52 protein-coding genes, 9 tRNA genes, 2 rRNA genes and 2 pseudogenes (1 of these 65 running past the window's edge) are annotated in these 57,671 nt (G+C 45.5%); 11 read left to right on the top strand and 54 right to left on the bottom strand.

What is annotated here, in order from left to right; translation table 11 throughout:
• On the top strand, positions 1–697 hold the 3' portion of the coding sequence (locus AC58PQ_RS17450) for an AraC family transcriptional regulator (protein WP_497243633.1). It extends 185 nt beyond the left edge of the window; the window shows 697 of its 882 coding nt (coding positions 186–882); its start codon lies off the left edge, out of view; it ends in the stop codon at positions 695–697.
• 866 nt (positions 698–1,563) lie between these two features.
• Here the strand turns inward: AC58PQ_RS17450 and AC58PQ_RS17445 are convergent.
• The 15 genes and pseudogenes from AC58PQ_RS17445 to AC58PQ_RS17375 all read right to left on the bottom strand — a co-directional run bounded on the left by AC58PQ_RS17445 (position 1,564) and on the right by AC58PQ_RS17375 (position 18,102).
• Entirely contained in the window at positions 1,564–2,349 is a 786-nt protein-coding gene (locus AC58PQ_RS17445; protein ID WP_497243631.1) for a hypothetical protein, read from the bottom strand.
• A gap of 33 nt (positions 2,350–2,382) precedes the next feature.
• Entirely contained in the window at positions 2,383–3,240 is an 858-nt protein-coding gene (locus AC58PQ_RS17440; protein ID WP_497243629.1) for a sugar phosphate isomerase/epimerase family protein, read from the bottom strand.
• Positions 3,240–4,232: a DUF6005 family protein gene (locus tag AC58PQ_RS17435; RefSeq protein ID WP_497243627.1), complete on the bottom strand. Its 993-nt coding sequence runs from the start codon at positions 4,230–4,232 to the stop codon at positions 3,240–3,242. The genes AC58PQ_RS17440 and AC58PQ_RS17435 overlap by 1 nt, the downstream gene beginning before the upstream one ends.
• Before the next feature lie 26 nt (positions 4,233–4,258).
• Positions 4,259–4,534 (bottom strand): petrobactin biosynthesis protein AsbD, encoded by a 276-nt coding sequence (gene asbD / locus AC58PQ_RS17430; RefSeq protein ID WP_497243625.1) that lies wholly within the window; start codon positions 4,532–4,534, stop codon positions 4,259–4,261.
• Positions 4,531–5,808: an AMP-binding protein gene (locus tag AC58PQ_RS17425; protein WP_497243623.1), complete on the bottom strand. Its 1,278-nt coding sequence runs from the start codon at positions 5,806–5,808 to the stop codon at positions 4,531–4,533. Before AC58PQ_RS17425 ends, asbD begins: the two co-directional genes overlap by 4 nt.
• Positions 5,805–7,640 carry an IucA/IucC family protein gene (locus AC58PQ_RS17420; protein WP_497243621.1) on the bottom strand — a complete coding sequence of 612 codons (1,836 nt, stop codon included), beginning with the start codon at positions 7,638–7,640 and terminating at the stop codon, positions 5,805–5,807. The genes AC58PQ_RS17425 and AC58PQ_RS17420 overlap by 4 nt, the downstream gene beginning before the upstream one ends.
• On the bottom strand, positions 7,610–8,860 hold the full coding sequence (locus AC58PQ_RS17415) for an MFS transporter (RefSeq protein WP_497243619.1): 1,251 nt from the start codon (positions 8,858–8,860) through the stop codon (positions 7,610–7,612). The genes AC58PQ_RS17420 and AC58PQ_RS17415 overlap by 31 nt, the downstream gene beginning before the upstream one ends.
• Positions 8,857–10,200 carry a lysine N(6)-hydroxylase/L-ornithine N(5)-oxygenase family protein gene (locus tag AC58PQ_RS17410; RefSeq protein ID WP_497243617.1) on the bottom strand — a complete coding sequence of 448 codons (1,344 nt, stop codon included), beginning with the start codon at positions 10,198–10,200 and terminating at the stop codon, positions 8,857–8,859. The genes AC58PQ_RS17415 and AC58PQ_RS17410 overlap by 4 nt, the downstream gene beginning before the upstream one ends.
• A 20-nt stretch (positions 10,201–10,220) precedes the next feature.
• Entirely contained in the window at positions 10,221–10,790 is a 570-nt protein-coding gene (locus AC58PQ_RS17405; protein ID WP_497243805.1) for a GNAT family N-acetyltransferase, read from the bottom strand.
• Positions 10,791–10,870: 80 nt separating this feature from the next.
• The gene (locus AC58PQ_RS17400) at positions 10,871–12,670 is read right to left on the bottom strand and encodes an IucA/IucC family protein (protein ID WP_497243615.1); all 1,800 of its coding nucleotides are present in this window, start codon (positions 12,668–12,670) and stop codon (positions 10,871–10,873) included.
• A 2-nt stretch (positions 12,671–12,672) separates the two neighbouring features.
• Positions 12,673–14,193 carry a pyridoxal phosphate-dependent decarboxylase family protein gene (locus tag AC58PQ_RS17395; protein WP_497243613.1) on the bottom strand — a complete coding sequence of 507 codons (1,521 nt, stop codon included), beginning with the start codon at positions 14,191–14,193 and terminating at the stop codon, positions 12,673–12,675.
• On the bottom strand, positions 14,190–15,551 hold the full coding sequence (locus AC58PQ_RS17390) for an aspartate aminotransferase family protein (RefSeq protein ID WP_497243611.1): 1,362 nt from the start codon (positions 15,549–15,551) through the stop codon (positions 14,190–14,192). Before AC58PQ_RS17390 ends, AC58PQ_RS17395 begins: the two co-directional genes overlap by 4 nt.
• 388 nt (positions 15,552–15,939) lie before the next feature.
• A pseudogene (locus AC58PQ_RS17385) lies at positions 15,940–16,391 on the bottom strand (alpha/beta hydrolase); the annotation flags it as partial.
• Between the two features lie 285 nt (positions 16,392–16,676).
• A pseudogene (locus AC58PQ_RS17380) lies at positions 16,677–17,359 on the bottom strand (ABC transporter substrate-binding protein); the annotation flags it as partial.
• Positions 17,360–17,793: 434 nt separating this feature from the next.
• Entirely contained in the window at positions 17,794–18,102 is a 309-nt protein-coding gene (locus tag AC58PQ_RS17375) for a hypothetical protein (RefSeq protein WP_497243609.1), read from the bottom strand.
• Positions 18,103–18,321: 219 nt separating this feature from the next.
• On the opposite strand from AC58PQ_RS17375, the gene AC58PQ_RS17370 reads away from it, so the two are divergent.
• Complete coding sequence (locus AC58PQ_RS17370) at positions 18,322–18,906, top strand: P-loop nucleotide/nucleoside kinase family protein (protein WP_497243607.1); 585 nt, start codon at positions 18,322–18,324, stop codon at positions 18,904–18,906.
• 39 nt (positions 18,907–18,945) lie between these two features.
• Here AC58PQ_RS17370 and AC58PQ_RS17365 read toward each other — a convergent pair whose 3' ends face one another.
• Genes AC58PQ_RS17365 through AC58PQ_RS17355 form a run of 3 tightly spaced genes read right to left on the bottom strand, consistent with a single transcriptional unit; the run spans position 18,946 to position 22,531 of the window.
• Positions 18,946–20,052, bottom strand: coding sequence for a Ger(x)C family spore germination protein (locus AC58PQ_RS17365; RefSeq protein WP_497243605.1), 1,107 nt, complete (start codon positions 20,050–20,052; stop codon positions 18,946–18,948).
• Positions 20,049–21,452, bottom strand: a complete 1,404-nt coding sequence (locus AC58PQ_RS17360) for a spore germination protein (protein ID WP_497243603.1) — start codon at positions 21,450–21,452, stop codon at positions 20,049–20,051. The genes AC58PQ_RS17365 and AC58PQ_RS17360 overlap by 4 nt, the downstream gene beginning before the upstream one ends.
• The gene (locus AC58PQ_RS17355) at positions 21,449–22,531 is read right to left on the bottom strand and encodes a GerAB/ArcD/ProY family transporter (protein ID WP_497243601.1); all 1,083 of its coding nucleotides are present in this window, start codon (positions 22,529–22,531) and stop codon (positions 21,449–21,451) included. Before AC58PQ_RS17355 ends, AC58PQ_RS17360 begins: the two co-directional genes overlap by 4 nt.
• A gap of 124 nt (positions 22,532–22,655) precedes the next feature.
• On the opposite strand from AC58PQ_RS17355, the gene AC58PQ_RS17350 reads away from it, so the two are divergent.
• On the top strand, positions 22,656–23,585 hold the full coding sequence (locus AC58PQ_RS17350) for an ArsR/SmtB family transcription factor (protein WP_497243599.1): 930 nt from the start codon (positions 22,656–22,658) through the stop codon (positions 23,583–23,585).
• Positions 23,586–23,691: 106 nt separating this feature from the next.
• Here the strand turns inward: AC58PQ_RS17350 and AC58PQ_RS17345 are convergent, their stop codons facing one another.
• The 3 genes from AC58PQ_RS17345 to AC58PQ_RS17335 all read right to left on the bottom strand — a co-directional run bounded on the left by AC58PQ_RS17345 (position 23,692) and on the right by AC58PQ_RS17335 (position 26,932).
• Entirely contained in the window at positions 23,692–24,873 is a 1,182-nt protein-coding gene (locus tag AC58PQ_RS17345) for an MGDG synthase family glycosyltransferase (RefSeq protein WP_497243597.1), read from the bottom strand.
• Complete coding sequence (locus AC58PQ_RS17340) at positions 24,870–25,544, bottom strand: phosphatase PAP2 family protein (protein ID WP_497243595.1); 675 nt, start codon at positions 25,542–25,544, stop codon at positions 24,870–24,872. The genes AC58PQ_RS17345 and AC58PQ_RS17340 overlap by 4 nt, the downstream gene beginning before the upstream one ends.
• Positions 25,545–26,170: 626 nt before the next feature.
• The gene (locus AC58PQ_RS17335) at positions 26,171–26,932 is read right to left on the bottom strand and encodes a hypothetical protein (RefSeq protein WP_497243593.1); all 762 of its coding nucleotides are present in this window, start codon (positions 26,930–26,932) and stop codon (positions 26,171–26,173) included.
• A gap of 145 nt (positions 26,933–27,077) precedes the next feature.
• On the opposite strand from AC58PQ_RS17335, the gene AC58PQ_RS17330 reads away from it, so the two are divergent.
• A complete protein-coding gene (locus AC58PQ_RS17330; RefSeq protein ID WP_497243591.1) occupies positions 27,078–29,078 on the top strand; it encodes a hypothetical protein in 2,001 nt (666 codons plus the stop codon).
• A gap of 556 nt (positions 29,079–29,634) precedes the next feature.
• Here AC58PQ_RS17330 and AC58PQ_RS17325 read toward each other — a convergent pair.
• Positions 29,635–30,015: a winged helix-turn-helix transcriptional regulator gene (locus AC58PQ_RS17325; protein ID WP_497243589.1), complete on the bottom strand. Its 381-nt coding sequence runs from the start codon at positions 30,013–30,015 to the stop codon at positions 29,635–29,637.
• A gap of 127 nt (positions 30,016–30,142) precedes the next feature.
• Here AC58PQ_RS17325 and AC58PQ_RS17320 point away from each other — a divergent pair, with 127 nt between their 5' ends.
• Together AC58PQ_RS17320 and AC58PQ_RS17315 are read left to right on the top strand one after the other, a co-directional pair.
• Positions 30,143–30,496, top strand: a complete 354-nt coding sequence (locus AC58PQ_RS17320) for a DoxX family protein (protein ID WP_497243587.1) — start codon at positions 30,143–30,145, stop codon at positions 30,494–30,496.
• A 48-nt stretch (positions 30,497–30,544) separates the two neighbouring features.
• Positions 30,545–31,312: a DODA-type extradiol aromatic ring-opening family dioxygenase gene (locus AC58PQ_RS17315; RefSeq protein WP_497243585.1), complete on the top strand. Its 768-nt coding sequence runs from the start codon at positions 30,545–30,547 to the stop codon at positions 31,310–31,312.
• Positions 31,313–31,384: 72 nt separating this feature from the next.
• Here the strand turns inward: AC58PQ_RS17315 and rpmF are convergent, their stop codons facing one another.
• On the bottom strand, positions 31,385–31,561 hold the full coding sequence (gene rpmF / locus AC58PQ_RS17310; RefSeq protein ID WP_047680282.1) for a 50S ribosomal protein L32: 177 nt from the start codon (positions 31,559–31,561) through the stop codon (positions 31,385–31,387).
• A 393-nt stretch (positions 31,562–31,954) separates the two neighbouring features.
• On the opposite strand from rpmF, the gene AC58PQ_RS17305 reads away from it, so the two are divergent.
• The 4 genes from AC58PQ_RS17305 to AC58PQ_RS17290 all read left to right on the top strand — a co-directional run bounded on the left by AC58PQ_RS17305 (position 31,955) and on the right by AC58PQ_RS17290 (position 36,458).
• Entirely contained in the window at positions 31,955–32,650 is a 696-nt protein-coding gene (locus tag AC58PQ_RS17305; RefSeq protein ID WP_497243583.1) for a response regulator transcription factor, read from the top strand.
• Positions 32,643–33,656 (top strand): sensor histidine kinase, encoded by a 1,014-nt coding sequence (locus tag AC58PQ_RS17300; protein ID WP_497243581.1) that lies wholly within the window; start codon positions 32,643–32,645, stop codon positions 33,654–33,656. The genes AC58PQ_RS17305 and AC58PQ_RS17300 overlap by 8 nt, the downstream gene beginning before the upstream one ends.
• A gap of 101 nt (positions 33,657–33,757) precedes the next feature.
• Positions 33,758–34,519 carry an ABC transporter ATP-binding protein gene (locus tag AC58PQ_RS17295; RefSeq protein ID WP_497243579.1) on the top strand — a complete coding sequence of 254 codons (762 nt, stop codon included), beginning with the start codon at positions 33,758–33,760 and terminating at the stop codon, positions 34,517–34,519.
• Positions 34,509–36,458, top strand: a complete 1,950-nt coding sequence (locus AC58PQ_RS17290) for an FtsX-like permease family protein (RefSeq protein ID WP_497243577.1) — start codon at positions 34,509–34,511, stop codon at positions 36,456–36,458. The genes AC58PQ_RS17295 and AC58PQ_RS17290 overlap by 11 nt, the downstream gene beginning before the upstream one ends.
• Positions 36,459–36,861: 403 nt before the next feature.
• Here AC58PQ_RS17290 and AC58PQ_RS17285 read toward each other — a convergent pair whose 3' ends face one another.
• The 12 genes from AC58PQ_RS17285 to AC58PQ_RS17230 all read right to left on the bottom strand — a co-directional run bounded on the left by AC58PQ_RS17285 (position 36,862) and on the right by AC58PQ_RS17230 (position 49,242).
• The gene (locus AC58PQ_RS17285) at positions 36,862–37,683 is read right to left on the bottom strand and encodes a squalene/phytoene synthase family protein (RefSeq protein WP_497243575.1); all 822 of its coding nucleotides are present in this window, start codon (positions 37,681–37,683) and stop codon (positions 36,862–36,864) included.
• A gap of 318 nt (positions 37,684–38,001) precedes the next feature.
• The gene (locus tag AC58PQ_RS17280; RefSeq protein ID WP_497243573.1) at positions 38,002–38,889 is read right to left on the bottom strand and encodes an extracellular solute-binding protein; all 888 of its coding nucleotides are present in this window, start codon (positions 38,887–38,889) and stop codon (positions 38,002–38,004) included.
• Positions 38,886–39,419, bottom strand: coding sequence for a hypothetical protein (locus AC58PQ_RS17275; RefSeq protein ID WP_497243571.1), 534 nt, complete (start codon positions 39,417–39,419; stop codon positions 38,886–38,888). Before AC58PQ_RS17275 ends, AC58PQ_RS17280 begins: the two co-directional genes overlap by 4 nt.
• Positions 39,420–39,452: 33 nt before the next feature.
• Positions 39,453–40,559: an efflux RND transporter periplasmic adaptor subunit gene (locus AC58PQ_RS17270; RefSeq protein WP_497243569.1), complete on the bottom strand. Its 1,107-nt coding sequence runs from the start codon at positions 40,557–40,559 to the stop codon at positions 39,453–39,455.
• A gap of 33 nt (positions 40,560–40,592) precedes the next feature.
• The gene (locus AC58PQ_RS17265; protein WP_497243567.1) at positions 40,593–41,471 is read right to left on the bottom strand and encodes a carbohydrate ABC transporter permease; all 879 of its coding nucleotides are present in this window, start codon (positions 41,469–41,471) and stop codon (positions 40,593–40,595) included.
• Between the two features lie 2 nt (positions 41,472–41,473).
• On the bottom strand, positions 41,474–42,346 hold the full coding sequence (locus AC58PQ_RS17260; RefSeq protein ID WP_497243565.1) for a carbohydrate ABC transporter permease: 873 nt from the start codon (positions 42,344–42,346) through the stop codon (positions 41,474–41,476).
• A 107-nt stretch (positions 42,347–42,453) separates the two neighbouring features.
• Positions 42,454–43,659, bottom strand: a complete 1,206-nt coding sequence (locus AC58PQ_RS17255) for a CapA family protein (protein ID WP_497243563.1) — start codon at positions 43,657–43,659, stop codon at positions 42,454–42,456.
• A gap of 95 nt (positions 43,660–43,754) precedes the next feature.
• A complete protein-coding gene (locus AC58PQ_RS17250; RefSeq protein ID WP_497243561.1) occupies positions 43,755–45,692 on the bottom strand; it encodes a hypothetical protein in 1,938 nt (645 codons plus the stop codon).
• Positions 45,685–45,813 (bottom strand): hypothetical protein, encoded by a 129-nt coding sequence (locus AC58PQ_RS17245; protein ID WP_497243559.1) that lies wholly within the window; start codon positions 45,811–45,813, stop codon positions 45,685–45,687. Before AC58PQ_RS17245 ends, AC58PQ_RS17250 begins: the two co-directional genes overlap by 8 nt.
• A gap of 17 nt (positions 45,814–45,830) precedes the next feature.
• A complete protein-coding gene (locus tag AC58PQ_RS17240) occupies positions 45,831–46,556 on the bottom strand; it encodes an N-acetylmuramoyl-L-alanine amidase family protein (RefSeq protein WP_497243557.1) in 726 nt (241 codons plus the stop codon).
• Positions 46,557–46,723: 167 nt separating this feature from the next.
• Positions 46,724–48,541 carry a sensor histidine kinase gene (locus AC58PQ_RS17235; RefSeq protein WP_497243555.1) on the bottom strand — a complete coding sequence of 606 codons (1,818 nt, stop codon included), beginning with the start codon at positions 48,539–48,541 and terminating at the stop codon, positions 46,724–46,726.
• Positions 48,538–49,242: a response regulator transcription factor gene (locus tag AC58PQ_RS17230; RefSeq protein WP_497243553.1), complete on the bottom strand. Its 705-nt coding sequence runs from the start codon at positions 49,240–49,242 to the stop codon at positions 48,538–48,540. Before AC58PQ_RS17230 ends, AC58PQ_RS17235 begins: the two co-directional genes overlap by 4 nt.
• Positions 49,243–49,475: 233 nt before the next feature.
• Between AC58PQ_RS17230 and AC58PQ_RS17225 the strand changes: the two genes are divergently transcribed.
• Positions 49,476–50,624, top strand: coding sequence for a cation:proton antiporter (locus AC58PQ_RS17225; RefSeq protein WP_497243551.1), 1,149 nt, complete (start codon positions 49,476–49,478; stop codon positions 50,622–50,624).
• Between the two features lie 104 nt (positions 50,625–50,728).
• On the opposite strand, the gene AC58PQ_RS17220 is transcribed toward AC58PQ_RS17225, so the two are convergent.
• The 19 genes from AC58PQ_RS17220 to AC58PQ_RS17130 form a co-directional block, all read right to left on the bottom strand.
• Positions 50,729–51,253, bottom strand: a complete 525-nt coding sequence (locus AC58PQ_RS17220; protein ID WP_497243549.1) for a DUF421 domain-containing protein — start codon at positions 51,251–51,253, stop codon at positions 50,729–50,731.
• A gap of 65 nt (positions 51,254–51,318) precedes the next feature.
• Positions 51,319–51,735, bottom strand: coding sequence for a hypothetical protein (locus tag AC58PQ_RS17215; protein ID WP_497243547.1), 417 nt, complete (start codon positions 51,733–51,735; stop codon positions 51,319–51,321).
• A 326-nt stretch (positions 51,736–52,061) separates the two neighbouring features.
• Positions 52,062–52,838, bottom strand: coding sequence for an RNA ligase family protein (locus AC58PQ_RS17210; RefSeq protein WP_497243545.1), 777 nt, complete (start codon positions 52,836–52,838; stop codon positions 52,062–52,064).
• Positions 52,839–53,024: 186 nt separating this feature from the next.
• Positions 53,025–53,279: a hypothetical protein gene (locus AC58PQ_RS17205; protein WP_497243543.1), complete on the bottom strand. Its 255-nt coding sequence runs from the start codon at positions 53,277–53,279 to the stop codon at positions 53,025–53,027.
• Positions 53,186–53,875: an LD-carboxypeptidase gene (locus AC58PQ_RS17200; protein WP_497243541.1), complete on the bottom strand. Its 690-nt coding sequence runs from the start codon at positions 53,873–53,875 to the stop codon at positions 53,186–53,188. The genes AC58PQ_RS17205 and AC58PQ_RS17200 overlap by 94 nt, the downstream gene beginning before the upstream one ends.
• The gene (locus AC58PQ_RS17195; protein ID WP_497243539.1) at positions 53,872–54,462 is read right to left on the bottom strand and encodes a TetR/AcrR family transcriptional regulator; all 591 of its coding nucleotides are present in this window, start codon (positions 54,460–54,462) and stop codon (positions 53,872–53,874) included. The genes AC58PQ_RS17200 and AC58PQ_RS17195 overlap by 4 nt, the downstream gene beginning before the upstream one ends.
• A gap of 334 nt (positions 54,463–54,796) precedes the next feature.
• A complete protein-coding gene (locus AC58PQ_RS17190) occupies positions 54,797–55,762 on the bottom strand; it encodes an MBL fold metallo-hydrolase (RefSeq protein WP_497243537.1) in 966 nt (321 codons plus the stop codon).
• 89 nt (positions 55,763–55,851) lie between these two features.
• A complete protein-coding gene (locus AC58PQ_RS17185) occupies positions 55,852–56,109 on the bottom strand; it encodes a TetR family transcriptional regulator C-terminal domain-containing protein (RefSeq protein WP_497243535.1) in 258 nt (85 codons plus the stop codon).
• A gap of 316 nt (positions 56,110–56,425) precedes the next feature.
• A tRNA-Gly gene (locus AC58PQ_RS17180) sits at positions 56,426–56,496 on the bottom strand.
• A 19-nt stretch (positions 56,497–56,515) separates the two neighbouring features.
• Positions 56,516–56,592, bottom strand: a tRNA-Arg gene (locus AC58PQ_RS17175).
• Between the two features lie 17 nt (positions 56,593–56,609).
• Positions 56,610–56,695 (bottom strand) — tRNA-Leu (locus AC58PQ_RS17170).
• Between the two features lie 10 nt (positions 56,696–56,705).
• Positions 56,706–56,776: transfer RNA gene (locus tag AC58PQ_RS17165), tRNA-Cys, on the bottom strand.
• A gap of 27 nt (positions 56,777–56,803) precedes the next feature.
• Positions 56,804–56,880: transfer RNA gene (locus tag AC58PQ_RS17160), tRNA-Asp, on the bottom strand.
• 17 nt (positions 56,881–56,897) lie between these two features.
• Positions 56,898–56,973, bottom strand: a tRNA-Val gene (locus AC58PQ_RS17155).
• Between the two features lie 17 nt (positions 56,974–56,990).
• Positions 56,991–57,065, bottom strand: a tRNA-Glu gene (locus tag AC58PQ_RS17150).
• A gap of 10 nt (positions 57,066–57,075) precedes the next feature.
• Positions 57,076–57,151, bottom strand: a tRNA-Asn gene (locus AC58PQ_RS17145).
• Positions 57,152–57,158: 7 nt separating this feature from the next.
• Positions 57,159–57,231 (bottom strand) — tRNA-Ala (locus AC58PQ_RS17140).
• Between the two features lie 32 nt (positions 57,232–57,263).
• A 5S ribosomal RNA gene (gene rrf, locus AC58PQ_RS17135) occupies positions 57,264–57,380 on the bottom strand.
• A 134-nt stretch (positions 57,381–57,514) separates the two neighbouring features.
• Positions 57,515–57,671, bottom strand: a 23S ribosomal RNA gene (locus tag AC58PQ_RS17130); the annotation flags it as partial.

The following is a 57,671-nucleotide window of genomic DNA, read 5'->3' as shown; positions in this document are numbered from 1 at the left end:
CGCTTTTGAACTTAGGGATAGTAATGTGAAGGTCATTGATTTGGCGATCAAATATGGGTATAACTCACCCGATTCGTTTACAAGGTCATTTCAGAGTTTGCATGGGGTTACACCGTCAGAGGCCAGACACAATGGGCAATCCTTAAAAGCCTATCCACCTATGACCTTCCAAATCACGATTCAAGGGGGAAATGAAATGATTTATCGCATTGAGGAGAAAGAAGCTTTTCATATTGTCGGTATCCACAAAAGAGTTCGGATTGTTTTTAATGGCGTTAATCCCGAAATTGCCGCGATGTGGCAAAGTTTAACTATGGATCTCATCACCACATTGAAGCAACTCTCCAACATGGAGCCACTTGGACTGCTTAGCGCATCCACCAACTTCTCAGAAGGCCGTATGGAGGAAAAAGGGGAGCTTGATCACTATATTGGCGTTGCCACCACGAACCCGTGTCCCGCAAATCTAACACAGCTCGACGTGCCTGCCTCAACGTGGGCGGTTTTCGAATCCGTCGGACCTTTTCCTGAAACATTGCAAAATATCTGGGGACGCATCTACTCCGAGTGGTTCCCTTCCTCTAGCTATGAACAAATCGCAGGTCCAGAAATGCTGTGGAATGCGGATAAGGATACGACTTCGCCTACGTTCCGGAGTGAGATTTGGATACCGGTGAAGAAGAAAATGAGTAGTTAAGCCGAGATGAATGAGTTGAGAAAACCTCTTTCGAGGCCATTCACAGATGGCGACCGCGTTAAGTTGCAGCCTCCCCCTCCGAGTTAAGTCATTAGCACTTATTACCACGGTATCGCCTCATTAGACCATTATTTTCGCCAACGCCACTACTCTTGCGCACAATTTTTGTGCGCTAGCCGTGCGACAATCGGCCGGGCTCTTCTCTTGCGCACAATTTTTGTGCGCTAGCCGTGCTGCTGACGGCCCAGCTCTTCTCTTGCGCACAATTTTTGTGCGCTAGCCATGCGACAAACGGCCGGGCTCTTCTCTTGCGCACAATTTTTGTGCGCTAGCGTGCGACAAACGGCCGGGCTCTTCTCTTGCGCACAATTTTTGTGCGCTAGCATGCGACAATCGGCCGGGCTCTTCTCTTGCGCACAATTTTTGTGCGCTAGCCATGCGACAAACGGCCGAGCTCTGCTCTTGCGCACAATTTTTGTGCGCTAGCGTGCGACAAACGGCCGGGCTCTGCTCTTGCGCACAATTTTTGTGCGCTAGCGTGCGACAATCGGCCGGGCTCTGCTCTTGCGCACAATTTTTGTGCGCTAGCCGTGCGACAATCGGCCGGGCTCTTCTCTTGCGCACAATTTTTGTGCGCTAGCATGCGACAGCCGACCCTGCAAAACCGCCATGGTTAGAAGGGGATCCTGCTCTTTGAATGTTATACTTTCTATTATGTTAAAAAAGCTCCCTACTTCCTGCACTTTCGCAGGATTAGGGAGCTTTTAGCTTAAGAACGAGCTTTCTTGCCGCTTTATCCGATAAACGTGGAACCCTTCCATATAATTGTCTAGGGTTCCTTTGTATTTGGCAATAGTTCCTCCGTACTAATGATGGTGCGCCAAGTGCGCCAAGTACTTATCGATTCTTCGATCATCTTTAATCGTAGGACACGTGTAGCAATAATTATCTTCGCCCGGCATGCGGAAATGCAGACAGCATTTCGAGCGGATCATGATCTTCTCCTCATCAACTCCCGGTATATCAACGCAACGGAATGAGGCCGTCAACGGGTTCATGGAGTACCCGAACACCTGGATGGCATCGGCCTCGTGTAATAAATAGCGGAAATTGTCCTCGATGTACGCTTTCTCCGAAGATGTTGCAGCTTCTGTGCGCCATTCGTCTATATAATAAACCAAATTATAAGAAATTGTTGCCCACAATGTTTTCACATCGATCCCGCTCCAGTTCACGATTTGCTTCAAAAAGGGCAGGGCATGATCCAAAAAGAGATGGCGAGCATAACTTTCTCTTTCCACAGCAAAAGGGCCGCTCCCTGCCCAATTCTCCAATGAGTATGGAGACAAAAGGCGGTAGTAGAGATGCTTGTTTTTGAGCGAAATAGCAACATTACTTGGAGATACATCTAAGCAACGTCCATAGCGTACCCAAGCGTCCCAGGCACCGGTAATGAAATGACTGTACCGCTTCACGAACAAAGAACTCGCTACTTTACGATCGGGGGCGCCGATTTGCTGAGCGAACTGTTCTAGCAGCTCTGCGACCCCTTTTTCGTCGTCCAGCTTATATGCCCTGTTAAGCTCTGAGCTCTCCGGGGAATCGAGTAATAAATGATAGTGCTTTAGCGAAGTTACCATGTCGCTGCTCATGTTCAGTCATCCTCCAAATTTGTCCAGTAACGACTAATCTAACACTGGGTGCAATCGATTCAGCCGCCCCTGCAGCCAGCCTATTTCCTCTTTCAGTATGCGCATAGGATCTGCGCCGAACCATTCCAGAGAAGCGAACTTACCGCTCTGACTGATTCGATCAATAATTGGACGATAATTTACCGCCCCATTTTCTAATGATACCATACCTTTCCGGCTGCCGTTCGCTGCATACACTTGATGAGGTTGAAACACGTTGCAGTGCGCCAGTGAACTCACATTTTTAAGATGGAAATAGTCTACCCAAGGCGCCAACAACTCGTAACTTTCTAATGGATCGTCACCGGCTTCCCACATGTGCAGAAAGTCCATGTTCAACCTAACGGCTTCATGATTAACCTCAAGCATGAGCCTATGAGCAGCCTCCTTATGATCGGCCAACGTCCCAGGGTGAGTCTCGACAAGCAATTCCATGCCCTGATTCATGCACAGGTCTCCAAGAATTCGCAGTTGACGGACCGTGTCTTCGAACTCCTCCGTGTCCACCTCTCTGCTTCCGCGCATTCCGGCAAACGTACGAATTTTACTTGTTCCAAGCCAATCCGCGACGACAAGCAATTCCTTGCACTTGGCAACCGTATCTGCGAAATTCACCTGTGTGCCCACATCCAGATAGTCGCTGATCATCGAAACAGTCAAACCAGCCCCTTCGAGGATGGCTTTCTCCGAACCTTCCCGTTCCTTGTACAAGTGAAGGGCGTGAGCTCCCCATACTTCTAACCCGTCGAAGCCTTGAACTCGGGCGAATTCCACCAGTTCCTCGAATGAAATCAACGTATGACGGAAGGTAATGGTGCAGAGCGAGCATCGTAATCTAGACAATTCGGACATTACATAGTCCCCCCTTTCACATTTGCGTACTGTGCTGCGGACCATAAGATAAGCTCCCGTTCCAATTCAGCCTTAATGCCTCGTTCAATGGCCTCGGCCTTATTCAATGTCTCCATAATGGAAGTAAGCTGCTTAGTGCCTCCTGTCAGTGACATCTTAACAGCCAGGAATTGCAGGGTATTAAAGGCTTGAACCAAATCGCGGATTTGCTGCGCCCAATACTCATAATTATCCCTAGGCAGTTGCAGTTCATCATGAAAATACATCAGAGCATAGTCATACCCGTATTTGCGTATCACAATAACATAGAGATGCTTGAGGGCATCCCCTAGCGAGGAAATCTTGGCCGGATCCTCCGTAAGCCTTGCGACAAGTGTTCGAAGTCCAGTTACCAGTTCATTGCGATCGAGATGAAATGCGTCATAAAAGTACGCGATGACGTTCTCTGGCGTCGGCTGTTGAATCGTAGGGGCATCGATATAGAATCCGTCAGGGTAAGCATTTTGAACAAAAGAATGAATCAACTGCTCACGGCTTACCATGCCTTCCCATTTCATATCCGCATCCAGCATGAACCATTCGTCCTCACGATCTGTAGCTGAAACGATCACATAATGAGGGAATGGCTTCAAATTAAACTTATTTTCCCGCTCGGGCATAAGCGACATGTCGATCTGCACAACAACGTGCCTATGCTTAGGCGCTTGCTCAACAAGCTCCACCAGTTTGGCTGCATTTGCTGCCGGATCTTGAAGTGGGTCATGCCATTGCACGGCCACAACACCAAACATTCGTTCGTACCATTGCATTAATCGAGTGGGTTGAAACGTCTCCGAATAATACGATAATCCCGATTCATGCCATCCGAACTGCTCTTCCCACACGTTGAAATAAAAAGGGCGATAATCGACGTTGCTATATCTTTTGACCACTTCGCACATGCAGCTCAACACACAATGAACCTTGATGCGTTGATCCTTCCATCCGAACATGACCTTGCCTCCTTCCTTCACTTCGTTTACTCTTCGGCTATGCCGACAGAGACAGGGGACAAACTCTCCATGAAATCAAGCAGAGATCCTACCGTGTGAAACACTCTCGGATCGACTTCTTCCTCTGGAATGCAAAGGCCAAATTCAACCTCGATCCAGACCAGCAGCTGCATCATCATGACAGAATCGATTCGAAGATCCTCGTTCAATCTGTGCGATTCCTCTAGGATAGGCAGCTGTGCCAGAAGCAGCTTGGTTGCCATAATGGTTCTCAATTTTTCCGTTCGTTGTTCCCTTGTCATTGCTTTAATTGTGCCTCCTCTAGCAATTTACGGCTAATTTTGCCCGTTGCATTTCGTGGCAGCTTCGTCACACAGTCGACTTTAGATGGCACTTTATAGGGAGGCAATTTCTGAATACACCACTCTCGAACAGTCTCCGGCTTGATCTCAGGATCTGCCACGACCATGCAGCATGCAATCTCGCCCATCACGGGGTGACTTCCTCGGTAGACGACACATTCCATAATCTCATCCATTTGGGAGATCACATTTTCCACCTCTAGGGGATATACTTTTAATCCCGATACGTTGATAACATCGTCCGCTCTGGACAAAAGATGTAAAGCTCCTTGATCTTGATAGGCAAGATCGCCCGTATGGATCACCTGATTCTGAACGGCGATGATTAACTCTTTTGGCTCATCAGATGATGAACCTGCTTCCACAATTTGAATGTGCCCTAGTAGCTTGCCAATATCTGCACTCTTCCGAAGAGAATGATTCACACTAATACATCCCGCTTCCGAGCAGCCGTATTGCTGGAGCAAACGATCCGCCGCCAACGGAGCCAGCTTATCAATCAACCCTTGCGGCATCGGCGCGCCAGAGCTCATGAACTGATGGAAACGTATATCCGAAGGGAACGAGGTCAGAACATGCAGCGTCAATGGGACGCCATAAACGATATGTTTCGGTGTGTCCCGCAGAAGAGCCAGTGTCAGCTTCGGGTTCGTATATGCGGCGACGTGAGGTACAACTTGACGCGCCATGGCGGAAAGCACGCCACTTATTAGGCCGTAGGAATGACTCACTGGGGAAATCACAACCGGTGTGATCGAGTTATCCAAATCAATGGCATCATTATAGGCTGTGATTTCAGCCTCAATAGCCGTCCAGGTTCTGCTAATCAACTTAGGCTTGCCTGTCGTGCCTGAACTGAACATACAGATGGATGGCTCCTGCAAGGGGACGATGTCTGTTTCGCTTGGAGCAATAGGATGGAATCCATCCTGGACAGATTGATACACAAGTCCGATGCAGCCCGCTTCTTTGCTGAGCGTCATCGCAGTTACAAGCGGTGTCTCTCCGTGAAGCAGCAGCACCGATATCCCTAGATCCTTCGCAAAAAGCACAAATGGAATCAACTCAGAGGCATTCGCGATGCATACCGCAATTCGTTTACCCGATTTCCATGCTTCCCGCGTGTGCGACAAAAGCCCCCATGCTTTCCAGCGAGCTTCTAGATCATCCCGGCCGAAATACGTTTGATTATAAGCAAACAATTTCTTATTCAAAGACGAATCTCCTCTCTGTGTGTACTGGGCGAACAAGGAAGGAAGGCCGACAATGGATTCGGTACTTCATGCGACAACCCTTTGGTTTGCAGGGCAAGCCGCTTATGCGTTAGCTGCTCGACACGTGTTGTTGGAGCAAACAAATCCAACGTGTCAAATCGCTCCTTCCAATGTGAATCTCGTTCGATATGGCGATGAATGCAAGCAGCCGTCATTTGCCAGAACTGAGTTTCTTCAAAGCCGTAACGATCGCATAGCATCATCGCCAGCTCCCCAAGATTAACGAAGAATAACGCACCAAGTGTCAGATAGCGGAGTGGCGCCACACCCTCCACTTCAAAGTTAGCCCGTTCCTCCTTCAGCGCGTAGCGTTCATGTACTTGTGTTAAGTCCGGACACAAATCGGGTCTGCTCAGGAAGGAACGATCATACAGGACATCCTCGTGGAAATCCTTTAGTGCCAATCGCTCAGGCAAGCCGTCTCGATGCACCATCACCATATTTTGCGCATGTGATTCCGTAGCCACGCCATGAACAGCGGCCAAATGGAGAACAGGCAGTATACACCGCTCAAGAAGTCGGTTCAGCCAAGCCTCGACCCCATAGGTTTGCAGCCAAGGCTCAATGAAGGGAGTACCATCTCTCTCCAGCGTGCAAAGCGCATAGAAAGGGACCGTTTCCTCTCCGGCTCGTAAATAACCGTGCAAGCTTTCTCGCCAAATGCAGCCCACCGCTGCGTACAAGGGGGATGGCGTACTCCCTTGTGGATCATACGTGAGGGCAGCCACTTCCCGCAGTAATATAAGCTTGGCTTCATCCTTTAAATAAGGATCTTCGTCTACGAGTGTTTGCAGCCAGGAAGATAAGACTGGAGCCGTTACCGTATAGTGCGGGAGCAATTGACGGGAACTTGATGTATTCAATAAATTCATCGACAGTTTTACATATGTTTTCTGTGGCGCTGTTCGGTTGGATAGTGTCCGGATAGACTGCTGAGCGCGATAAGCATCCTCGGAAGGCCCCAAGAGCAGCATGCGTTTCTTGTTATACTCCTCTGCATAAGCAGGAGCGATAATGCGGCGCCACTGCCATGGATGTACGGGCACGAACGCATAAGCCTCGGGGTCCCAACCCTCACTTTGTAGGAGATCGCAAAAGGATGATACCACTTCATTCCCCAGCTCTTCACGCAGCAGGCCGTCAAATGTAAGATCAGGCAGTACAGCTATCCGGCTCTCTACTTTACTTACAGCCAGCCATAAAGGCTTCACATCTTGAGAAAATTCAGGGCCATAAGTGAGATGATCCCCATAATCGAACCCGATCCGAGACTTATAGCTTGGGTGATAGCGATGTCCATCCATCACAGCTGATTCCAGCTCTTCGCCGCTCAGTTGGTGCAATTCGGTATTTCCAAGCATACGCACATACTGAGCCAACGTATCTTTAAGGAGTGTGTGCTCCAGCTCCTCTGTGAACGAAACTAGCTTGTTCCGATCCGTACCAGACACATTCAGCACTTCCTGAATGAATAATCGAAGCGATAACGCCTCTTCCTCACCATCGCTTCCAACCCGAATAAGCGGCGCGTCTTCCTGTAATCGAATGCGGCCAAATGTGAGCCTTCGTTGTCCAAGGCACCAGTACGAAACTTCCCGACCTTCGGCATCCTGACCCTGCAGACTGAATCGTGGTTCCGAATGCGGCAAGACGATTCCTTCATAAATGACCGATTCAACCAATTGTCGGAAAATTCTTCTACGCACTTGTACGCAGCTCTCCGATTTTAAAGCTTCAAGAGCTATGAGGTCTTGCTGCCATGAACTTGCCATGTGGTTGCCTCCTTCGGTGAGCTATAGATATTGGACCATTTAAACAGCATGCCATTAACAAGACAAAGCAAGGCGGCTGCCAGCAGCGGCGAATTCAATCCCACTTGTATCGACAAAAACGATGCAATCAGTGGAGATAATAACTCTCCTGCTGTCTGAAAAGATACCATGACACTGAAGGCTATGGCAGCTGTTGCTCCTTGTTCCCGTTGGAACAAAATGACATCGAGAACGGCCATCGTGATGGCTAGAAACATACCGTACAGCATACGTCCTGCGATCAATCCGACTATGCCCTCCGCCATCCCTTGTGTGATCAAGCCGATAGCCATGGCTCCAACGCCAACCATGTACGCGATAGGCAGCCGGCCCGGCTTGGCTAAACTGCGAAGAAACGGCAGTAGGATCAAAGCACAGACATGAGGAAGAAGAAATAACAGGCCAGCTAATTCTATCGATAAGCCAAAGTCTTTTTCGACATATGGGGTAAAAAAGGGTCTGACTACTTGATTCGCGATCGTTAATGTAAGAAACAACAGTCCCAGCGTCACAATCGTTCGATCATGGAGCAAGCTGCTTAACAACCCTTTCGAACCTCCAGGCTCACGACGAGCATCCTTCTTTGAAGCGCTTTTCCATCCCCAAAGTACGACAACGCATACGATCAATTGAATCACATCCGCTGCTGCCGCCCCATAAAACAGCGTTAATGGATGTTCCATCTGAAGCATATGAGCACCCACCAACGCAGCGATCAGAACCGCTGTATGATGAACGGCATGAAACTTGGCCGCCGATCCCGCTTGAGCGCCTTTATCGCTGAGTTCCATAATAATTGGATAAATCAACATATAACTGCTTTTAAAAATGAGCAAACATACCGTCAGAATGAGGAATTCTGTCGCACTATCCGCCTGAGCCAGCAGCGCTGTCGAAAGGGCGGTTCCTGCCTGACCGACGAGCAGCAGCCGCTTGGCTTCCACCTTGCGGGTCAGCCACCCCCATAACGGAGAGCAGAGAACGACCGTTAGCCTGCAGACAAACAAATATAAACCTGTGTAACTGTAGTCCTCGATCCCGAACACCTGGTGAAAAAACTGCGGATAATATGGTGACAGCAGCACTTCTGTAAACAGACCTAGAAACATGCAGCCAAGAAGTGCAGCCTGCATGCCTGTTCGCGATCTACGACTGGACAACTGTGGATTCAGAATACTCATTTGCTAACTCCGAACTGCTGGAACACATTTCGGCTTCTGAGCGGATAAACCTCACGTCCTGCTAACTGCTCAATAATCACGCTGTTCCGGTGAGCGCCCAGACCAAGATCGGGAGCGCCGACACCGTGCGTATGCAGTTCCCCATTTTGAATAAAGATGTGGTTCTCCCCGTTGGTTCGCAGCTTCAGCGAATAATTCTCAGCGATATCCAAACGTCCCTTCGCATCTCGGCACATATAAGGCTCTAACGGACTTAAGCAAGCCGGTTCGGCATGCTCATAGCCTGTCGCCAGAATGACGATCTCGCTGGTATGCTCGAAAGCAGCATCCTGCTGCAATTGTCGGCAATGCATTCGGTAGCCATCGTTCCCTCGATCTGAGGTCGGAAGCAACTCCTCCACTTCTGTTAAGGACAACAGCCTAACGCCTGGCCCTTCCTGCCCACCGATTCCTGCCTCGTACAGCGTATCGTAGATATCCGCAATGGTGTTTGCGCTAATACCTTTATACAGTAAGCCCTGCCCTGCTCGGATGCTATCCTTGCGCTCAGGTGCAAGCTCGTAGAAGTACTTCGTATATTCAGGAGAAAAATGCTCAAGTCCGAGCTTGGAATACTCCATCGGGAAAAAGCCCGAAGAACGTGTAAACCAATCCAACCGATACCCGTTTTCCCCCTGCGCTCTTAGCAAATCCAGCACGACTTCGGCTGCGCTCTGTCCAGAGCCTACGACCGTAATCGACCGCGCTTTCAGGCATCGTTCCCGTTGCGATAAATAATCGGCCGAGTGAAAAACATTCGATCCGCTTAAGTGTTGAAACCGTTCCGGAATACGTGGTCTGCTCCCAACACCTAGTACCAAGTTACGGGCAACATAGGTCTTCGTTTGCTCGGTATGAAGCTCTTTCGCCTCCACGACAAAATGGGAACTGGATTCCCCTTCTTTCAGATGGATGCTACTCACTTCGTAGCCGAAACGGCAAGAAGCTAATCGTTCCGCCGCCCATTTGCAATAATGGTTATATTCCCTGCGCGGAATGTGGAACTTCTCTAGAAAGTAAAAGTGATACAATCTTCCATGCTCATGCAAATAATTGAGAAAACTGAGCGGATGCGTCGGATCGGCCATCGTCACCAAATCCGCGAAAAAAGGAACTTGCAACGTCGTCCCCTCAATCAACATACCTGGATGCCACTCGAACTGTGGTTTCCGTTCCAAGAATAGGGCCCTCATCTCGGGTACGCGCGTAAGCAGCGCAGCAAGACCGAGATTGAAAGGACCAACTCCGACCCCCAGCACATCCCATTCATCCGAATGATTCGGAATAGCTTGCCTAACCAATAGAAATCTCCCTCGTTTCTCTATCTATGTTGACAACCAACATTGCTTCGCGTATGTAACGGTTGCAACGTTATCACTTCAAAAGCTTCTCGCTCACACAGCATCAACGCAGCCCTTTTATCCGGAAGCTGCACTTCCTGCCTAAAACGAAAGCCGCATTTTTCGAAAATATGATGCATCTTCGCATTACGAATATCCGGCTCAGCCACAATCCGCTTGGTCCCCGGATGCATAAACTGCACACGTACGAGGGCTTGCAACAGCGGAAATGCATAGCCCCGGCCGAGATAGCTTGGCGGACCAATCAGAAGATGTACGCCTTGATCATCCGGATCCGTCTCATAATAGGGTCCAATGACATCAGACTCCGCCCAATAGGATTCAAAATAACTCATCGGCTCCCCATCCAGCTCACCGATGCAAAGCGTCTGATGCGGATCGGCTAAGAAACGCTCCAAGTGGCTCCGATAGGCATCCAGAGAGATGTTCAGTTGCCAGAAAGGAACAACATGTGGCTCCTGATGCCAACTATGCAGCATCAACAAGTCGCGCTCTAGATCGACTGGACGAAACGAAATCGTCCTACCAATCGTTGGATCCTCGTAGGATGCCAGAGAAGGCTCTTCGAAAAGTTGTTTTAAATTGCGAATTGTAACACCCGACACTTTCGCTACACCTCCAGAACCAGCGGATTGTCCACGAGTACATAGACCGACTGGTTTTCCAGAGAACCGACCAACTCATCCATATCGTACAGTCGCGTGAGCAGGTTCGCCTTGCACGGGATCTTGGCTTCCGTTAACAAGCTTTGCAGGAAAATCGAAGGCGCCCTGTTCATCGGAAGGAATTCAGCAAGCACGGCACGCAGTTCGCGCAGCAGATCACGTTCATCAGCAAGCCCCGCTGTACCGAAACCATTAATTAAACCGAATAAATGATTAAAAATAACATAATAGCGGAAACGTTCATCGGCGATCGCATCATCGCAAAACGTATGGCTTTTGTCTCCAATGCCAGGCAACTCATTGTTCAAGTGTTCTTTCATGGAATGACAGAAATAATAACCCTGATTGTCCCGATAGTAATAGCGGTCGGGGTACCCTTTGTTCAGCTGGACAACACTGTTCTGTTGATGAGCCTCCAGCGCAATGCCATGCGTGACATACAGCCAGATCATCGGCTTCAAAGAGATGTTCAAATATTCGCGGAACCAATCCAGACTTACCGCTTCCGTTGTGCGGGCCTCCTGCTTAGCCAGTCGGCGAATGATCGTGCTTAGCCGCGATTCTGAGCCAGGTAACGGATCCTGCACAAGAGAAGCAACAAGCGAAGTTTGCTGAGCCTGCTTCCCTTGAAACGGATTTTCACGCAGGACGACTTCGAAGCCAGACTCTTCCTGCCCTTCCAAGCCAATCGAAACATAGGCAGGATCCTTCACAATAGCAAACGCTGGATATCGTTTGGATACCTCACCGACTTTGGTTTGCAGCAGGCGAGACACCTCAACGCCCCGTTCCAATTCTTTGAATAGATTGACACGTACCGAATTGGTAATTCGCACAGGCACAGACCCTTTGGGCATAAATGGCGACTCTGGATGATACATCGTGCGAAACGACGAAGTTGCCGAGTAATACCGCCCTAATGGACCCAGATCTTGAAGCAAGCCCGCTTCGAGCAGCTTCTGAACGGCTGGTTTGGCTAGTACTTCTTCCGCCTGCAAAGGATGCAGCGGAATCAACGTATAGGCATCGCTCTCGGTGTATGGTGTCTGAACATCCGCATGGCGGAGATCCGATTTAATCCATTCCGTTGCTGTTGTATGTTCAAACGCAGAATCCTCACGCACAATACTCCGATGTGCACGGAAATAATGCAATTGGAACTGTCCTTTTAACTCAGGGGAAAATACCGATTGCAAGCTGGCAGGAACTCCATCCCGACATTTCGGTGTAGGATGAAGCAAGTGCCCGAACAACAAGGATTGCTCTGCTGTGATAAAATCTCCGTCAAAGCCATACAGCTGGTCACGATCCCCATCACGGGCAGCGACAAATTGCTCGATGCTGGCACAGCTTTCTTTAATTCGCTGTAGCAAGTCATCTGTTCGTTCTGGCGTTCCCACTTTGACGATATGACCTAATTCAAGGACTAGCCGCTCTACTAACACCAGCTCATCTTCCGCAGCTCCTTCACGCTCAGCGCTTCCCTTCCAGAGCAGAGGGAACTGAAATAAATGTCTTCCCGTCAGAGATTTATGTTTGACTGAAACGATGATACGGCTTTCTTGACTGACCAAAGGCACTTCCAGCACCCATTTACCTTCAACTTCACGCCAATCTCCTAACCCAGTTTCCCTGAGAAAGCTGTTGAGCAAACTTTGCAGCGTAGCTCTGGCTGCCGTCCGATACGAGTCTCCCCCCTTTTCCTCAAACGTTGGTATGTTTTCCAGTAATTCATCCTGGATCATGATTAAACTCCCCTCAGAGCATGCTGCTCGATCACATTATGTTGTTCTAATTCCATACCAATACGTACGACATGAGCCAAAATATCAGCAGTATCCTCCGTTGTCGTTAACGGATTCAGCAGCGTAAACTTCAGACATGCCCTTTCCTTCGCTCTCGTTCGAGCAATAACGGCAATACCGCTCTCAAGGAGACGGTCTCGAATTTGGTGATTTAACTCATTAACCCGTGCGCTCTCCATCTCTGTGGAAGGTACATATCGGAAGACAACAGCATTTAAAGTCGGATCAGCCAACAGTTCGAGCGCTTTCGTTTGCCGTATTTGTTCCGCCGTGTGCAACGCGAGCTGTAAGGTGTAATCAATCATTGCCGCAAACCGTTCACGACCCAGATGCTGCAGTGACATGTACAGCTTCAAAGCATCAAACCTGCGCGTTGTCTGAATGGACTTGCCCACCAGATTCGGCACACCAGCCTGATCATCTTCTTGTGGATTTAAATAGTCGGCGTTCAGCCGCAAATAGCGATAGTTGACCGCGTCCCGTAATAAGAACGCTCCGCAGCTGATCGGCTGATAGAACAACTTGTGGAAATCGACGGTAATCGAATCCGCTAAGGCAATTCCCTCTAGCAAGTTGGCGTGCTTATCACTCAAAGCAAGCGCGCCTCCATAAGCTGCGTCTATGTGAAACCACATACCGTGTTTACGGGCAAGAGCTGCAAGCTCAGACAGCGGATCGATACTGCCGAAGTCCGTTGTTCCAGCTGTACCCACCAATGCAAAAGGGAGCAATCCATCTTGATGTAAACGATCGATTGTATGTTCGAGAACATGACAGTGCATTCGCCCGGACGCATCGACAGGTATCGTGATGACCGCTTGTTGTCCCAAACCTAACAGAGCCGCTGATTGCTTGACTGTAAAATGAGCCGCTTCCGAACAAAGAATTCGCAGGCGGTCAGCCTGTGGAGGTAATCCCAACTGTTGCACATTCCAGTTCCATTGCGTGTAGGCATAATGATCCCTGGCCAGCAGTAACCCCATGAAGTTGGACTGCGTTCCCCCGCTGGTGAACACACCATCACTGACTCCCTTTTCATAGCCGAAAAGCTCACATAGCCAGCCAATCATTTCTTCCTCCAGCATGGTTGCTGACATGCTCTGATCCCAGGAATCCATGGACTGGTTCATCGTGGCAAGTAGTGTTTCCGCCATGAGTGAAGCTTGGAGGGGTGGGCAATGCAAGTGCGCCACACACGCAGGGTGATTCACCACTGCTGCATGTTTCACCACGGTTGAGCCGATGAAATCAAGCAACTCCTCCATGCTAACTCCCTGCTCAGGACATACCTGCCGATTGCGAAAGGCTGCTGCCAGCTCATGTGGCACAGCTCCGCTATAAGGCTGCTCAGATGCTGCGAAATCACGAATGAGCACCTCGACAGCTGCCTGCATATGTTTACGAAAGAGAGCTTGACTCTCCACCGCTCTGTTCAAAAAATCGGATGCGAATTCCCGGTTCACCCGTGCACCCCCTGAAGGCTTAGCGACTGACGCTCTGCTACTACGACAGCTTCGTGGAAAATTTCAGCAATTCGATCAATCTCGTGTTCCGTTACAATAAGCGGCGGCAGGAAGCGAACAACACTGCCATGACGACCGCCAAGTTCCAGTATGAGGCCGCGTTTCAGACATTGCTGTTGAATTTCACGAGCGAGCTCCGGATTAGCCGGATAGCTGCCAATTCGGTCAGCATCCCGTTCGGTATCCACAATCTCAGCACCGACCATCAGCCCTCTGCCCCTGACTTGACCGATACATCTCACAGCCGATCTGGTTTGCTCTAAGTGCTTGCACAGGCGTTCACCAACGACTGCCGCATGTTCAACCAGCCGCTCTTCCCGAATGATCCGCAGGGTTGCCGCTCCAGCAGCCATCGCTAACTGATTTCCACGGAATGTGCCTGCATGTGCCCCAGGCTCCCATTTGTCCAGTTCCTCGCGATAAACGATTACCGACAGCGGAAGACCTCCGCCTATCGCTTTGGAGATCACGATCACATCAGGAATAATTCCCGCATGTTCAAAAGCAAACATACGACCTGTTCGGCCAATTCCTGTCTGCACTTCGTCAATGATCAATGGAATCTCGCGCTCTTTCGTCATTCTACGAATTTCCCTAGCCCAGGCATTAGGCGCTGGAATAACCCCGCCCTCACCCTGCACTAATTCCATGATCATACCTGCTGGCGACAGCACACCACTCTCCGGATCGTCTAACAAATGCTCAATATAGCGGCTGCCTATTTGGTGGCCTTGCTCCCCACCGATCCCAAATGGACAGCGATAATCATAGGGATATGGCAAAAACTGCGTACCTGGCAGCAATCCGCCCACATGGCGTTTTGGACCCAGGTTGCCCGTTAAGCTAAGCGCACCGCTGGTCATCCCGTGATATCCCCCATGGAAAGACATCATCCCGCTTCTTCCCGTTGCCGTCTTGACTAGCTTCATGGCTGCTTCCACGGCATCTGCTCCCGTAGGACCGCAAAATTGAATACGGGCCTTGCTCGCAAATTCAGTTGGCAGTATATCAAAGAGTTCATCTACAAAATTCTCTTTAACTGGCGTAGTCAGATCCAGCGTGTGCAACGGCAGACCTGTCGTTAACACTTCTTTCATCGCCTCGATCACGACCGGATGATTGTGGCCTAAGGCAAGTGTTCCTGCTCCAGCAAGACAATCGAAATAAGTTCGACCATCTGCATCTTTTACCTGAATACCTCTGGCCTCTGTAATGGCAATCGGAATTTTACGAGGATACGTTCGTGCATTAGATTCCCTCCTCCGCTGACTTTCGAGATATATCGCATTGCCCTTCATAAATTGATTGTTCCTCCTTTTGGGAAAATGATCATGAAATGACTCTTGCTCCATTCTGGCGAAGAGGGTTGGTAAAGTTTTACACAACTTACACCGCCATTGTAAATGATAATCATTATCAATGCAACCCTATGTTTACCTCTTTTTTATTGACCTTTGACCGAACACGACGACATCATCCCACCTATTATGCTCACTAAAAATTGGTAGTTGACAATTATATTCCCTTGATTTAACATTTATTAGCGATAATGATTCCCATTATCAAGTAATTCACTCCTGAAACAAGAAGCACTTTCAACATATAGTTTGGAAAACCAGAAAGACCCGATATCTCTTCACGCCTAAGCGCTAGATGTCGGGCTATTTCTGAAAATAGAAATATGGCTTACAAAAAGCGAACCGCACGACTGACGAGCGCAGGAAGCACGGAGACATGCCCTTCCCCTTCGAACTCATAGAAGTCAGCTTGCAGCTTCTCACTTGGCAAAAGCGCGAGGCGCTCATACAGCTCTTTCGCATTCTCGCTCATATGGCTCGGGTGATTCTTTTCGTGCTCACCGATGGTGATAAGCAGCTTGTGGTTCGGTTGCGTGTCGCCGAGATCAGCGGGTATTGGTCTTCTTGTTCCTTCAGCATGACCTTGTTCCAGTGAACCGAAGGGCTGCCAGCTATATAGGTCTGGAACATGTGAGGCTGTGTGAACAATGTTTGCAGCACGAAAAGACCTCCCAGCGAATGGCCAAAAATCGCTTGCTGCTTTGTATGAATCGGATAATCGCGTTCGATGCGCGGTTTAAGTTCCTGCTCGATAAAGGTCCGGAAAGCGTCCGCGCCTCCAACCTGTGGCCTAGCGGCATCTTTGTTGCGTACGGGTAAAGCATCCAACACTTCTCGGGGGGTGGCATCGTAAAATCATAAAACCGCGAAGAATCAAACGGCTCCGCCGTCGGATAGCCGATTCCTACCACGACTGCTGGATAGACGAAAGACTCGATGATTCGGCTGATATCAATGCTTTTGGCCCCATACGTAATGGACAGCACGATCGTAAAAAGCACAGCGAAAGGCGCTGCCAGTAAGATGATGGTTGGTGCGGGAACTCTCCATTTCATAGCCGTATACTCACTTTGCTCCAACGATTTTCGAACTGTTAATCGCTTCTAGGAATTTGATTTTGCTGTAAGCCGTACCACCTTGTAAAAGCGGGTCTACCAGATTCGTATATAATTGACCATTCTTAACGGCATTAATGTTTTTAAAATAGGGTTGTTTTTCAGATCTTCAAACACCTTCGGTGTATCCTTATTCTCTTCTTCAGAGAATTCAACGATCAAGTAATCCGGATTCATCTCGGAAAGCTTCTCAAGTGAAATATTGGCCTGTGCTTTCGCTGCTTTTACTTCCGCTGGAACCGTTGCACCCAATTCGGCATAGATGGATGGATTGAAGAATACATCCTCCGGATAGATGAACAAGCTGCCTGTGCGTACGCGAATGGCCAATACTTTTTTATCATTGAAAACAGGACCAATTTTCGCTTTCAACGTTGCTGAATCCGTTTTGTACTTCTCCAGCACTTGTTTCGCTTTATCTTGTTTACCTATCAGCTCAGCAAGCAAATTCAAGTTATTTTCCCAATCCGTTGCAATATGAGATACCGGAATCGTCGGGCCCACTTTGGTCATTTTCTCAATGGTTTCAGCAGGAAATTTGGTGCTCATCAGAATAACGTCAGGCTTCAACTTTAAAATCGTTTCCATGTTCGGCTGTGCTTTCTCGCCTACGCCCTCTGCTTTATCCGTGATTGGCGCGAGGCCCCTTTCTATTCATGAAAATGAGAATCATCATCAACTTTGAATTTAGCGCACAAAGAGAAGGCCCGTCAACGATTGACAGACCTTCATCACCTCATTTAGTTGGTTCCTAAATAAGGAAGTTTTATATTTTCTTCTCCTATCGTTAGTTGTAACACAACAATTACCATGACGATTACATACCAGACAAGGTTGTTAAAGAAACTAGCTTTTTTAATGTAGAAATAGGTTCGATAGTCACGAACAATACAAACTACTGACAATAACAGAAATAAAACCACTATAATTGTAGTCGTTAGTTTCCCGAAGATAGCGAAATCGATTAGAAACAGTAGTAAGAAACCAATTAGGCTCTGAATGATACTTAGCAACGAGACCTTCCCCCTATCTCTAAAACGCTGAAAGTACTAGACTATCTTTTTTCTCTAGTCAAATAAACTCCAATCCTCTGCAATTTTAATGTGTATTGTTAGTTTCAAATTTGGGTACTTTAGATCAATTTTTTTCAGACATTCTATATACTCTCTACTTTTTAATTGTAATGCTACATCTTCAAATACTTCACTAATCCAGAGCATCTCATCTTCATTACATACGTTCAAATAATTTAATGTTGCTATTTCATCTCTAGCTAGTAATTCGGTTAACTTCTCCCAATACATTGGGATTCTTAGATCATTAACCGATAATGCCGATCTTTCTGCTATTATTTTCCTCGCTTCTTCCCTTAACATTTTTACTCTCCTTAAAAATTTTTGTACACCTGAGCACTTACCGATTAAAAAAAAGGTAAACTTTACCATTTATATCAATCTATCACTCTCCTACCTATAAAGCAAGACACAACCTACCTATCCCTACTATGGCTGCGCTCAAAGTGATACCTGACAGCAGCTCCTATGATACAATCATTGGAACATTCTCTTAAACCGCATTTTTCGGAGGTTACCTATATGCGCAAATTAATCTTTTTCATCGGTCCTGCTGGTGCAGGCAAAACAACCCTAGCGAAGACTTGGGTGAGCCGACATGGCGGGGCTTTGTTGGATATGGACACCTTGCTGCGCCCTGCCGCAGAAGCCATCATGACCCTTGCCGGGCAAGATCCGAGCGATCGGGATTCGCCATTTTACAAGGCACATTGCCGCGATTTGGGCTATCGCATCACGATGGACGCAGCGCTCGAACAGTTGTCGGTGAATCAGGATGCCATCGTGATCGGGCCTTTTACGAAGGAGCAAGGAGATCCGCTCTGGCTTGAAGGGGAGCTAGCTCGGATCGGCGCTACGATACATGATGTCAGCGTTAGGGTGATTTATGCGTATTTACCGAGTGAGGAAGCTTATAAGGAGCGTATTCGCCTGAGGGGTTCCGCTTTGGATGTTTGGAAATTGGAGAATTGGCAGCAATTCCGTTCTTCGTTACTGCGTAGAGAGGTTACTTGGCGGATGGAACCGTCCTCTCTCCTCTATTGGGATAGTTCGGAGCCGTTATCGGATGCAAGAGAAGCGGAAATAGCGAAATTTATCCTAGCTTGATGTGGATTTACGACAGATTTGTTCAGCTTCGTAATCAAGCTAGGATTTCTTCAACTCTCCCGTATGTTGAATCTTTACATGGACATCGATTCGGTTTAGCGATGATGATGTCAGCTCAATATCTTGCCAGTTTTTCATTTTTTTCTTAAACATCACATTTCTAAAATTGTAAATATCCGCCTTAATGCGTAATCCATCTTCAAATGTAGCTCGGACTTCTTTTTGAATTTGCTGCTCCGCGTCTTTCTCAATTTCTTGCTCTGTGTCATGGCTGTCAAGTAATTCAACGATATTCCCTGTGACCTTAATCTCAATGTCGAAAATCATTTTCCCGTCTTGTTCTGTGACTATTATCTTAGGTTTGGGTTTTTCGAGTGAGACGATGGCCGACTTGGTTTCCATAGGCGTTCTTATTGTCGCTTTCTCCATCCATCGCAGTCCGCCAAGTTGATTGATTGCCAACCAACCTTGATAATCATTTTTCCCAACGACAAACACACCGTTTATTTTCAATTTGTTTTCGGATTTCTTTTCGGACTCCCATGCGGTTTTATCAATGGTTAGGGAAGGGACTAAAGCCGACTGGCCTGGCTCATTCAGATCTATTTGATATTCTTGCGCTTGCATAGGCTTTATGAATGAACTTTGATGATAATTATCTTCCGGTTGGCTAAGAATTCCTGTGATCGGAGACATTTGGAAAAAAGAAGGTGTCCTAATAATATCCTCAATGGACCCTTTTGTGCCGAATATCCAGGGTGTATACCTAAATTCTCTGTATCTCTTTAAATTATCAAAGTATTCGTCGCCTCCAGCTTGAATGGCACTTTCGGAAAACAGGAAACTACGGACATGACTCCAATATAACTTTCTTTGTACTGTCGCATAAATATCGCCTAATGCCAAAGAGACCGTCTTCCCTCTCCCTTTGCCTACATACACGCTCGGACCACCTATTCCGCCTGCATTTTCCGCCTTAGCTACACGGTTAAAAGATACGATCTGAATGTAGACTTCATACTGATTATTTTTGTAATCTACCCCAATGGCAGAAGCGTAAAGCATTTCTTGAATATTTTTATTGTCCCAACACCCTGACAGGCATAACATCGAACAGATCATGAGTAGGAGTGCCGCTGGTTTCATGGTCTTTCCCCTTGTGACGTAGGATCTGTCGTATTTAACATTTCCGGTCTTTTGTTTTTGGATTTGAAAGGTCGGTTGAACAATGCTACTATCGACGAGCTAACATTGAGATCAGCAATCGGAGACCAGTAGGATATACCGAAGGATGTTAATGTAGAGGTGTATGCCACTACTGAAATTAAACCAATAAAAAATCCATATATACCTAAACAGGAGGATATCACTAACATGTAAATACGAAGAATGGTGACGGTACCTGTTAAGGATTGATTAACCAATGTAAAGGACGCAACGGCAGACGCTGCCGTAACCATAAGCAAGGCAGGAGAGGCAAGTCCGGAACGAATTGCAGCATCTCCAATAATGAGACCTCCGACTACTGTTACCGTTTGACCCACCGGCTTCGGAAGGCGTATGCCCGCTTCACGAAACAATTCGAATAATCCCAAAATCAAAAAATTTTCAATCGTCGATGAATAAGGTATGCCCGTACGGGCCGCAGCTATGGTTGCTAATAACGGAAACGGAAGTTGGTCGATATTAAAGCAAGTCAATGAAATATAGAAGCCAGGCAGAAACATAGCCGTACCTAAACCGATAAGTCGCAGTATGCGTTGCAATATCGTGTAATAGTAGGCCGAATGAACATCTTCTGGCGATTTTAATTGCTCAGTAAGATTGGATGGGCCAATGAGAGCCATGGGTGATCCGTCCAAAATAATAACAAATCTGCCCCGCAACAGCGCCTCAGCCGCAAAGTCAGGTCTTCCAATCGAGTCCACTAGTGGAAAGATGGAATCACTTGAATCACTTAAATATTCTTCCAACTGCGCACACCCAATAACGGAGTCCACATCAATTCGGGAAATCCGCCGCTTCGCTTCCATAACAATTTCTGGGTTCATAATATCTTTGATATAAAGAATGGCTAGGCTTACATTTCCTCTCTTGCCTACAAGGAAGTGCTCATATTGAAGGGAAGTGGTTTTTAATCGTTTGCGAATGAGGGCAACATTGGTGATCACTTCCTCTGTAAAACCGTCGCGCGGTCCGCGAATAGATATTTCATTAATAGATTCTTCCGGCTGACGTTTTGGAGGGTTAGCAATATCTGCTTCATATACGTGGGTTTCATTCTCACGGAAAATTAAGACGATCACGCTGCCTGAAAATACACGCTGTTCAATTTCACTAAGTTCTACACTTCCATCTAAAAGTGTCAACTCATCATTTTGAATCATGGCTTTCATTCGCGGGAGAACATTTTCGTTTAACTGTTTGGTATCCACCATGCCTTCGCAATGAATGACCTGTGTAACACCGTGCTTCTGGATTTTCACATCGTAGCAGGAAGAGAATAAAGCTCTGAAATCCGCTTCTGTTGCATATTGGATCTTCATGACAAACCTCTTTTTCTGGTTGTAAAGTAGGCTAGTATCGTCCAGCAGAGAATCGACAATGTGGAGAGCGGATAGAAGTAGTATTTCGTGAAAGCTAGAAAATCGCTATCGTTAATTTGAAGTTCTACAGAGATAAATAAGGCCGCAGTAGCTGTCAGAATCACGATTTTTTTATGCGGTTGCTTGATAGTTAGTACATCACCTATGAGAAATAACCCCAAACTGATGAAGATTGCGGTATTACTCAGCCACTGGAACATGGATAGAAAGTCAAGATGTTCAACGAAGCTGCTAATTCTAACTAAACGCCATAGCGAAAAAGATGGAAATCGCTGTTTCTCAGCTTCATAAGGGCCGAATATCGTCAAAACACTCAAAACACCATTGATGATAAAAATAGAAACAACAGAACTCATGATAACAGCATGCTTCCATTTAAATTGACCTTGCGTATGAGGCGATAGTAATACTAACAGAAACAAATCCATGCCAGCCCTGAAAGTGGTTATCCCGCCTTCTAAGATGGGCCCTGCCCCTTCACTAAATAGCGGGAGAAGCAGGTCAAAATGCCTGTATTTATACGTAAACACAGCCATAAATACGATCAGAATATACGTAGTTGGTATTAATACGGAATAGGAAATAGCGATCGGTTTGATTCCTTTAACGGCTAAATAGGCACAAACGATCAGTAGGGGCAATGAAATCGCCCAAATAGGCGTAAAGGGCAAAATAATGGATTTAACCCAAGTGACTATATTTTTGTTATTGACAAACATTTCACATAACAAGTAAAGGGTTATCCAGTATCTCACTGCCCACGCGATCAAACTTCCCATCTTATGTTCAATGATTTCGAGGAAAGATTGGTTAGGATCTTGATTGCGTACGATTCGAATAATCCAAAAAGCATATAAGGTATACAAGAAACAGCCGATGAGACTGCTGACAAAAGCATCCCGCTTGGCTTGTTCAATTAATATGATTGCGCCGGAAATTTGGGCTAAGGAAAATGTTCCGCTTATACATAGAATATACCCATTTATGGGATTGATTTTGGGATTAGAAAACGACGACATTCAGTTCACCTCCTGCCCCTATATTTTCCTATTCGTTATCTTTCTATCCCAAAAATAGGTAACAGGCACCATACAAATAAGTTGTTTAAATAACCTACAGGTTATACAATAGAGAAAACTATGCATGCAAAGTCGAGGTCCCCCTATGCAAATTGAGGTTTCATCCAAAAATATGCCCTTCCTAGAATGCTTCTCCTCGGAGACTCGCGTGAAGATGATTGAACTATTGGGCGAAGCGCCGTTAAATATTAAACAGCTGTCCCAGCGACTGGAGATTTCGTCGGCGATCGTGACGAAGCACATCCAGAAGCTAGAGCAAGCTGGCATCGTGCGTTCGGAGAGCGTGACTGGTGTGCGCGGCACACAAAAGATCTGCTACCTGCAGCTTGAACAAGCTACGCTTCAGTTTAAGTCGAAGAAGCCCTACGAGCATCCAACAACGATGGTTGCGATTCCCATCGGCCAATATTCGGCTTTCGACGTGAACCCAACGTGTGGCCTAGCTTCCCCGACGCAGTTGATTGGGGTGCTGGATGATCCGCGGTATTTTGCAGATCCGCAGCATGTGCAAGCTGGCATTCTCTGGTTCGGCAGCGGCTATGTCGAGTACCGCATCCCTAATTTTTTTCACAGTAACCAGAAGCTCCGCACGTTGGAAATTTCGTTTGAAATATGCTCAGAGGCTCCTGGCTTTAACGAGAACTGGCCTTCGGATATTTCCTTTTCCATCAACGATAAGCCGCTCGGTCAATGGACCTGCCCTGGCGATTTCGGCAAGCACAGAGGTGTACTGTCCCCCGATTGGTGGGGAAATGGCAACACGCAGCATGGTCTGCTGAAAATTATTACGGTGAATCCGCAGGGCTCTTTTCTAGATGGCACGCAAATATCGACGACCACGATTCATGACCTGAATATCTTATTCTCGCAAGACATTCATTTCCGTATTGCATCCTTAGAAACGGCCGCGAATTGTGGCGGGGTTACGCTATTTGGTAAACCATTCGGCAACTACGCGCAGGATATCATCGTCACGATGCAGGAAGACAAGTAACGACTGACGGTTGCGGCTGATGGGTTATTTTCGCATAAAAAAAAGACCCTATTTCCACGCCAAAAAGGGGTGGAAGAAGGGTCTTCTCTGTGATCTGACAACGATTTTAAACATTGGCATATGAAAATTGTAAGCCATCCTGAATGGGAAGATAATGATGCTCCGTTTCCAAAATCGCATCCACGGTGCGAAGCACATCCGGTTGGCGATGACTCATCTGTGCATTTTTCTTCAGCTCAAGCAGAACAGATTGGTTTGCGATGACTTCAAGCAGTTGGCTTTTCATCTCGGCCTCATTCTTCACTTCAACGGCTGCACCAATCCCAACCAGATAGGCAGCGTTCGCCTGCTCCTGTCCTGGAATCGGCTTGTACAGCATCATCGGTAGATCGAGCGCAAGCGCTTCGGATACGGTGAGTCCGCCTGGCTTCGTCACGATCAGATCGGACAGCGCCATCAGCTCATGAACATGATCAACGAATCCTGTCACCATCACATGATGATGCCTATTCGAGCCGCCTAGCTCCTCTTCCAGATGCTGCTTCAGCTTCTCGTTGCGCCCACACACGAAAACGAATTGCACCGGCACCGCCAGTTCATCCGATTGCAGCACGGATTTGAATGACTTCCCGATCAGACCATGTCCGCCGCCCATTACTAGGACCGTCGGCATGTCGCGTTTCAAGCCATGTTTATCTCGCAGCTCGGCACGATTGTACGTTTGTGTGAAGGGCATGCGAATCGGAATCCCTGTGACGACGATACGCTGCTCGGGAATCGCATACTTCAGAAGCGCTTGCTTCACATGCTCTGCCCCGACCAGATACTTATCCGTCCCCGGATGAATCCAGTAGCTGTGATCGGTGTAATCGGTGATGACCGTCACGGTCGGCACGGTCGTAAAGCCGTTACATTTTAGATAAGACATAGCTGCAGCAGCTCCTGGGAACGTACATACAACTTCCGTGGGCGCTTCCTCTTCTAACAAATCCAACATTCGGTCAGTGTTGAATGATTTCATTCTTTTGAGCATATGGGATAACGCGGTATCATGTCTGGTCTTGTGATATAGAAAACCATACACCGAGGGCAAGCTTTTCACCCATTGCATATAACAGTATTTGCCGAACCCATGCAGGTACGGGTGTGTCCACGCCAAATAGTCGACCACTTTCACTTCCATATCCGGTCTATGCAGGCAAACGGCTTCCAGAATCGCCTGTGCTGCTTTATTGTGCCCATCTCCAAGACTGCCCGTCAGTATCAAAAGCTTTCCTTTTCGTCTCATTGCTTTAGTCCCCTTTCGAGCTTATCCTGCCGCGCACTAGCAGCCATCGATCCTGTTAACCAACCTTTTCTACTTCTACTAACTATATAGACGACACCCTCAGCCACTATCACTGCACCCACAATATCCATGAGCACATGCTGCTTAACGAACAGTGTCGAGATGATAATGAGAACCGCCATAGTTGTTGCAAGGAATTTGTAAGTCATCGCAATCCGTGTGGAGCGAAGATACGCCCTCATCATGAGATAAGCTGTTAATACATGCGTACTGGGAAAACAGTTAAAAGGTTCATCCGAGCTGTACACCCACCGTACCGTCTGCAGCAGCCAATCACTTCCAATAATGTCCGGCCGCGGCACTGTTGTCTGATATATAGCATAGACGCCATAGCACAAAAGCAAACCTATAATAAATTCCACGAGTGTTTGGAGGTAGTTCGCGCGATCTCGATACGCGATATACAGGAATCCTACGGCTAGATAGCCATACCAGGCTAAATACGGGACCACGAAGCCTTTGATAAAAGGTATCTGTCGATCGAGATCCGTCATTAAGCTATACGCTGTTCCAGTATCTTGATTTAAATGTATATAAATGAGCCCTACTAAAGGGATCACAAGTAATCCGCTGCAAGCCAGCAAATAGGACATCCAAGCTTTCGTTCTCATACCAAATCCTCGCTCTCCTCTACGTTACCTCTATCATAAAGGAGTTGAGCCATTTACTGAACGCACTAAGGTACTGTCTTTCGTTAGCCAAAGGTCGTGAAAAAAACTAGACCAAAGGCGGAGTTGTCCACATCCTCAGGTGCATATAAGGTGCTGTTGGCGACTCATCCGGTATAGCCGCTGAGCGGCTTTTGCGGTGTCACTGTTACGAAAATATTACAACAATGTTACAACATAATACAGCATACCAAATTAGAGGAGGAAAAGCACCTTCTTGAGCATCTAAAAGTTCAGTAAGCCATCATCGATTCGCTCAGTCAACTCGCGATACTGGTTTAGTAGCTAGTTCCCAAAGGCAGATCTACCCCACCTGTGGATAAGATATTCTGTGGATATGTGTATAAGGATTACAGAATCTTATGCACAGCATGATTTGTGGACATGTGAATACTGTGGGTAAGTTTGGGGATAAGTGTGTGTTCAGGTGATTTCCGGGGCGAAAATCGGGGTAAAAAGAGGGAGAGAAAATGGCTAGGTATATGGGCGATGGGATAGAGAGTTCATGTAGCAGCCCGCAACCACAAGAACCCGCATCATCTGACGCATCCAGTGGCCGCGAACACGATTTATTGTAAAAACTGATCGGTCGATCCCGTCGCCTCAAAATTACTTAGCTTCAGAAGCTTCTTCTTCCCGATGTTGCCAGTTATTGTGTGTGAAGTGGGCTTCTCAGCCTTGGGGTCGTCTACGATTCTTTTGACATAATCACCTGTAAGCAGGTTATAGTCTTCTTCATCTCCATTATTTTGCGTTGTCGTACCTGTAAAATAAGATCCAACGGTGGCACCTATTAGGTACCAGTCACCGTTTTGAAATCTGAATCGGTAATTTCCGTACCATCTCCAGTTACTCCCCCCATAGAAATGAACGACAACGGAACCTCTATCGATAGCAATACTATCCAGGGGATCGCCCCAAATCCCGCCTTCGTCGGCTTTGAGAATCGCCTTATCAGCGACAATTGAGCGTGTATAGGTATTATCCTTATTCCCAAAAGCAATAAGTAGTGCCCTATCAGGTGCTTCACCTGCTTTGGTTTCTATCTTTTCGATGACAACAGCCACGTCTTGGATACCGTCTTTGTTCAAGTCACCTTCTACCTTCACAGGGCCACTCTGCCGAACAAGTAGCTGCCACCCTTTAGGAATAAGAGACGTTAGATCCTTAACCTCATTAATCGTAGGGGTTGCTTCATTCCCTTTCACGATATCGGGAGCTGTTTTCTCCTGCTGCACGGCGCTCGGTTCAACTATTGTAGGCTCTGTTGCTTGGCATGCGGTCAAACCTACTACTAAAATTAACACCATAAAATAATACAAAAATTTCAAACGCACTTACTCCTTTCGACGCCTCATCTTCAGCATGCGTTTCACCTCGTGCTACTATGATACTCCTATAATAGAAACTTTTAACCATATTTCACGTCTAATATTTGAAATATTTACCACAAATAGTGATGGGAAGTGGTTGAGAATGAAGTGGCGGGTAAGCTTGATGGTAACTTTGTTAGCTGCAATCCTAGTTGGTCTGCTGGTCAAACCGGCTGGAACTTCAGCTGATTTCATGGCTCAGGGGCCCTATTCCCCTGATGGTTTGCGTATTCCTGAATCTATAGAGCTCTTGTCAGATACAGCTTACTACCCTGCGTCAGATACACCTATCGATCAACCCGAGGGATGGTTCTCCCCGCAAAACGTCAAGGTCATTGAGACCTATGGCGCTTGGTCCATCGGCGCAGCAACTTGGAAAATCGAGACGATGTTCGGCCCAAGGTGGATTCATCCCAACCCATGGGAGATTGATATCGCGCCACCTGAACACGTAATGCTGACTTCAGATACGCCTCTCTACAGCAAAGCAAGTGAACGCGGCGGTTCAATAGCGGCACTCACACCGCAAGAAGTAGAGGTCGTCAGCGCGGCGAAGCAATGGTTCTATACGAACGATCCGTCCAGTAAGGCATGGATTCAGATTCACACTACCTGGCTGGGAGACTTGTGGGCGCATATCCCAGTGAATCAGATAGGTATTATTCAGGACGTTAACAAGCCTGTTTACCATCAAAATGTAAGCGGAAATTCGGATCTTCTGGACGTTCTTCATCCGGATCCAGGTCATGCAAAAACGGTCTATGTGCCAGCAGGCGAAACTCGCATCATTAAGGAGTTTACGACCATCTATGATCGGTATTTCTTAGTAGAAACGGACGAGGGTCCCCTATGGACATGGCAAAATGGCGTTCCCATCGTCTCAACCGATGAGACGCTTAACTTAACCACCGAGGTGCCCTTATTTGATGGACCATCGAACAAAGAAATAGCTGTCCTCTCCGGTGAGACGGTCACTGCCTTCGAGAAAATCACTCAACCGCTCTGGTACGGTAGAGGTCCTTATGAAATTTGGTACGCCAAGACCTGGTACCATGTAAAAACCTCGAAAGGAACCGGTTGGATTAATCTCTTCTTGGGAGAGCCCGCAGATGCGGTCAACGTCCATTGGAAGATGTCCATTCGAGGTGACCGTGAGCTCCAGCGTTATCCCGATGTGTACTATATGTCTTCGGTCCTTTTGCTACGGAATCAGGACGTGGACGTAACCGCGGTATGGAGCCTGCCGAATGGAGCCACCTGGCTCAAAGTGAGCGCAGAAGGCCATACCGGATGGATTCCTTATCAGCCATGGAATCAGGATCGATTCTGGGATCTGGATACAGGCACAGCTTTGCAAATTGGCATCCAATATCCACAAGAACTGATCATCTCGCCTGGCAGCCAAGGCAATTTGAAGTGGAATGATGATGTTGACGCAGGCTTTGTAAAGGAAGGCGTGGACGTTCTGAGGCTGAAGATCCTAGCTGAGCAGCTGGGGTACGAGCAAGCGGATGTGGAAGGAGCGAGGGAAGCCGTTCGGTTTACGAAAGGCGATTATGGCTTCGTTTTGCATAAGGGGGACCGGAATGCTGAGATCTATTGGAAGGGTATTTTAACAAATAAAATAACCCTTAGCAGCGCGCCCACCCGATCAAGTGGCGATGGCGAATTATACTTGGAACAGCCCGCCGTCAAACAATTATTCGGCCTTTCACCCATTCCTTGGTATGAGGGGCATGCCCTCTATGAAGGAGCCTATAAAGTCGAAATCGGTGAGCTCCCTGGCAAATTAACGGGGACAACTGCCAAACTAGAAGCCTTCCTTTACGATACAAATAACGCATGGACACAGAAGAATCTTAAAAACTCCCTGCAACCACAGCTATCTCTCGAAGAAAACAACGATCATGGCAGTAAGGATTCCGTTTCAGCGATTTCGTTCGCCCCTGCCACTACTAAGTCGGTTACCGATGAGACGGTCGTCCCTCTCTATCGATTGAGCGCCTCTGTCACGCTCTCCTCGGGCCCGCACGACTTGAACATCGTCCTTCGTGTAGGCGAGCGAATTGTGTGGATGCAGCCGTGGCATGTGGTGATGGAGTGATTTCTTGACGGAATAACGAATGGGCTATCCAAAAGTAGATAATTCTACTTGAGGGCAGCCCTATTTTCTTGAAATTAGTGTTAATCTTATAAAAATCCAGTTTCTATCGTGAGTACAGCAAACAGCTGAGGAGCATGAGAAAACTTCTATCGTAGTACTTCGAGGATGAGCGACCATTTATAGGGATCTTTGGTCTCCGACCAAAGATCCCTATAAATGGTGGTTTTTATCGCCAATAAGAATTTGTTCTTCCGAGTACCGGAAACTTGTAAATTCTTATGTGGTCAAAAATGCAAAAGTACATCCTTTTGAATCGAAGTAACCCCTCAATCTGAAATGCGTGTGATTATGCAACTATTTCTGGAGGTGAACATCAGTTTTGGCAGCTTTTGCTCCAAAAAGTTGTATTTTCGCATTAATTCTACGATTTAGAGCCATATCCTATCGAAATAAATGTACTTTAGCATCTTTGACCATTGATTTCAGTGTTTCCGTTCGGAGGTGGAGATGGGTGGAGATTGGAACTGAAAAGAGGGTCCCCTGCCACATCCTTATTCTATCTACCTGTAACTTCATCCAATCTACTTCCGAATGATTCCACCGATCTATCTTCTCCATATAGCTCATTCAAATGATTCACATGAGCCATTCCCCAATCATTCATTGCCTGTAAGACGGTAGCCATTCCTTTACCATATTCTGTGATGGAATATTCGACTTTAGGCGGGATTTGGCGATAGATCTCACGATGAACGATATCATGATACTCTAACTCCCTTAATTGTTGGGTAAGCATTTTCTTCGTTATATCTGGAATAGCTTTTTGAAGTTCGTTGAATCTCATCGTGCCATTTGAAAAAAGTTGAAACAAAACGACAGGCTTCCATTTGCCGACAAGGATCTCTAACACAGTTTCAAATTTACAATCCGTTGACATTTTGATCGCCTCCCTCGTAAGGTATCTTTTTGTATACTAGATATATTTTAAGTAACTACTTCTCAGTATCGCTCCTAGGGATTAGTATACGTCTATACACTTACTTAATTCAAGGAGGTAATTTATTATGAATATTGCATTATGGATCGCGCAAGGTATGTTGGCATTAGCTTTTATTATGGCTGGTTCCATGAAAGCTTTTCAGTATGAGAAAGCGAAAGCTGGGATGCCTTGGGTGAAAGATTCCTCGAAAGGCCTGGTAACTTTCATCGGGATATCGCAGTTGTTTGGAGGACTAGGATTAATATTACCTTATGCGACAGGAATTGCACCTTCCTTGACCCCACTTGCCGCTTTTGCGCTTGGTCTAATCATGGTACTTGCTGCAATACTTCACGCGAAGAGGAAAGAAAATCAGGCTATCGGAATGAACATCATTCTCTTGGCGATATTACTATTTGTAGCTTCTGGACGTTTGTAAGTTGCGAACACTTAACAAACATTACGAATAAGGATAGGAGGTCATGTTATGCTTTCACCCGTCTTTTTGCCCCACGGCTCACCCTATACAATTTTCGAAAAGTCCGAATTCACCGCATTCCTGAACCGCTTTGGCAAGGAAAACCGACCAAAAGCCATTGTCATTTTCTCAGCTCACTTTGAAAGCGAAATAACAACAATAGCTGCGACGGACGATGTTCATGAAATGGTTTATGATTACTATGGATTTCCTGCGGCCTTTTATCAGGTTCAGTATCCTGCTAGAGGATCAACCATCGTTGCTTCCATGGTAGAAGAACGTCTGCGCCGAAATAACATTCCGGTTCGGATGGCGTATCGCGGCTTAGATCATGGCGTATTCCCTCTCCTGATGCATACTTATCCAGAAGCCGACATTCCCATCGTCCCCGTTTCGGTCAATCCATTCCTGCCCGCTAAACAGCAGATTGCCATTGGCGAAGCGTTGCAAGGACTTGAGCAAGACGGTATTCTCGTCATCGGAAGCGGATTTATGACTCACAACTTTAATGAAATTGACCGTGAGAAGGATGCTCCACCTCGCGAATGGACTGTGCAATTCAGAGATTGGATTCGTGACAAAGTGCTCGCCAGAGATATCGAATCCTTAAGCAACTACGAAACGCTAGCCCCGCATGCAGCAGTGGGTGTTCCACGTGCAGAGCACTTCGTGCCTTTGCTCATTGCTCTCGGAAGCGGAAGCCCTGGTCGAGAAATCCGTGTATTGCACGACACCATCGAACATGGTTCGTTAAGCACACTGTGCTTTAAGTTTTGATTTTATTGAGGTAAAAAGAAAAAAAAATGACACTCCCTAAGGAGTGTCATTTTCATTGCAAGATTCATATGATTATTGAGCTTGTACGATCTCTCTACCCTTATATGAACCGCAGTTTTTGCAAACATGATGCGCTTTTTTAAGTTCAGCACATTGTTCACACTTCACCATTCCTGGCACAGCCAGTTTAAAGTGAGTACGGCGCTTATCGCGACGTGTTTTGGACGTTCTCCGTTGAGGAACTGCCATTGTCAAAACACCTCCAGTTACATTCTAAATACAACAAGAGATATCATAGCGTTCTCGGGGGACTTTGTCAATGCCGCAATTTCTTACTAGACCAAATCTTACGAGTTAGGAGATAGCAAAGTAAGACAATTCCAAATACTATGGTTACAGAAAAGACAAAATTTAAAAACAAAAAATCAAAAGTAGGATCGTGATCAAGAAAGTCTAAATGGAATTTGCATGATAATCCAAAGTGGATTAAGTTCCTTCTACTTATTTATTATTATACCATTTGATTCCATAAATTAAGAATCGGCTAATCTGAGTAAACAAGCGTCTGTTGTGAGTGGAAGAATTTATGTTATCATTGGCTTGAATAAGCTCGATAGCATGACGTAAAGTAGGTGACTTCCCTTGTTTAAGATCTTACTTATTGAAGATGATGCAACCCTGTTCGCAGAGATGAAAGAACGGTTGGCCCAATGGTCCTATGAGGTCCATGGCATCGCTGATTTTAATAAAGTGGTTGAGGCATTTATTGACCTGAAGCCTGACCTCGTCATTATTGATATTCAACTGCCCAAATTCGATGGTTTTCATTGGTGTCGCATGATTCGGATGCATTCCAATGTGCCGATTGTTTTCCTCTCTTCGCGTGACCATCCGACAGATATGGTGATGTCCATGCAGCTTGGAGCGGATGACTTCATCCAAAAGCCTTTTCATTTTGACGTGCTGATCGCGAAAATCCATGCCATTCTCCGCCGCGTTTATAACTATAATACGGAGCAAATGAAGCTGAAAACATGGTGCGGTGCGACGGTTGATTTTGAAAAGAATATGATTAGTAACGCTTCGGGATCCATTGAACTAACCAAAAATGAAATCTACATATTGAGGCTCCTCATCGAGCATAAGAACACGATTGTCAGCCGGGAAGCCATCATCAACAGCTTGTGGAATGACCAGCGTTTTGTCAGCGATAATACCTTGACTGTGAACGTGAATCGGCTCAGAAAAAAGCTGGACGAGCTGGATTTAGGTCGTTTTATTGAAACCAAAGTCGGGCAAGGCTACATCGCAACGGAAGAGACCTCTCATTATGATTAAAGCGTATCTCTTAGAGCGAAAAAGCTGGATCCTCATGTTCCTCTTCAGTGAAGCCCTCCTGCTGTTAATTGCCTATCTCGACCATTCGATTCCATTACGATCCGTTCTGTATATTGTTTTCTTATCCACGATGCTGTTCGTCATCTTCTTGATCATTCGTTATACCAAAGAAACGGTTTTTATCAAGCGGTTAAATGACTGGGAAACCAGTCTTGATATATCCTCTATCGCAGATGCGGCAAGTCCATTTGAGAAAATCATGGAATCCGCCTTGGTCAACCAAACCCAGCGGCTCCACCAGACGGCCTCGCGGCAGCAAATAGCGCTGGAACAGGAGAAAGACGAGCTATTGGCTTGGATTCACGAAGTGAAGACGCCTCTCACCGCGATGCATTTGATGATTGGCCGCTTGGAGAACGATCCGATGAAAGCCTCTATAACCTTCGAATGGCTCCGCATCCATCATCTCCTTGACCAACAGCTTCACCAACAGCGGTTACCGTCGATTGAAAATGATCTCTACATTGAAAAGGTAGACATAGAAGATCTTCTCTATATGGAGATTAAATCGCTGCAATCTTGGTGCATTCAAAAAGGGATTGGCTTTGATGTTCAACTAGACGCTACCGAGACGGTCCTCAGCGATGCCAAATGGCTCGCTTTTATCCTTCGTCAGATCTTGACGAATGCCGTGAAATATAGCGACAGCTTTGCTTCCGATATCATCGTGAAGAGCTTCTTCACACAGGAGCGTACCGTCCTCGAAGTAACGGATTTTGGACGCGGTATTAACGCTAAGGATCTTCCCCGCATCTTCGATAAGGGCTTCACCTCAACGACCTGGCATCAGGACAGCGCCGCGACGGGCATGGGCTTATATTTGGCCCGCAAAGCAGCTGACACGCTGCACATCCAGGTCTCTGCGCACTCCGTGGTAGGCGTAGGAAGCACGTTCATCCTCTCTTTCCCGCAGCAAAATGAACTCGTACGAATTACAAGCATGTGACATTATTGTCACATGCTTGTCTAGTTTTGTTCGTCCAATCGAAGGATAAATGCGGTCCAGCTTTTTATAATAAAGCTATCGTGTAAAGGAGTGTGTGGTTCATGTCGATCTTACAAGCCGTTAAAATTCATAAAAGCTTTGGCAATAAACATAACAAACAGGAGGTACTTCGAGGCCTCGACATCTCGATCGAAAAAGGGGAATTCGTTAGCATCATGGGTCCTTCCGGCTCTGGAAAAACAACGCTGCTCAACGTGCTTTCCTCCATCGACAAGGTGAGTCATGGTTCTATTCAGATTAACCAGGCAGAAACGACGAGCATGAAGGAAAAGCAATTAGCTGAATTCCGGAAGCATCATCTCGGCTTTATTTTTCAGGATTATAATTTGCTAGATACGCTAACTGTGAAAGAAAATATCCTGCTACCGCTATCGATTACGAAGATGTCCAAGCAAGAAGCCAATCAGAGGTTTCATGACATTGCGACAGAGCTCGGAATCTATGAGGTTAAGGATAAGTATCCGAACGAAATATCCGGTGGGCAAAAACAGCGAACTTCCGCTGCTCGGGCGTTTATTCATGATCCTGATATTATTTTCGCCGATGAACCAACAGGTGCACTAGATTCCAAATCGGCTTCCGATATGCTGAACAAGCTGAGCGCAATGAATCAAAGCAGGCAAGCCAGCATTGTGATGGTCACGCATGACTCAGTTGCCGCTAGCTACAGCAGCAGGGTCATTTTCATCAAAGATGGACAGATTTATTCCCAAATCTACAAAGGGCAAGAAACGAGACAAGCCTTCTTTCAAGACATTATGAAGACGCAAGGCGTTCTTGGTGGTGTGCAATATGAGTATTAATCAGCTCATCCTCCAAAACCTGAAGGCTAATATTAAGCACTACTACTTGTATGTGTTCGCCTTAATGTTTAGCGTTGCACTCTATTTTTCTTTCGTCACTTTGCAGTACGATCCCGCTTTAGACGCGGCGAAAGGGACGATTAAAGGAGCCGCATCGATGCGGTCGGCATCCATTTTACTCCTTGCCATTATCGCGATCTTCAATTTATATGCGAATAATATTTTCGTGAAAAGACGCAGTAAAGAAATCGGCTTATTGCAGTTAATCGGCATGACGAAGGGACGAATCTTTCGCATCCTTAGTACCGAAAATTGTATCCTTTACTTCGGTTCGTTAGTCATTGGGACGTTTATTGGATTCTCCGTGTCCAAACTGATCCTGATGGTTCTCTTTCAAATTACAGGGGTTAAATCTACGGCCACACTACATTTTTCGGTACAGGCGTTCATCCAAACCATTGTTGTTTTCAGTGCCGTCTACTTATTTATCCTGCTGGTCAATTCGATGTTTATTAAAAGACAGACCATTCTTTCGCTATTTCGTGCCTCAACCGAGGCAGAAGCTAAAGTGAAGAAAATGTCTACCTTGGAAATCATCATGGGACTCGTTGGGCTTTCCTTGATAATGATCGGCTACTATGTATCCTCATGGCTGTTTGCTGGTGAGATTACGACTGCTGCTGCGTTATTCGGCAGTATGATCTTCATTCTCGGATCTGTCATCGTGGGAACTTATCTTTTCTATAAAGGATCCGTTCGCTTGATTCTTAACATCGTTAGAACGAAGAAAAACGGCTTCCTGAACGTTCACGAAGTCCTGTCCCTAGCCTCCATCATGTATCGAATGAAATCCAATGCCTTGCTTTTGACCGTGATTACGACCGTATCCGCACTTGCGATTGGCTTGCTATCGTTAAGCTATATCGCCTATTACTCTGCGGAGAAAACAGCCAAGATGAACGTGCCCGCTCACTTTGCGATGACGAATCTACAAGACGCTGAGCGGTTGCAGGCAGCTTTAGATGCAAGCGGCATCGGGCATCGTGAAACAACGATTGATGTTATTCAAACCAACGTCGACCATAGTCAAGCTATGAATTCGAAAAGCGAGCTTTTTATGGTTAGGGATTCGAGCCTTACACCCATGGCTGTTATTAGCGATAAAGCTGCGCAATCCATTGATTTGAAGGCAGACCAAACACTTCTTACCGGAGTGACTGACGCGATGACCCAGTTTTTCTATTTCCAAAATAACGGCCAAATCCAGCTGCATGCACAGCACTCCGTCATTCCCCAAACGAATATTAGCATTGAGACGCGCTCCTACATTTCATGGTATTTCACAAGAAGCAACCAGCCCGTAGTTGTCGTGGACGATTCTGTTTTTCAGCGATTAAAGCAAGATATGGATCCTATGATTCAGAAAAAATCATCCCTCTATATTGGCGTTGATATCCTAGATGAGAAGCAATTGGAGGAGGCTAACGGGATTTTTCATTCGATAGATTTTGATGAAAATCATATTAATGAATCTTATCTCACTATGGTCAATGATAATAAAAATAGAATCGGATTATTGATGTTCATCGTTGGCTTCTTAGGCTTAACCTTCCTCATCACTTCTGGCTGCATTCTTTACTTCAAGCAGATGGATGAAAGCGAAGATGAGCAGTCATCGTATACCATTCTACGAAAGCTTGGTTTCACCCAGAGCGATTTATTAAAAGGAATTAAGATTAAACAACTATTTAATTTCGGGATTCCCTTAGTGGTCGGGCTGGTTCACAGTTATTTCGCCATCCGGTCAGGGTGGTTCTTCTTCGGAACGTCGCTGTGGACGCCGATGATGATCGTTATGGTGCTGTACACCGTGCTTTACTCCGTGTTTGGGGTGCTGTCTGTTCAGCATTATAGGAAGGTGATTGAGAGGGCGTTGTGAGTGGTACGTTTATCATAACTAAGATATAAGAGGCACCCGTAGGGTGCCCTTTAGAATTCTTCCTGCTCATCCCCGTATGGAGGATATGGCAATGAGATCAAACCATTAGAATATCGAAACACCACTTCGTGTCCTTCATACATCCAAACCGCCATCCCAATACTTCTCATTGTAAGAACCTGTCCATCAGGGAGTGTTTGTGTGCCCTTGTAATACTTAAATTGTATCCCACACAAAGTGCCGCCCTGAATTTAATAATATCTAATAAATTGTACTGCATATATATGTTATTGGTATATAGTGTAAACTCTCATCCAACACTTTCACCATTTCTCTTCTACCTAAACAAAAAAAGAAGCCCACACAAACCGCTGCGGGCTTCTTCCCTATGTAAATCTCATTCTTACGTCACTTTACTCACAATTTTCAAAACCGCATCTCGTGTCAATTTGTTGCCGCCAGCAGCTATAAGATTTACCGTAGCATGCGCTAGAGCTAATGGAACCTTGCAGAATTTCAACGCTGGACCCTGCTTCAGGTCTGCGATATAGCTATCTGCCAGTTGCAAATTGCGACGAGTGTACTGCTGCATTTCTTTAAATCCCCAGCCATCCGGGAAAAAGTTCACGCCGCGCTTCGCATCCTCCAATTTATTACGGAGAATATTCACCGCTTGCAGTCCTCTTCCAAAGGCAATCGCCTTATCACGATCGGATTGTGTTCCATCATGCCACAACCAAAGCTCGGACAGCATCTCACCAACCATACCAGCTACGCTGTACGTATATCGGTCCAAATCCTCTTCCGTTTGGATATTCCAACCGTTTTGGACCCATTCGGACATTTCCAATGACATTTTAGCAATATACTGCTCAATGATTGGCATTGCAGAGGGTGGACAGAGCGCCAGCCATTCATCCAGTCGCATCGAGACTTCAGGTAAAACCTCCTTATGAGGCGCTAGCAGGTTCTGAATGGATTCGATAATTTCTGAGGTTTGGAACGCTTCATACACCCCAGATAAAAGCTCTATTTTCAATGGGTCTGCGAGTTCCTCATGATCCTCGATTTCATCGATGGCCCGCATACATAAATAGGCAGATGTTACAGCCTCTTTTAATCCGAAGTCCAAGTTGCTAATCGGTATATAAAAGGTTCGGCTCGTTTCTTTCAACATCGTCATTGCATCATTCAGGGTATCGGTATTAATGGTAATTACCTCCAAGTATATGTTACCTTTTCGCTTATTAAATAATGTAATCTCATGATAACATACTTTGTCAAAGTTAATCCAAATCAAACAACCAATAGTTGTCCATATAGCGCTTCATTACACAAAAGTGTCAAACTTTCAGATGACAATTCGTCATTGGCGACTCACTTCCTACGAAGTAAATAAATGAACCCTTTTCTGGATATTATGCCCATTTCACACTAGAATTAAAAACAGCCCCTTCAAATTCTTGTTTCCCTGGGTCTGAGATTCCTACTTCCCCTGAAAATGAAATAGACCCCAAAGAGGGATCTGGGGTCTACAACTCAATTATTCATTTAAATAAGTCGTCACACGATTCTGAATCAGCTTTGCAACAGCTTCAGCAGACTTCTGCCCGGTGAAGTAAGCTTTCGACTCCTCAGCGATGATCGTTTGAACCTTGTTAAAGAGCGTAATAGGGAGACTCGCTTCAGACACCATAGTCTTAAGGGACTGAATATCCTTCTCTGTTACTTGGACGGCACCGCCCTTCATAACCGTAATCGTTCCTTTTCCGTTTGACACTTCAGTTGCTAAATTTGCTAGCTGTTTCTCAGTAATCTTCTTGTTCACCGAGAAGCCATTGCCATTCTCTTGCGGCCCAGGCATGGATTGCATCTCTTCAGACATTAGAAACTTCATAAAATCCCATGCCGTTCCTTTAACTGTTGAATTCGAATTCATGGCAATTTTACCAAGCCCGCCATATGCAACTCCTGATTTCTGTCCTGCAGCATGCGGTTTTTGATAAATCTTTCCGTTTGTATAGTAAAGCCCGAGACGAGCCACGAAGTCTTTGGGGCTATATATCTCCGATTGATAGAAAGTGCTGCCTTTAGGACCTGGATTTTCGGATGCAATGATTTTCTCATCGAACAAACTCTTCACACGATTTAGTAAATCGGTAAAGACTGTGGATTCGAAATTCGCCTTTTCTCCATCCACCAATTGGGCATAATTGTCGGATACTAGGGAGTTAAGCATCTGCACGGGAGGCGCAGCCAGAGAACTGGCGTGAACTCCTTTGGCAGCTAGCTGTTTACTTGTCTCCGCAAACTGACTCCATGTCCAATTCTTATCATCTATGGCGACACCGGCTTTTTCAATTCCAACTGCGTCACCGAACAACAGACTCAAGAAGAAACGTGTTGGCAGAACATAGAGTCCGTCATTCATTTTGAACTTTCGAAAATGTTCGTATAGTAAAGGCTCGGGTCAAAGGTGCTATCCTGCTTCATTAGTTCGTCCAAATTAACGAATGCTTTCTTGCTCACGTATTTATCGATTGGCAAGTCAATGGTGTCCAAGGCGAACAAATCAGCCCCTTTACCTGACAATATTTGTGTCGTAGTCGTTTTTACGTATCTTTCAGCCTCGGCAGGACTCATAGCTCCTCCGCCTGTTGCGAATGGTTTAAATTCTATTGTGGTGTTAGGGTGCGCTGCTTCATATTTCTGCTTTGCCTGCTTGTAGAAATCATTGACCGCAAGGACGGAGACAACAATCGTCTTCTTGCTGTCTTTGTTTTCATCTGCGATTGTCATTGCTTTTCCGGCAGGGCTGTTAGCAGGACTACTCGGGTTTGCAGTACTTTCGCTATTACTGCTGCTCGTCGGCTCGCTTTGGTTGACCGAGGTACTTTCATTGCACGCTGTCAAACTGAACATCACGACTAAACTCATGAGAATAAGAAACCATTTCTTCATCTTTATTTCACTCCTTAGATTAAGTTCAATATATTAATTCTTTCTTACTCGACTACCATCTGTGAGCGCTTCACTACTATCTGTGATAATCATCAGTCCAGGGTACGCACCTTTTCGGACTATCACTGCATCTTCAGTGGCCTCTCCTACCTCAATGAACACTTTGCGTACATGATAGGTGTTACCCAGTGGACTCTTCGTCTCTTCCAAAACATACATATATTTGTTCGTACTCTCACCATATACAGCTTTTTTAGGTAGAAGCAAGCCTTCGCCGGCAGCAGAACTTATACGGAATTCCACGCTAGCTTGCTCGCCGCCTTGTAATTCGGCAGTTTTCACAGTTAAACTTACTTTTTTCATTTTCTCATCAGCGTCTTCAATGCCAGAAATGACACTTTCCAATGTTTTTCTTTCCCCATTGATTTTGACAGCCATATCCTGTTTGCTGCCAAGCTCCAACTTGTCTGAGATCGCTGATGGCATTTGTAGAACTAACTGATACCCTAAACTCGCATTCGATATCGATATATCAGCCCCGGCGGCTCCAGAAACAAGTCCCTTCACAGCAGATAGGTGTGAGATGACGCCTTCGAATGGTGCTGCAATTTGACTTAGGCTCGCGAAGTCATCCTTCAACTCTTTTATTTTTCGCTCCTGCACGCTTTTATCTAGTTGAGCGACGTCCAAGTCTCGTTTGGCAGCGCGAATCTTGAGGTCATCCCCGCTTTGGACAGCTTCGATGTAGCGTTCTTGCATGCCTTCCATCATTAATTTCTGTCGGGATATGGAAGCCTCCTCATCTAGAATACGACGCGATGCTTCCTTACTCTCGTAAGTCACGAGAACCTGCCCTTTCTCCACATGGTCCCCTGCCTTCACCAGAACATCTTTAATTGTCCATCCGGACTTGTTGGAAAGTTCCACTTTGCTAATCGGCTGCAGATCACCACTGCCGCTGTACTGTTGAACGAGTGGTTGCGATTTCCCCTCTTCTGCCACGACCTTAGGTAAATGCAAGGTGAGAATGGTATTGCTATAAAGGGTAAGAATAAGTAATACCGCAATAAATAGGATTGAAGCCCCTTTCAATTTTGGATGTAAGCCAGTTCCAGCCTGATCAGAGATTTGGGTTTTCAAAGTAATCCCCCTTTCCTAGAAGTAATCGTTACACTAGCCTTTGATCCCCGACATCTGAACACCCTCAATAAAGTAACGCTCTGCATATAGAAATAGAAGTAACATCGGAGACATATACAGCACGGATGCTGCGAAACCAATACCTCGTGCTTCCTCTTGAATACGAGATAAATAAAGCGATAACGGCTGTTTATATGCATCTTCCAAGAAGATCAGAGGTTGCTCGACCATATTCCAATAATCCACAAAGAGCAGTACGACAAGTGCGGCCAGACCCGGCTTAATTAATGGCACGATAATACGCCGAAATATCATAAGATGCCCAGCGCCATCCATAATGGCTGCTTCAACATAGGAGTACGGTATCGACAACATAAACTGTCTGAGCATGAAGACGCCGAACACAGCAAAAATGCCAGGTAAAACAATCGCACTAGCACTATTCAACAGGCCAAGCCGATCAGCAATGATATAGTTAGGCACCAAGGTAACTTGAAATGGCATCAGCATAACCATGACATAGGCAAGGAATAAGGAATCGCGGCCTCGAAAGCGGAGTTTAGCTAAGGCATAAGCAGCCAATGAGCCCACAATAACTTGTCCAATAATCATCGGCACAACCAGGAACACCGAATTCCAGAACATGTTCAGATACGTTGGCGTTTCAAACAGAATCTTCCCGTACTGCGCAAAGGACACCCAATCGGGAATGAGTTTTAATGTTATAAATAGCTCTTTACTACCTGCCGTCTTCTCCACCATCTGCCCAATCAAATCATAGTTGGTACCGATTTCATTCTCCGTCATCAACGAGTTCGTAAATGTGAATATAACGGGGAAAATCATACAGACTGAAATGACCAGTAACATAACGGATACGATGCATTTTTGAATAAAAGCTGATTTCGTCATAATCACTCCATGAATTGTCTGAATTTGCGCTCTAGCGTCATCATCCCAAGGACAAGAACACAGATCACAACAACCATTAATGTTGCTGCCGCAGTTAGCTTTTGAACATCAAGAGAGTAAAACATATTGTTCATATAATGCTGAAGCATATAAATACTGTCATGCGGATAATCTCCTGCGATTAAATACGTCTCCCGGAAAATCTTGAAAGAGTTGATAATCGACATGAGAACAACAAAAAACAAGGTTGGAATTAAATAGATTAACGTAATCGAAGTTAGTTTACGGAAGGGTCCAGCCCCCTCCAAATCAGCTGTTTCGTAATAATCGGTTGGAATACTTTGCAGGCCAGCTAGAAATAAAATGATGTTATAGCCAACATTTTTCCAAAGGTACGCAGCGGAAATGCCCCCTCTCGCCCACGCTGAATTCATCCAGTCCACACGGCCTTGACCCAAATGATATAGCCAGCCGTTTAATGCACCATTCCAATCGAATAGAATCTGCCAAACCATAACGATCGAGGCCACAGGCACAACAAGCGGCAGAACATAAGCAGTTCTGAGCCATTTGCGTATAAACACATTCTGATTCAAGAACAAAGCAAGAAGTAGAGAAACAACGATCAATAGCGGCACACTGATACCTGTAAACAAGAAGGTGTTCGCTGATGCCTTGCGGAAAGAATCGCTAGCTAACAACTCTTGATAATTGGCTAGGCCTACGAACGAACCATCAACCGAACGATCCATAAAGGAGTAAACGACACCTATAGCAAATGGGATTAAATAAAAAATAGCAAACCCAATTAGGCTTGGCGCAAGAAAGCCAATCGCAACGACATGTTGTTTTCGTAATAACTGTTGCATCTTCATTCTTGTAAGCACCTTCTTAAAACTTATTTCTCTCTTGAAGAACCTACGAAGAGCATATCCTAGCGAAATCAAGAAAAAGACAAGTCAAAATAAAGATGAAATGAAGTTTACCGTTTAGATGATGAAAGGATCTGGAGCTCTTGCATATAGGTTCGCATATGTTTGATTAACTTCTCATATTGCGCGGCAGCATGAGGCAGCTCATTGTTTGATAGGTTCTCCAATGGCAAGATTCTGAATTGATGTCCCTTGTGGCTGTTTGTAAACGTAGGTAAAAAGCTGGGGCTTTGTAAGGCAATTGTGGATTGGTCATTGCTTTTCGTTTTCGTAACCTCAATCGTGGCCATTCCGCCAATTTGTTTATATAGGTCAATTTGAGCGGAAATGAAATTTCCAAGCGAGTATAGAACGAAGGTTCGATGTCCATTTTTACCGTATACCCAAGCTGGCGGCTGTAGGACATGCGGGTGATTGCCTATGACAATATGAACACCCATATCCGCGAGCTTTTGCGCAAGAACAGTTTGATCGCGGTCTGGAAACCGTTGATATTCCTTCCCCCAATGTAGAGCAACTACAACAACATCAGCTATGTGTTTGGCTTGTTCCACATCCTGACGGATTTGATTTTCATCGATTCTGTTGATGAGAAAGGGTTTTCCTTTTGGCGTAGAGATGCCATTGGTACCATAGGTATAGCTCAAGAACGAAAACTTAATTTCGTTCTTCGTCATCGTTCTTATAAGGTCTCTGTCATTTTGCGTTTTAAACGTGCCTGTATAAGGAATACCAAGGATATCCCAATAGTTGAGAGCGCTTTGAATAACCTTCTCTCCTCTGTCCAGTGCATGGTTATTAGCAATCGTGACAATGTCCACCCCTGCATCTTTCAGTGCATCTCCAACTTCATGCGGGCTGTTGAACGAAGGATAACTGGAGAGCCTCAACGCCTTCCCTCCGATCATAGTTTCTTGGTTGGCTACTAGGATGTCAGGACGCTCTAGGGAACGTTTCACTTTTTCAAACATAGGCTTAAATTGATAAGTGCCGTCTTTTTGCTCGGCGTCCCAAAAAATCTTATCGTGAATAAGTACATCACCGATGGCCCCCAGCGTAACCTTCGTTATGCGCGGCTTTACGGGCTCCTTTTCAAGAGAAGAAATGACGAGTGGTTTAGGTGTTGGGATATCTGTTGACTGGACATGAGGTAAATGATGGTTCGTTTCAATTGGAATCACGTTAGGCGTTGCAGATTTGTGGAAGCATCCACTTGCTAGAATCAATGTAGAAACAATCGCAATCGTTCGCTTCATGCTAAGAATCAACTCCCATCCGTTACAACCTTGATTTACCCCGTAGTATCCCCGCAAAAAAATCCCTCATGAGAAGGGATTTTTCCAATTTCTTATTAATCTGTCGTCGTGAACCAGTCGATCACTTGGCTTCCTAGCAGTCTTCGATGCCCTTGGTATTCATCGTAAATTTGCAAGGTATACTTACTTTGGTAGCTGAATTCTTTCTTCGTAATATCAATACGAAAACCTTCGTGTTCGCCAAGTAAGAGGCGCTGTAGACCTGCCTGATCGTCATCCGTCGGTATATGTTCGAATTCCTTCATGTCATAAGCCCGTTCGAACGAATTTCCCCCTGCCTTATCTTCAAAAGCCAGAATCAGTTTATGACCATCTAGATTGGTTTCAGCAGTCAGATCTTTCGTTATTTCGTAATTAAACTTTAATGTGAGATTGATTCCCGCCGGTGTGACACTAGACATCGAGGCATTAATATGACTGAGCGATATGTGATAGGGATAGAGGGAAAGATCTTTCAGCGTCGTTTTAACCTCGTTCGTATCTGCTGGCAACCAATAAGCCGCTGGCTTCACATACATCATCTCTGCATCATTATCAGAAGTGGTTGGGATCGCTTCACCTAACACAAGCTGCAAATCCGAAGTCGCGTAATCTTTCGGTAAACGGGTCCAAGCATTAAGCTGCGCTTGACCAGATGGGCTAATCTTCTGAGTTATTTCATCCAGTGTCGCTGGGAAAATAGAGCCGTCCTTCGAGCGAAAATAAGCAACTAACTTCGGAAGGTTGGAGAAGCGTTTCTCTAGATTTTCCACACGAATTTGTGCCGTAAATAGATCGGACGAACTCCCTGTAAATCCCGCTGTACGATAAATGGTGTATCGTGTTCGGCGTCCTGGGTCATGAATCGTATTTGTTTCGAATTCACGTATGTATGGCATCGTCTGTTGTTCTTTCAAATCTGAAAAAGTTAGCAAATCTTGCAACTTGGCGTCGCTTTCCTTCTGCTGTAAGACAAGTTGCAAATCGGAGAATGCATACGTATAAGGAATTTTCCCAACCAATTGGACATCTACACGATCGCCCGAACCAATTCCTATCGTCTTGGCCATTCGAATCATTTCTGCTCCGACTTTCACGCCGCCATCCAAGAGGAAATATCCTGTTAACTCCGGAATTGGCAGTGATTGATCGCCTTGATTACTGATGGTCAAATTAGCAGAGAGCATATCTTGATCGTTCAAAGGCAAGCGTTGTAGATCATTTAGCTGGGTCGTATATGTCCCATCATCGTTGGAAAATGTATATTCATGGCCTATTGTCTTGCCTTCCTGTATGGTCTCGGGTGGTAATTGGAATGTTGCAACGGGCATAGGCCGTTTTAGCTCCGAAACCATGCTAGTCACAACAAGCTGCCAGTTATCTGTATCTACAGAGACAGGAATGGATCCAGAGAGTTGCAGTTCTTTGGCATCATTTGGGCTGATGGTCATGTCTTTCAAATCTTCGGCCTCTAGTGGATGGATTCGTCCATCCGATGTGCGGATGGCAAAGGTGAACCCAGGCACAGTGACTTGATAGACCCCGTCATTCTCCAAGTTGACATAGACAGTCGGTAAGAGATACCGCCCATTCGAATACGTTTCGACTTTGGCTATTTGCGCTTTGATGCTGACATCATTCATGCGAATGAGTTGGCTTTCACCAGCCGGCACCGTAGTGGTGTAACCTTCTGGAATCGTTAATTCGCCTATATTTCGTTCATAATTCGTCTGACTGAAATCCCATTTATAAAATTGAAAGATAAGTTCATGAAGTTTCGTTGCATCATTTATCGTTGTATAAAAGCTTAGATCTTGACTCGAATTTGGCTGGATCCGCTTCTTGTTCAGATCTTGCGGGTTCAGTTTAACGGGATAGGATTTGCCTGAGCTTTCCTTCACACGAATCCAAACATCGTTGAAACTTATTTCATGACTAGCCTTGTTGTGCATAGTAACAGTGAATGTCAGTAATTGCCCTTCTTGATCAGGCAACGGTCCCTACTTGGGCGTTGACGCTGCTCTGCCTTCCATCTGCATAAGCAGGTACATTCGAACTAACTGTACCTGCGAGTGTCATGGAGGCAACGATGATAGGGATGATTGTTTTTCTCATTCAGATCGCCTCGTTTCTTAAGATAAATAGGAAATAATGCCTTTTGTAATTGCAGTAGCTGCCTTGTTTTGAAAATCTGGTGTTTGCATTCGCTGTTCATCTTCTCGATTGGATATATAGCCTAGCTCAAGTAAAAGAGATGGGCTTTGATTGTCTCGGAGTACACGATAATCTCCTTGTGCCACGCCGCGATCTCTGGTATCTATGTTTTGTTTGAATATCTCTTCATGGATCAGAGTTGCTAATTTCCGATCTGCTAGTTTGTTGTAATACGTCGTTATGCCAGCTACATCATTACTTGTAAATGCATCAAAATGGATACTAATAAATAAGTCAGCCGCGTTCTTCTTGGCGATCTCCACTCGCTCCGCAAGCGTCAAAAACTCATCCTTTTCACGGGTCAAAACGATATTTGCGCCCGTTTTTTCAGCTAATTCCTGCTGGATATTGAATGCCGTTTGAAGTGTCAGATCTTTCTCATGGATGCCTGATTGTCCTGTTGCACCTACATCTTTGCCACCATGCCCAGCATCAAGCACGATCGTTTTTCCTTCTAAAAGTCGGTTTTCTTTATTCATAGAGCTAGAGTTACTAGTAGCCGATTCTACTGGGGAATGTACTTGAATAGCAGAATGTGCAGTTTCATCATCCTTAAACAGGCTGCTCGCCTGTACGTTGTATACAATAAAGCCAGAAATAAGTGCGCTAATGGCAGTTAGGGCAAGAATTCCATTCTTTTTCATAGGTGGGATCTCCTCTCAAGATGCATACTCTATCTGGCTGAAACTTTCATTTCATAGAGTTATTTTATAAGAGGGAGATAAACATAAAACGAAATTGAGATAAAGATCAGATGAAGAAAAAAGCCACCATTCAAGACGTAGAAACTCACGTCAAGAAAAGTGGCTGCTCAAGCTTTATTCAAATAGAAGTAAAACAAAACCCCGTCTTCTGTATTCGCCGCGCCATACTCAGCACCATGTAACTCCAAGATGTTCTTAGAGATGGCCAGGCCTAAGCCTGTTCCGCCTTGTGAACGGTGGCGAGCCGTATCACCGCGGTAGAAACGATCCCACACTTTCGCCAACTGATCCTCGGGGATATGCGCTCCTTTATTTTCTATACTGACCTTAACGATCTCCCGCTCTTCACGTACCATCACATAAATATGTTCATCTTCCGGCGAATAACGAATCGCATTGGTCAGAAAATTGGTAATCACTTGTTCAATGCGGTTCTGATTCGCCATAACTTCAATGGAGAGAAGCTCCATATGCACTTGAAGTCGTTTACTGCTAAAGGCCATCGATAATTTCTCACAGATTTCCTCGATTAGCCTGTCGATGCAGAACGCATCCATCTCCATTTTATACGTACCAGACTCGAACTTCGCAAGCTCCAGCATATCCACGATCAAGACATTCATCTTATCAACTTCTTTATTCATGGCCTCGAAATAGTGATCTGTCTTCTGCACGGCTACGCCATCTTGAAGGATTGAAATGCAGCTCTTCATAATACTCAGCGGCGTCTTTAACTCATGGGATACACCTGAGATAAATTCTTTCCTTGTACGTTCCAATTGTTTTTCTTTCTCAATGTCCTTCTGGAGCTGTCCGATATAGGAATGAAGCGTTAGGGAAAGTGAATTGATATTGCGTGATAATTCGCCAATTTCATCGTTGGATCGAATCATAATCGTTTCCGAAAAATCTAATTGCGCTATTCGCTTCGTGGTTTGATTCATTTTCAATAAAGGTCGGGCAATCTTTCTCGAATAGTACAAGGCAGCTAGAATAATCAGGCATACAACTAAAGCAATCATGTACACATAATAATCTTTGAGCATTTGAACGGCTTCATCGACGGGCTGTAAGGAGGCCATCGAGAAGATATAACTAGTTATGCCAGCCTGATCTTTAATTGGCTCAATAAAAATCTTATACTTAACGTCATTCTGTGTGAAATCAAGAATTTGCGGGCTATCCACATTGTTGTTCAACTCATTAAACAACAGGTTCGCTTGGAAATCTTTGATTCTGTCCATAAATAAACTGTTCGTATAGATGAAGCTGGAGGATTCATTCCCGCTTGGGAATTGAACTTTAGTAACCACGCCGTTAAGTGTCATGCCAGGGAAGTCGACTTTTTCTTTCTTCGAATATTTAATATCTAACGTGAGATCATCGAGCATTTTCGCTATTTTCTCATTAATCCAAACGAAATTACTTTTTTCAACTTGCAAACGATAGGGAATGAATACGGCATCCTTTTTATACTCCGCTACAATGACTCGAGCTTTTGGAACTAACATAGCGATCGTTTGGCTTGAAGTTTTATTTAATACCTCATTGATATTAATCATCTGATACAAAGGTACTGTGATCGTTTTGCCAAGATACGCATTGTTGGTTTTAGGTGAATCGATTTTCACCTCTACATAAAAATCATTCGCATTTTTCAAGTTCCCCTGACTATCTAAGGTTGTAATCCATGTATTATTTTGTCGATAGAAATCTTGCTCTAGCTTCTGAATAGCCAGTAAATTCCCTGTACTAGTCACATACTCATTCTTAAATGATTGGATATTCGTTTGAAGTTCATTTACTTTTCTGTTCTCGTAATATTGCTTGAAAAATATCGTTTGTCCTACATAGATCGTCGCTAGGATGAAAAGACATAACGAAGTCGTCAACGCAAATAATTTGATAACAATACTGACCCTCATACTTTCCCCTCGAACTTATAACCTGTCCTAACAATGGTTGTGATCAACTTAGCTTTATCACCCAGCTTACTTCGTAAATTTCGAATATGCGTATTCACGGTACGGTCATCCCCTTCATATTCATAACCCCAAATTTTCAGAATAAGCTGTTCTCTGGTAATGACAATCCCGTTATTTTGCATGAAGTAAGCTAAAATTTGGAACTCTGTATAGGTCAGGTAGACAGGTTCACCATCAACAGTTAACGTCCTGGACGGGATATGAATGCTAATTCCTTTTAAGGTGATGGTGTCCTTATTAGAAGGCATCGAGGCATTGGTTTGTCGATCCTCTCGATTCCTACTTTCAATCAACCGTTTGGCTCTAGCTAATAAGACAGGTGGACTGTATGGCTTGGTCACATAATCATCAGCGCCTAACTCAAATCCCAGTAACGTATCGTCCTCATCGACTCTTGCTGTCAGCATGATAATGGGAACATTCGATGACTTCCGTATTCGCCTACAGACGGACCAACCATCTAGCTCTGGAAGCATGATATCCAAAATAATTAATTGAACATCATGCTTTTCAAATAAAGATAACGCCTCTTTCCCATCCGCAGCTTCTAATACCTGATACCCTTCATTCAGCAAATAATCTTTACTAATTTCACGTAAAATTTCTTCGTCTTCTACGATAAGAATGGTCGTTTTTTGCATAAGGCCTCCTACACCACTGTTTATGACAAATACGAGAGGTAACTTAGTATATGCTTAACGCAATTTTTTTTAATAAAAAGCTTCACTTGGTGTTGTAACATACTCAGATAAAGATGGTGTAAAGATAAGACAACTTAATTTCAATTCAAGAATTAGTGTGTGTAGTATTTCCGGAGTAGGGCAAAATAGGAAAAAGACCCTATATAAGGATGTTGCAGGACAGGAGCTATCAAATGACCTTATATCTCGAATTACTGATCATATTATTAGCGACTAAGCTGGCTTCTGACTTGAGCGTTCGACTCGGACAGCCAGCCGTTTTAGGCAAGCTCATCGTGGGAATTATTTTGGGACCCGCCGTGTTAGGCTGGATGAAAAGCGGTGAAATGATTGATGAGCTTAGCGAAATTGGCGTGCTATTGCTCATGTTTATTGCAGGACTAGAAACGGATCTGCAGGAATTGCGCCGTAATCTCACTTCCTCCTTCGCGGTCGCATTCGGCGGCGTGCTTTTCCCATTTGCTGGCGGCTATTTGACTGGAATAAGTATTGGATTCACTACAACGCAGGCCATGTTCCTTGGATTATTGCTAAGCGCAACATCCGTCAGTATTTCGGTCCAGGTGCTGAAAGACTTAAACCAACTGAATAGTCGGGAAGGCACGACAATGCTAGGTGCCGCGGTCATCGACGATGTGCTGGTTGTGGTTCTGCTTGCCGTCCTGCTAAGCATAACTGGTGGAGCTGATGTCTCACTTACTGCGGTCTTGCTCAAGAAGGCACTATTCTTCGGGGGCATTCTCATATTGGGTTGGAAAGTCGTCCCTTGGATCATGCGATTGTTAGCACCGCTTCGTGCGACCGAAGCCGTGATCAGCGCGGCATTGATCATTTGCTTTTTGTTCGCCTATCTCGCCGAGTATTTAGGGGTTGCGGGGATGATCGGCGCATTCGCTGCTGGCATCGCCGTATCAGAAACGAAATATAAACATACCGTAGAAGAGCGTCTGGAACCTATTGCCTATGCCATATTCGTGCCGATCTTCTTCGTTAGCATCGGTTTATCTGTCTCATTTGAAGGCGTTACCCAACATCTGTGGTTAATCGTTGTTCTGACAGTCCTATCGATCTTAACCAAAATGGTTGGTGGAGGTCTTGGTGCGAAACTCACAGGTTTCAACTGGAGATCCTCATTCGGGATCGGCTCAGGTATGGTTTCTCGCGGGGAGGTTGCGCTCATCATTGCGGCAATCGGACTGGACTCTGGTCTGTTGGATTCATCCTATTTTACGCCATTATTGATCGTGGTTATCTTGACTACGTTAGTGACACCGCCTCTGCTGAAGCTAGCATTTGGGGGGAAGCGGCCACAGGAAGAATGAAATATGAGAAAGACCAGTCTCACACCTTATTTGGGGGTGATGGACGGGTCTAATAAATAAAGCCAGAGTCCTGATAGGGGCTCTGGCTTTATTCATCCGTTGTCTTAATCATGCTTTACTTTAGCGGGAAGTCGGGACTCAATTAGCTGCATTAACTGTTCTATATCCTGTTTCGTCGCAGGAACTTTATGCGGCTTTAGCTTAATGCTCAGCTCACCGTTGACCTCCATAGTTGCATATTCAACATCATTGCGATCGTGGATTCCAGCGGTACGCAACTGAGCGTCAAGCCCTTCGTCGGTAAGGTTCTGCGATGCCATTGCACCGTGCTCCAACTTTCCGTTCACGATAATTGGTATGGGTTTGCCGATCCATAAAGCGCGAAAAGAAGCATAGCGTTTCAGCAAAGTTCTAATCATTCGTACTATTAGTATGAGAATAATCGCAGTGCCGAAGGTCGTCCATATGTTCTCATTCTCAACAGGTCGAATTAACAACGGACCCATAATCAGCATTAGAAGTACGTCAATAATCGTTAATTTCCCGATTGACGTGCGACCCGTTAGTCGGAGGAGCAACGAACCAGCGGTAATAATGAAGATGGCTTTCCAAACCCAGTCAACCATCATAGAATCCCCCCTTTCAGATCAGTATTCCACCATCTGAGCATGCAATATACGAAAGGGGTTCAAAGTCACTGCGACACTTGAAACAGCTCGCTAATTTCCTTCGCCAATTCCTCCGAGTAAACATAATAATTCCCAGCAATCTCGTTAGGGAGGAATCGGAGCTTCTTTTCCTGGCCTTCAAACAGATCCACATAGAATAAATAACCTACTCTACCTTCTTGATTAGCGTCTGGCGTGAGCTTCACATAACGGACTTTAGCGATCCAATCTTGAGCCAATTGTTTATCCTTAACGATCTTGAGCGCTCCCGTCGAACCGCTTCTAATCTCAATATGATCCACATTTGAAATGTCGCCGGGGTAGAATTCTTCCAATTGTTTAACAGTCAGCTTAGGCTTTAAAGCCATTTCGCCCTGAGCACACCCTACACATACCAAAATGATGATCAAGGTTAGTATAAAAAGAAACCACTGTATTCTCATCGGCCGGCCGCCCCTCCCTATCCCATCCGTTCCATCACGCACGTTGCAGTATCCCTGGTCCCTGCTTACTCTGTAATCGGCTTCAAATCACTGAACTTTAGCAATACTTCTCTACTCGTATCGAGATAGATAACTCTAATGTCTAATTCCTCGTTGTTAAGCTCGAAAGAAAGAATCATACATTTTCTACCTCGATTCTTAGTCTTTCTGGGGTTGTCTGGTGCCACAACGTACGAACCTCCAAGACTTAAACTTACCGTTTCGCTCATGTTTATCTGCTACCCTCTCATGTTGATAGGATGAATAATTGATTCTACCTAACTAATTTAATTTCTAAAGGTTCTTTCATAATCTTCGAAACGAATTTTTCTTATCAACTTACGATCTGAATTGCGAACGATAACTCCTTCTGACTTTCCAGAAGCATCCATCCCTACTTTTGTGCTCTCAAATAACTTTAAAAATGAAAATGTATGTTCAAGTGAAGTGGGAAAATCTACGCCCTTAACTGTATCTAATAATGGAGCAATCTCTAATCCCAAATTTTCAACAAATCTCATCTTTCCCGTTTCGTCATAAAAAGGTTGATTACCATGATCGCGCCACTCGGCAATTTTTTCTTGTGGTAAAGAAAGAAGATTATCTAGCTCATCTTTATTTAAAGAGAACATGTCAAATACTCGATATCCTTGAGATTTGGTTTCAGTGTAATTTTTAGCTGCTTTAGTTTTTCCTCCGTAAGATTCCTGGAATATGACTAACAGAGCCCAATCACCACCTAGATAGTTATCTGTGCTTATTCTATCTGCCAAGGGCTTGAGGAATTCAGCAATATTACCATAAGGGTTCCCAATTCTATCTCCCTTTGCAAACAATAATTCTTCTCTTGATCCGATTAGATAATCAATCTCATTGCTAGTATTTTTCAACAGGATAATCCTTGAATTCTCGCCATCAACTTTTTCATACACAAATATATCATCAGAATCTGAAAACCCACTTGCTTCGGACAATTCTTTATTCAATCTTCCTCTTTCTCCCAATTCATGGTATGTCAGAATGCTTGGATATTTGGTTAAAGAGTTAATTTTCTTCAAATCCATCGCGATCTCTCCCATCAACCTAATTTCGCAACGCCTATTTCAACATACTTTTTGAAATTCGAACCAAAAGACTCGTAGAGCTTTCTGATTGAATGATCTCATTTTAACATTAAGGTACTAGGTAAAGTTAGTACTGATATGGAATTCGCTGGGATAATATAAATTGGATGTTATTTTAATTCAGCATTATTCAAAAGAACTCTCCAACAAAATAACCTCATTCGTACTCGGGTTTAACTCTACTCTCCCGCCGAGAGGCAGAATCAATTTCGGATCCGTATGCCCAAAGTCAAAATCAACAACAATCGGCACATGACCCGCTCCAAACTCCTTTGCAATAATATTCACTAGAATCTCTCTAAGCTCCTGATTCTCAGCCATGCTGTAATCCTTCGCTCTACCCAATATGACGCCTTTAACACGTGAAAAGATGCCCTGCATGCCATAATTCCGCAGCATATAGCCCACTTGCATGGGTGAGGGCTTCTCTCAAGATCGCTCCAGTCTTTATAGCCATTCGTCCATATTGGATATGGCACATAGCGATATGGGAATTGCTCTTCAAACCATATCGCTTTGAGATGATCCGCATAGGCTTCAGGAAGATTTCTTAACTGTGCGAATCCCGCCATAACAGATGGCCCATAGAATGTTACCAATCCCAAAATATTTAAGTACGTTAAGAATGTCGTCGCATCCGAAAATCCCATGATAAATTTAGGGTTATTAACAATAACTTCCTTATCCAAAAAAGGTAGTATCCTCACCGACTCATATCCACCAATTGAAGTGATGATCCCGGCTATTTCTTCATTTTCAAAACAATGATTAATATCCTGCGCACGTAGCTGCGGGTTATTATACAGCTCGTCTGGTGACATCCTTGCCGATGGCATTTCAACAACTTCTAGACCGAAGACCTCTCGAAGATGCTTCAGGCCTAGCTCATAAATATCCGGGAACAAATAAGGCAGTCCACTGGAAGGTGAAATAATGGCTATTCGGGATCCAGACTGTAATCTCTTTGGTTTGATCATGTTAACCCTCCAAGCAACAACTGCCAGACACTCTCGAAGTCCTCATCCATGCTCCCCATTCCCCATTCCCCAGCATGCGAAGGATGGTGAAAGCGCGAGGTAGCCAAGAAGATAGCTCTAGCAATCGATTCCGAATCACCCTGTTTCAATTCTTTGCTCGCCATACCCTGTTCGAGGATCTTTGTAAGCTGTCCTATCAAACGATATACATGCGTGCTAATCATTTCAACTTCAATGATCGTAACATTGGCATACATCGTGAACATTTCAGTATCCTGGGCAGCGAATTTCCACTTGATTTGAATCAGCGTCTCTAACCACAATCGCAAACGGTCAGCGGCGCTACCTCCAGTCTCACTCGCAATAGCCTCCAAAGGAACTGCGATGCTCATATGCAACCAACGCGATGTCACGGCTTCCCGTAGCGCTGCTTTACTTTCAAAATGCCGATACAACGTCCCATGACTCACTTGCAGCACCTTGGCAATGTCCACGACGGACGTTTTGTCCGGTCCATAACGCCGAAGCACCTGCTCGGCTGCATCCAAAATCTCATCCTTCGATAATGGCAACTCATTCTTCATCATTTTAAACAAAACCGCCATTCACTCGAAGCGACAGCTCCTAATTTACGTTCCATTTCCTAGTCCCGCCTTTTCATTGAGTTGAATGAACCAGCCGTTTTGACCGCCGCCTAACCTATTACCTTTATAATAAATACACGAATGACAAATATCAAATGACATTTTTCCATTTTTGTCATTCGCAAATATTATAAAACAATATAGTTCCCCCTCGGAGGACATGCAACTTAAATGAAAAACGTTCCGTCAGTCTTGTCATACAACATGCCGCCTAACGCATAGAGGTGCTTGATCTCAGGACTCTCATCCTTGAAATCACGCACCTCTACTTCACATCCTATCCCTCAGTTCGCTCCGCCACCAAGGTTTCTCCGTGTTTTAACAAGTGTAGCATGCTTCGATCAAGCCCCCTCCGCTGCCAATCAGCCAGCAACCGATCCAACGCCTCCTTCGGCGTATCATCGGCCAGTCGGAATGCTCCATAATGCATCGGAATAAACTGCTTCGCGCCGACATCGAGAAATGCCTGCACCGCTTCCTCGGGGGAAACGTGCTGCATCCCCATGAACCATTCCGGCTCATAGGCGCCAATCGGCATCAATGCGTAGTGAATGCTCGGAAATCTCGCCCCGATTTCTCGGAACCCTTCAAAATACCCGCTATCACCAGCAAAGTATATCGAATGAGGATCCTGCTCACCTACTGGTAAAGACGCTGCAGTCCGCTTAATCATCCAACCTCCCCATAGCGAGGTATTCGTATCGGTTAACGTACGCCTTGTCCAATGTTGCGCAGGAACAAAATGAAACTCTAACTGGCCGATGGTCTGACTCCCCCACCATGGCAATTCATAAACGGTGCTGAACCCCAGCTTCCGCACCTTGGAGCCAAGTCCTTCGGGCACAAGCACGTAGGGCGTACCTCTCAGCTTTTTCAACGAACCTACATGCAAGTGATCATAATGCGCATGGGATAACAAAATAACATCAACTGGCGGGATCTCTTCTATAGTAAGCCCTGGCGCTTCAAGCCTCTGGGTAAAGCCCATTCGAGTGGCCCAGACGGGGTCGGTAACAATCGTCAAACCCGCTACCTGCAGCAAAAAGGTGGCATGCCCGATCCAAGTGATCGTGACTTCACGCTGATTATTCTTCAGCATTTCCTGCTGCTTCTGCTCTGCTTGGCCAATGCGGAAACTCAGATCTTTGACTTTACCCTTCCGCTCCTTTTGCCAGCGGCGTACTTCTTTCCAAGTTTTCGTCTTCGCATTTGGATCTAAATTACTATATCTCTGCCGCACCATACCTTCCTCCCCCTTCATCTTCTAACCTTTTAATTCGCCATTTTGTACACCTTCGGAAATAATCTCTTACATGTTGTGCAACGTACCCTTCAGCCCCGCTGAGCTCGTTCGCGCAGGATAGGATGACTATCATCGCTCTCAGTAGCTAAGTTAAGGAGGGGGCAACCTCCGATAAAGGACGGTGTTTCAACCACATTTTCATACACATGCAAATATGCTACCAACTTGCCAAAGGCAGTCCCTTGCTCACTGATGGCGTCTTTAATTTTCCCACCCACTACACTGCTGGCAAAATGGCGATAGATTCCGTCCTTCTTAATGCCTGTTAGCTCCGTAATATCAGACAAGGATGAACCTGCATACCCTTTCTAGTTAAAAAGCTCAGTAGCCTGAGCAATGATATGTTTTCGAGTTCTTTCGCCTTTTTGCCTGATAACCCTCCGTTACACGCGTAAAATACTAATTATTAGTATAACAAATGAAATCAAGGTATTAAAATGTAACACCCAATAAACCACAATGATACCGAACGGTATCTTTGTAATCGAGGGAGAGATTGCCATGGATACAACTTGGTTCAAAGAACCCAAATCTGCATGGATCGGATTGGGATCGCTTCTAGCTTAAATAAAAAAGACCACCCTAAGGTGATCTTTTTATTAAAGCGGGCGGCGGGAATCGAACCCGCGCGATCAGCTTGGAAGGCTGAAGTTCTACCATTAAACTACGCCCGCGTAGTTTGTTTAAGCAAAGTGGCGCGCCCTGAGAGATTCGAACTCCCGACCTTTTGATTCGTAGTCAAATACTCTATCCAGCTGAGCTAAGGGCGCATCTATGTTGTTAAAAATGCCGAAGACCAGACTTGAACTGGTACGGTAGTCACCTACCGCAGGATTTTAAGTCCTGTGCGTCTGCCGATTCCGCCACTCCGGCTTGTATATAAAGGCGCTACCCAGATTCGAACTGGGGGTAAAGCTTTTGCAGAGCTCTGCCTTACCACTTGGCTATAGCGCCGTATTCTGTTTCTACCAATCAATAAAATGGCGGAGCTGACGGGATTCGAACCCGCGGTCTCCTGCGTGACAGGCAGGCATGTTAGGCCACTACACCACAGCTCCGTATACATCTATATAAATGGTGGAGGCTGACGGGATCGAACCGCCGACCCTCTGCTTGTAAGGCAGATGCTCTCCCAGCTGAGCTAAGCCTCCATGGGATAAAGAAAATGTGGTGACCCGTAGGGGACTCGAACCCCTGTTACCTCCGTGAAAGGGAGGTGTCTTAACCACTTGACCAACGGGCCTAGAAAAGAATGGCTCCCCGAACAGGACTCGAACCTGTGACAACTCGATTAACAGTCGAGTGCTCTACCAACTGAGCTATCAGGGAACAATGATGGAGCCAAGCGGGATCGAACCGCTGACCTCCTGCTTGCAAGGCAGGCGCTCTCCCAGCTGAGCTATGGCCCCGTGACAAAAAAAATACCCACAAGTGGGTTACTGCTTGGCAACGTTCTACTCTCCCAGAACCCTGCGGTTCAAGTACCATCGACGCTGGAGGGCTTAACGGTCGTGTTCGAGATGGGAACGCGTGGGTCCCCTCCGCCATCATCACCAAACAGTCAAAGCGTTTGTTTGCGCCTTGAAAACTAGATACGAAACTTCACGTAAAGGAAAGAATTACTTAGGATTTTCTGGGCCCCAATCAAGTATTCGGAATTCGCTACAAAGCTTATCTTCACTTGGTTGGGATTAGGTTAAGCCCTCGACCGATTAGTATTCGTCAGCTGCATACGTTACCGCACTTCCACCTCGAACCTATCAACCTCGTCGTCTACAAGGGGTCTTACATACTGGGAAATCTCATCTTGAGGGGGGCTTCGCGCTTAGATGCTTTCAGCGCTTATCCC

Source organism: Paenibacillus sp. J22P143 (genome assembly GCF_059692035.1).
The sequence above is the reverse complement of the archived record's forward strand: the minus strand, read 5'-3'. Positions and strand labels throughout refer to the sequence as shown.

What these genes read in the sequence shown, in the direction of transcription:
- AC58PQ_RS17445 (WP_497243631.1), bottom strand. Translation starts at nt 2,349, where the DNA reads ATGAGCAGCGACATGGTAACTTCGCTAAAGCACTATCATTTATTACTC.
- AC58PQ_RS17440 (WP_497243629.1), bottom strand. Translation starts at nt 3,240, where the DNA reads ATGTCCGAATTGTCTAGATTACGATGCTCGCTCTGCACCATTACCTTC.
- AC58PQ_RS17435 (WP_497243627.1), bottom strand. Translation starts at nt 4,232, where the DNA reads ATGTTCGGATGGAAGGATCAACGCATCAAGGTTCATTGTGTGTTGAGC.
- asbD (WP_497243625.1), bottom strand. Translation starts at nt 4,534, where the DNA reads ATGACAAGGGAACAACGAACGGAAAAATTGAGAACCATTATGGCAACC.
- AC58PQ_RS17420 (WP_497243621.1), bottom strand. Translation starts at nt 7,640, where the DNA reads ATGGCAAGTTCATGGCAGCAAGACCTCATAGCTCTTGAAGCTTTAAAA.
- AC58PQ_RS17415 (WP_497243619.1), bottom strand. Translation starts at nt 8,860, where the DNA reads ATGAGTATTCTGAATCCACAGTTGTCCAGTCGTAGATCGCGAACAGGC.
- AC58PQ_RS17400 (WP_497243615.1), bottom strand. Translation starts at nt 12,670, where the DNA reads ATGATCCAGGATGAATTACTGGAAAACATACCAACGTTTGAGGAAAAG.
- AC58PQ_RS17390 (WP_497243611.1), bottom strand. Translation starts at nt 15,551, where the DNA reads ATGAAGGGCAATGCGATATATCTCGAAAGTCAGCGGAGGAGGGAATCT.
- AC58PQ_RS17375 (WP_497243609.1), bottom strand. Translation starts at nt 18,102, where the DNA reads ATGTTAAGGGAAGAAGCGAGGAAAATAATAGCAGAAAGATCGGCATTA.
- AC58PQ_RS17370 (WP_497243607.1), top strand. Translation starts at nt 18,322, where the DNA reads ATGCGCAAATTAATCTTTTTCATCGGTCCTGCTGGTGCAGGCAAAACA.
- AC58PQ_RS17365 (WP_497243605.1), bottom strand. Translation starts at nt 20,052, where the DNA reads ATGAAACCAGCGGCACTCCTACTCATGATCTGTTCGATGTTATGCCTG.
- AC58PQ_RS17360 (WP_497243603.1), bottom strand. Translation starts at nt 21,452, where the DNA reads ATGAAGATCCAATATGCAACAGAAGCGGATTTCAGAGCTTTATTCTCT.
- AC58PQ_RS17355 (WP_497243601.1), bottom strand. Translation starts at nt 22,531, where the DNA reads ATGTCGTCGTTTTCTAATCCCAAAATCAATCCCATAAATGGGTATATT.
- AC58PQ_RS17350 (WP_497243599.1), top strand. Translation starts at nt 22,656, where the DNA reads ATGCAAAGTCGAGGTCCCCCTATGCAAATTGAGGTTTCATCCAAAAAT.
- AC58PQ_RS17345 (WP_497243597.1), bottom strand. Translation starts at nt 24,873, where the DNA reads ATGAGACGAAAAGGAAAGCTTTTGATACTGACGGGCAGTCTTGGAGAT.
- AC58PQ_RS17340 (WP_497243595.1), bottom strand. Translation starts at nt 25,544, where the DNA reads ATGAGAACGAAAGCTTGGATGTCCTATTTGCTGGCTTGCAGCGGATTA.
- AC58PQ_RS17330 (WP_497243591.1), top strand. Translation starts at nt 27,078, where the DNA reads ATGAAGTGGCGGGTAAGCTTGATGGTAACTTTGTTAGCTGCAATCCTA.
- AC58PQ_RS17325 (WP_497243589.1), bottom strand. Translation starts at nt 30,015, where the DNA reads ATGTCAACGGATTGTAAATTTGAAACTGTGTTAGAGATCCTTGTCGGC.
- AC58PQ_RS17320 (WP_497243587.1), top strand. Translation starts at nt 30,143, where the DNA reads ATGAATATTGCATTATGGATCGCGCAAGGTATGTTGGCATTAGCTTTT.
- AC58PQ_RS17315 (WP_497243585.1), top strand. Translation starts at nt 30,545, where the DNA reads ATGCTTTCACCCGTCTTTTTGCCCCACGGCTCACCCTATACAATTTTC.
- rpmF (WP_047680282.1), bottom strand. Translation starts at nt 31,561, where the DNA reads ATGGCAGTTCCTCAACGGAGAACGTCCAAAACACGTCGCGATAAGCGC.
- AC58PQ_RS17300 (WP_497243581.1), top strand. Translation starts at nt 32,643, where the DNA reads ATGATTAAAGCGTATCTCTTAGAGCGAAAAAGCTGGATCCTCATGTTC.
- AC58PQ_RS17295 (WP_497243579.1), top strand. Translation starts at nt 33,758, where the DNA reads ATGTCGATCTTACAAGCCGTTAAAATTCATAAAAGCTTTGGCAATAAA.
- AC58PQ_RS17290 (WP_497243577.1), top strand. Translation starts at nt 34,509, where the DNA reads ATGAGTATTAATCAGCTCATCCTCCAAAACCTGAAGGCTAATATTAAG.
- AC58PQ_RS17280 (WP_497243573.1), bottom strand. Translation starts at nt 38,889, where the DNA reads ATGAATGACGGACTCTATGTTCTGCCAACACGTTTCTTCTTGAGTCTG.
- AC58PQ_RS17275 (WP_497243571.1), bottom strand. Translation starts at nt 39,419, where the DNA reads ATGAAGAAATGGTTTCTTATTCTCATGAGTTTAGTCGTGATGTTCAGT.
- AC58PQ_RS17265 (WP_497243567.1), bottom strand. Translation starts at nt 41,471, where the DNA reads ATGACGAAATCAGCTTTTATTCAAAAATGCATCGTATCCGTTATGTTA.
- AC58PQ_RS17260 (WP_497243565.1), bottom strand. Translation starts at nt 42,346, where the DNA reads ATGAAGATGCAACAGTTATTACGAAAACAACATGTCGTTGCGATTGGC.
- AC58PQ_RS17255 (WP_497243563.1), bottom strand. Translation starts at nt 43,659, where the DNA reads ATGAAGCGAACGATTGCGATTGTTTCTACATTGATTCTAGCAAGTGGA.
- AC58PQ_RS17245 (WP_497243559.1), bottom strand. Translation starts at nt 45,813, where the DNA reads ATGAGAAAAACAATCATCCCTATCATCGTTGCCTCCATGACACTCGCA.
- AC58PQ_RS17240 (WP_497243557.1), bottom strand. Translation starts at nt 46,556, where the DNA reads ATGAAAAAGAATGGAATTCTTGCCCTAACTGCCATTAGCGCACTTATT.
- AC58PQ_RS17235 (WP_497243555.1), bottom strand. Translation starts at nt 48,541, where the DNA reads ATGAGGGTCAGTATTGTTATCAAATTATTTGCGTTGACGACTTCGTTA.
- AC58PQ_RS17230 (WP_497243553.1), bottom strand. Translation starts at nt 49,242, where the DNA reads ATGCAAAAAACGACCATTCTTATCGTAGAAGACGAAGAAATTTTACGT.
- AC58PQ_RS17225 (WP_497243551.1), top strand. Translation starts at nt 49,476, where the DNA reads ATGACCTTATATCTCGAATTACTGATCATATTATTAGCGACTAAGCTG.
- AC58PQ_RS17220 (WP_497243549.1), bottom strand. Translation starts at nt 51,253, where the DNA reads ATGATGGTTGACTGGGTTTGGAAAGCCATCTTCATTATTACCGCTGGT.
- AC58PQ_RS17215 (WP_497243547.1), bottom strand. Translation starts at nt 51,735, where the DNA reads ATGAGAATACAGTGGTTTCTTTTTATACTAACCTTGATCATCATTTTG.
- AC58PQ_RS17210 (WP_497243545.1), bottom strand. Translation starts at nt 52,838, where the DNA reads ATGGATTTGAAGAAAATTAACTCTTTAACCAAATATCCAAGCATTCTG.
- AC58PQ_RS17205 (WP_497243543.1), bottom strand. Translation starts at nt 53,279, where the DNA reads ATGCAGGGCATCTTTTCACGTGTTAAAGGCGTCATATTGGGTAGAGCG.
- AC58PQ_RS17200 (WP_497243541.1), bottom strand. Translation starts at nt 53,875, where the DNA reads ATGATCAAACCAAAGAGATTACAGTCTGGATCCCGAATAGCCATTATT.
- AC58PQ_RS17195 (WP_497243539.1), bottom strand. Translation starts at nt 54,462, where the DNA reads ATGATGAAGAATGAGTTGCCATTATCGAAGGATGAGATTTTGGATGCA.
- AC58PQ_RS17190 (WP_497243537.1), bottom strand. Translation starts at nt 55,762, where the DNA reads ATGGTGCGGCAGAGATATAGTAATTTAGATCCAAATGCGAAGACGAAA.